At 61.9% G+C, this 56,962-nt stretch carries 51 protein-coding genes and 1 tRNA gene (2 of these 52 only partly in view); 32 read left to right on the top strand and 20 right to left on the bottom strand.

Annotated features, from left to right (window positions below):
- The 8 genes from GTP58_RS22995 to GTP58_RS22960 all read left to right on the top strand — a co-directional run.
- Positions 1-888 carry the 3' portion of a penicillin-binding transpeptidase domain-containing protein gene (locus GTP58_RS22995; RefSeq protein WP_161079439.1) on the top strand. The gene continues 2,382 nt to the left of window position 1, outside the view, so the window shows 888 of its 3,270 coding nt (coding positions 2,383-3,270); the start codon falls outside the window, past its left edge; its stop codon occupies positions 886-888.
- Positions 889-969: 81 nt separating this feature from the next.
- Positions 970-2,295, top strand: coding sequence for a hypothetical protein (locus GTP58_RS22990; protein ID WP_161079438.1), 1,326 nt, complete (start codon positions 970-972; stop codon positions 2,293-2,295).
- An 11-nt stretch (positions 2,296-2,306) separates the two neighbouring features.
- Positions 2,307-2,894 (top strand): hypothetical protein, encoded by a 588-nt coding sequence (locus GTP58_RS22985; RefSeq protein ID WP_308937373.1) that lies wholly within the window; start codon positions 2,307-2,309, stop codon positions 2,892-2,894.
- Between the two features lie 3 nt (positions 2,895-2,897).
- Entirely contained in the window at positions 2,898-3,977 is a 1,080-nt protein-coding gene (locus GTP58_RS22980; RefSeq protein WP_161079436.1) for a hypothetical protein, read from the top strand.
- On the top strand, positions 3,974-4,966 hold the full coding sequence (locus GTP58_RS22975) for a hypothetical protein (protein WP_161079435.1): 993 nt from the start codon (positions 3,974-3,976) through the stop codon (positions 4,964-4,966). The genes GTP58_RS22980 and GTP58_RS22975 overlap by 4 nt, the downstream gene beginning before the upstream one ends.
- 90 nt (positions 4,967-5,056) lie before the next feature.
- On the top strand, positions 5,057-7,312 hold the full coding sequence (locus tag GTP58_RS22970; protein ID WP_161079434.1) for a hypothetical protein: 2,256 nt from the start codon (positions 5,057-5,059) through the stop codon (positions 7,310-7,312).
- A gap of 14 nt (positions 7,313-7,326) precedes the next feature.
- The gene (locus tag GTP58_RS22965) at positions 7,327-9,624 is read left to right on the top strand and encodes an SUMF1/EgtB/PvdO family nonheme iron enzyme (RefSeq protein WP_161079433.1); all 2,298 of its coding nucleotides are present in this window, start codon (positions 7,327-7,329) and stop codon (positions 9,622-9,624) included.
- A 35-nt stretch (positions 9,625-9,659) separates the two neighbouring features.
- A complete protein-coding gene (locus tag GTP58_RS22960) occupies positions 9,660-10,004 on the top strand; it encodes a zinc ribbon domain-containing protein YjdM (RefSeq protein ID WP_072787477.1) in 345 nt (114 codons plus the stop codon).
- Here the strand turns inward: GTP58_RS22960 and GTP58_RS22955 are convergent.
- A complete protein-coding gene (locus GTP58_RS22955) occupies positions 9,988-10,602 on the bottom strand; it encodes a GNAT family N-acetyltransferase (protein ID WP_202413829.1) in 615 nt (204 codons plus the stop codon). The genes GTP58_RS22960 and GTP58_RS22955 overlap by 17 nt on opposite strands.
- A gap of 151 nt (positions 10,603-10,753) precedes the next feature.
- On the opposite strand from GTP58_RS22955, the gene GTP58_RS22950 reads away from it, so the two are divergent.
- Entirely contained in the window at positions 10,754-11,308 is a 555-nt protein-coding gene (locus tag GTP58_RS22950) for a M48 family metallopeptidase (RefSeq protein WP_161079431.1), read from the top strand.
- A gap of 29 nt (positions 11,309-11,337) precedes the next feature.
- Positions 11,338-12,027 (top strand): aquaporin Z, encoded by a 690-nt coding sequence (gene aqpZ, locus GTP58_RS22945; protein ID WP_161079430.1) that lies wholly within the window; start codon positions 11,338-11,340, stop codon positions 12,025-12,027.
- Between the two features lie 49 nt (positions 12,028-12,076).
- Here the strand turns inward: aqpZ and GTP58_RS22940 are convergent, their stop codons facing one another.
- The gene (locus tag GTP58_RS22940) at positions 12,077-12,955 is read right to left on the bottom strand and encodes a LysR substrate-binding domain-containing protein (RefSeq protein ID WP_161079429.1); all 879 of its coding nucleotides are present in this window, start codon (positions 12,953-12,955) and stop codon (positions 12,077-12,079) included.
- A 101-nt stretch (positions 12,956-13,056) separates the two neighbouring features.
- Here GTP58_RS22940 and GTP58_RS22935 point away from each other — a divergent pair, with 101 nt between their 5' ends.
- From GTP58_RS22935 to GTP58_RS22925, 3 genes are all read left to right on the top strand, one after another.
- Positions 13,057-13,341, top strand: coding sequence for a DUF1330 domain-containing protein (locus tag GTP58_RS22935; RefSeq protein WP_161079428.1), 285 nt, complete (start codon positions 13,057-13,059; stop codon positions 13,339-13,341).
- A gap of 76 nt (positions 13,342-13,417) precedes the next feature.
- The gene (locus GTP58_RS22930; RefSeq protein ID WP_161079427.1) at positions 13,418-13,816 is read left to right on the top strand and encodes an OsmC family protein; all 399 of its coding nucleotides are present in this window, start codon (positions 13,418-13,420) and stop codon (positions 13,814-13,816) included.
- Between the two features lie 4 nt (positions 13,817-13,820).
- Entirely contained in the window at positions 13,821-14,702 is an 882-nt protein-coding gene (locus GTP58_RS22925; RefSeq protein ID WP_161079426.1) for a pirin family protein, read from the top strand.
- Positions 14,703-14,709: 7 nt separating this feature from the next.
- Here the strand turns inward: GTP58_RS22925 and GTP58_RS22920 are convergent, their stop codons facing one another.
- The 6 genes from GTP58_RS22920 to GTP58_RS22895 form a co-directional block, all read right to left on the bottom strand.
- The gene (locus GTP58_RS22920) at positions 14,710-16,239 is read right to left on the bottom strand and encodes an FHA domain-containing protein (protein ID WP_161079425.1); all 1,530 of its coding nucleotides are present in this window, start codon (positions 16,237-16,239) and stop codon (positions 14,710-14,712) included.
- A 104-nt stretch (positions 16,240-16,343) separates the two neighbouring features.
- Positions 16,344-17,417 carry a protein phosphatase gene (locus tag GTP58_RS22915; protein ID WP_308937372.1) on the bottom strand — a complete coding sequence of 358 codons (1,074 nt, stop codon included), beginning with the start codon at positions 17,415-17,417 and terminating at the stop codon, positions 16,344-16,346.
- Positions 17,414-17,899, bottom strand: coding sequence for an SH3 domain-containing protein (locus GTP58_RS22910; protein ID WP_161079424.1), 486 nt, complete (start codon positions 17,897-17,899; stop codon positions 17,414-17,416). Before GTP58_RS22910 ends, GTP58_RS22915 begins: the two co-directional genes overlap by 4 nt.
- 1 nt (position 17,900) lies before the next feature.
- Positions 17,901-19,463, bottom strand: coding sequence for a hypothetical protein (locus GTP58_RS22905; RefSeq protein WP_161079423.1), 1,563 nt, complete (start codon positions 19,461-19,463; stop codon positions 17,901-17,903).
- 3 nt (positions 19,464-19,466) lie between these two features.
- Entirely contained in the window at positions 19,467-21,830 is a 2,364-nt protein-coding gene (locus GTP58_RS22900) for an FtsW/RodA/SpoVE family cell cycle protein (RefSeq protein ID WP_161079422.1), read from the bottom strand.
- Complete coding sequence (locus tag GTP58_RS22895; protein WP_161079421.1) at positions 21,827-22,864, bottom strand: protein kinase; 1,038 nt, start codon at positions 22,862-22,864, stop codon at positions 21,827-21,829. Before GTP58_RS22895 ends, GTP58_RS22900 begins: the two co-directional genes overlap by 4 nt.
- Positions 22,865-22,990: 126 nt before the next feature.
- Here GTP58_RS22895 and GTP58_RS22890 point away from each other — a divergent pair, with 126 nt between their 5' ends.
- On the top strand, positions 22,991-23,935 hold the full coding sequence (locus GTP58_RS22890) for an MBL fold metallo-hydrolase (RefSeq protein ID WP_161079420.1): 945 nt from the start codon (positions 22,991-22,993) through the stop codon (positions 23,933-23,935).
- On the top strand, positions 23,935-24,684 hold the full coding sequence (locus GTP58_RS22885; RefSeq protein WP_161079419.1) for an alpha/beta hydrolase: 750 nt from the start codon (positions 23,935-23,937) through the stop codon (positions 24,682-24,684). Before GTP58_RS22890 ends, GTP58_RS22885 begins: the two co-directional genes overlap by 1 nt.
- Before the next feature lie 45 nt (positions 24,685-24,729).
- On the opposite strand, the gene GTP58_RS22880 is transcribed toward GTP58_RS22885, so the two are convergent.
- Together GTP58_RS22880 and GTP58_RS22875 are read right to left on the bottom strand one after the other, a co-directional pair.
- Complete coding sequence (locus GTP58_RS22880; protein ID WP_202413828.1) at positions 24,730-25,164, bottom strand: glycine zipper domain-containing protein; 435 nt, start codon at positions 25,162-25,164, stop codon at positions 24,730-24,732.
- A 135-nt stretch (positions 25,165-25,299) separates the two neighbouring features.
- Positions 25,300-25,836: a GNAT family N-acetyltransferase gene (locus tag GTP58_RS22875; RefSeq protein ID WP_161079418.1), complete on the bottom strand. Its 537-nt coding sequence runs from the start codon at positions 25,834-25,836 to the stop codon at positions 25,300-25,302.
- A gap of 136 nt (positions 25,837-25,972) precedes the next feature.
- Here GTP58_RS22875 and GTP58_RS22870 point away from each other — a divergent pair, with 136 nt between their 5' ends.
- From GTP58_RS22870 to GTP58_RS22845, 6 genes are all read left to right on the top strand, one after another.
- Positions 25,973-27,406 (top strand): M20/M25/M40 family metallo-hydrolase, encoded by a 1,434-nt coding sequence (locus GTP58_RS22870; protein ID WP_161079417.1) that lies wholly within the window; start codon positions 25,973-25,975, stop codon positions 27,404-27,406.
- Positions 27,407-27,485: 79 nt separating this feature from the next.
- The gene (locus tag GTP58_RS22865) at positions 27,486-27,725 is read left to right on the top strand and encodes a hypothetical protein (protein ID WP_072787458.1); all 240 of its coding nucleotides are present in this window, start codon (positions 27,486-27,488) and stop codon (positions 27,723-27,725) included.
- Positions 27,726-27,757: 32 nt separating this feature from the next.
- A complete protein-coding gene (locus tag GTP58_RS22860; protein WP_161079416.1) occupies positions 27,758-28,135 on the top strand; it encodes a hypothetical protein in 378 nt (125 codons plus the stop codon).
- Between the two features lie 60 nt (positions 28,136-28,195).
- The gene (locus GTP58_RS22855) at positions 28,196-29,578 is read left to right on the top strand and encodes a TolC family protein (protein ID WP_161079415.1); all 1,383 of its coding nucleotides are present in this window, start codon (positions 28,196-28,198) and stop codon (positions 29,576-29,578) included.
- A complete protein-coding gene (locus GTP58_RS22850) occupies positions 29,575-30,948 on the top strand; it encodes a multicopper oxidase family protein (RefSeq protein WP_161079414.1) in 1,374 nt (457 codons plus the stop codon). The genes GTP58_RS22855 and GTP58_RS22850 overlap by 4 nt, the downstream gene beginning before the upstream one ends.
- Positions 30,949-31,011: 63 nt before the next feature.
- On the top strand, positions 31,012-32,268 hold the full coding sequence (locus tag GTP58_RS22845) for a voltage-gated chloride channel family protein (RefSeq protein WP_161079413.1): 1,257 nt from the start codon (positions 31,012-31,014) through the stop codon (positions 32,266-32,268).
- Here the strand turns inward: GTP58_RS22845 and GTP58_RS22840 are convergent.
- Entirely contained in the window at positions 32,265-33,857 is a 1,593-nt protein-coding gene (locus GTP58_RS22840) for a mechanosensitive ion channel family protein (protein ID WP_161079412.1), read from the bottom strand. The genes GTP58_RS22845 and GTP58_RS22840 overlap by 4 nt on opposite strands.
- 104 nt (positions 33,858-33,961) lie before the next feature.
- On the opposite strand from GTP58_RS22840, the gene GTP58_RS22835 reads away from it, so the two are divergent.
- The 3 genes from GTP58_RS22835 to GTP58_RS22825 all read left to right on the top strand — a co-directional run bounded on the left by GTP58_RS22835 (position 33,962) and on the right by GTP58_RS22825 (position 35,715).
- Positions 33,962-34,046, top strand: a tRNA-Leu gene (locus GTP58_RS22835).
- 287 nt (positions 34,047-34,333) lie between these two features.
- Entirely contained in the window at positions 34,334-35,416 is a 1,083-nt protein-coding gene (locus GTP58_RS22830) for a hypothetical protein (protein WP_161079411.1), read from the top strand.
- A 98-nt stretch (positions 35,417-35,514) separates the two neighbouring features.
- The gene (locus GTP58_RS22825) at positions 35,515-35,715 is read left to right on the top strand and encodes a hypothetical protein (RefSeq protein WP_161079410.1); all 201 of its coding nucleotides are present in this window, start codon (positions 35,515-35,517) and stop codon (positions 35,713-35,715) included.
- An 11-nt stretch (positions 35,716-35,726) separates the two neighbouring features.
- Here GTP58_RS22825 and GTP58_RS22820 read toward each other — a convergent pair whose 3' ends face one another.
- Together GTP58_RS22820 and GTP58_RS31475 are read right to left on the bottom strand one after the other, a co-directional pair.
- Positions 35,727-36,017, bottom strand: a complete 291-nt coding sequence (locus GTP58_RS22820) for a hypothetical protein (protein ID WP_161079409.1) — start codon at positions 36,015-36,017, stop codon at positions 35,727-35,729.
- 79 nt (positions 36,018-36,096) lie between these two features.
- Complete coding sequence (locus GTP58_RS31475; RefSeq protein WP_229215714.1) at positions 36,097-36,777, bottom strand: PEP-CTERM sorting domain-containing protein; 681 nt, start codon at positions 36,775-36,777, stop codon at positions 36,097-36,099.
- A gap of 315 nt (positions 36,778-37,092) precedes the next feature.
- On the opposite strand from GTP58_RS31475, the gene GTP58_RS22810 reads away from it, so the two are divergent.
- Both GTP58_RS22810 and GTP58_RS22805 read left to right on the top strand, forming a co-directional pair.
- On the top strand, positions 37,093-37,935 hold the full coding sequence (locus tag GTP58_RS22810; RefSeq protein WP_072787450.1) for a hypothetical protein: 843 nt from the start codon (positions 37,093-37,095) through the stop codon (positions 37,933-37,935).
- A gap of 22 nt (positions 37,936-37,957) precedes the next feature.
- A complete protein-coding gene (locus GTP58_RS22805; protein ID WP_161079408.1) occupies positions 37,958-40,177 on the top strand; it encodes an acylase in 2,220 nt (739 codons plus the stop codon).
- Positions 40,178-40,189: 12 nt separating this feature from the next.
- Here the strand turns inward: GTP58_RS22805 and GTP58_RS22800 are convergent, their stop codons facing one another.
- The 3 genes from GTP58_RS22800 to GTP58_RS22790 are packed head-to-tail and all read right to left on the bottom strand — an operon-like array spanning position 40,190 to position 43,130.
- Positions 40,190-40,576 (bottom strand): HNH endonuclease, encoded by a 387-nt coding sequence (locus GTP58_RS22800; RefSeq protein WP_161079407.1) that lies wholly within the window; start codon positions 40,574-40,576, stop codon positions 40,190-40,192.
- Positions 40,577-40,593: 17 nt separating this feature from the next.
- A complete protein-coding gene (locus tag GTP58_RS22795; RefSeq protein WP_161079406.1) occupies positions 40,594-41,766 on the bottom strand; it encodes a PLP-dependent aspartate aminotransferase family protein in 1,173 nt (390 codons plus the stop codon).
- On the bottom strand, positions 41,763-43,130 hold the full coding sequence (locus GTP58_RS22790; protein WP_161079405.1) for a pyridoxal-phosphate dependent enzyme: 1,368 nt from the start codon (positions 43,128-43,130) through the stop codon (positions 41,763-41,765). Before GTP58_RS22790 ends, GTP58_RS22795 begins: the two co-directional genes overlap by 4 nt.
- 103 nt (positions 43,131-43,233) lie before the next feature.
- Between GTP58_RS22790 and GTP58_RS22785 the strand changes: the two genes are divergently transcribed.
- The 4 genes from GTP58_RS22785 to GTP58_RS22770 all read left to right on the top strand — a co-directional run bounded on the left by GTP58_RS22785 (position 43,234) and on the right by GTP58_RS22770 (position 48,651).
- Positions 43,234-44,859 carry an ATP-dependent endonuclease gene (locus GTP58_RS22785; protein ID WP_161079404.1) on the top strand — a complete coding sequence of 542 codons (1,626 nt, stop codon included), beginning with the start codon at positions 43,234-43,236 and terminating at the stop codon, positions 44,857-44,859.
- A gap of 46 nt (positions 44,860-44,905) precedes the next feature.
- Positions 44,906-45,466, top strand: a complete 561-nt coding sequence (locus tag GTP58_RS22780; RefSeq protein ID WP_072787444.1) for a thymidine kinase — start codon at positions 44,906-44,908, stop codon at positions 45,464-45,466.
- Positions 45,467-45,624: 158 nt separating this feature from the next.
- Positions 45,625-47,706: a carbohydrate-binding protein gene (locus GTP58_RS22775; protein ID WP_229215713.1), complete on the top strand. Its 2,082-nt coding sequence runs from the start codon at positions 45,625-45,627 to the stop codon at positions 47,704-47,706.
- Between the two features lie 15 nt (positions 47,707-47,721).
- On the top strand, positions 47,722-48,651 hold the full coding sequence (locus GTP58_RS22770) for an alpha/beta hydrolase (protein ID WP_161079403.1): 930 nt from the start codon (positions 47,722-47,724) through the stop codon (positions 48,649-48,651).
- Here GTP58_RS22770 and GTP58_RS22765 read toward each other — a convergent pair.
- Both GTP58_RS22765 and GTP58_RS22760 read right to left on the bottom strand, forming a co-directional pair.
- Positions 48,632-50,782: an ATP-binding protein gene (locus GTP58_RS22765; RefSeq protein ID WP_229215712.1), complete on the bottom strand. Its 2,151-nt coding sequence runs from the start codon at positions 50,780-50,782 to the stop codon at positions 48,632-48,634. The two genes, GTP58_RS22770 and GTP58_RS22765, sit on opposite strands and share 20 nt — an antisense overlap.
- A gap of 109 nt (positions 50,783-50,891) precedes the next feature.
- A complete protein-coding gene (locus tag GTP58_RS22760) occupies positions 50,892-52,253 on the bottom strand; it encodes an MFS transporter (RefSeq protein ID WP_072787441.1) in 1,362 nt (453 codons plus the stop codon).
- Positions 52,254-52,511: 258 nt separating this feature from the next.
- Between GTP58_RS22760 and GTP58_RS22755 the strand changes: the two genes are divergently transcribed.
- Positions 52,512-54,740, top strand: coding sequence for an NADP-dependent isocitrate dehydrogenase (locus GTP58_RS22755; protein WP_072787553.1), 2,229 nt, complete (start codon positions 52,512-52,514; stop codon positions 54,738-54,740).
- Between the two features lie 69 nt (positions 54,741-54,809).
- Positions 54,810-55,343, top strand: coding sequence for a hypothetical protein (locus GTP58_RS22750; RefSeq protein ID WP_072787440.1), 534 nt, complete (start codon positions 54,810-54,812; stop codon positions 55,341-55,343).
- On the opposite strand, the gene GTP58_RS22745 is transcribed toward GTP58_RS22750, so the two are convergent.
- Complete coding sequence (locus tag GTP58_RS22745; protein WP_161079401.1) at positions 55,330-56,859, bottom strand: cryptochrome/photolyase family protein; 1,530 nt, start codon at positions 56,857-56,859, stop codon at positions 55,330-55,332. The two genes, GTP58_RS22750 and GTP58_RS22745, sit on opposite strands and share 14 nt — an antisense overlap.
- Positions 56,856-56,962, bottom strand: the 3' end of a protein-coding gene (locus GTP58_RS22740; RefSeq protein WP_161079400.1) for a nuclear transport factor 2 family protein. The gene runs 322 nt beyond the window's last position; only the last 107 of its 429 coding nucleotides appear in the window; the start codon falls outside the window, past its right edge; it ends in the stop codon at positions 56,856-56,858. The genes GTP58_RS22745 and GTP58_RS22740 overlap by 4 nt, the downstream gene beginning before the upstream one ends.

The raw sequence follows: 56,962 nt of genomic DNA, 5'->3' as shown, positions 1-56,962 counted from the left end.
CAGCGCGGTTATGGCTTCCAGACCGATGCCGCCAGCTATCCGCTCAATCCGCGCCTGGCGCACATCACCAACTACCGCGAGCAAAGTCTGGACCGCCGTGCACAGGAAGGGCGCCTCGGACTGGCGCAAGCGCTGACCTACAGCCTGAATACATGGTTTGCCTGGTCCAGCGAACTCAGTGACCGCAGCCTGTTTGGCCGTCCGGATGGCGGTGCGCCCGACCTGCAGGCGCTGGATGCCGATGCGCTGGACAGCATACGTCCTATCGTGGCGGCAGCCCATCGCCTCGGCTTTGAACAGTCGCTGCGCCTGGATGGCGGCCTGTTGCCCGCCGATTTCAACTGGCGCAACTGGGACGCGCTGCAAGCGACGCCCGCACACATGGACCCCATCCACACCCGTCATGAACTGCGTCAGATGGCGATTGGCTTGCGCATGCAGGTCACGCCGCTGCAGATGGCGCTGGCCTCCGCCGCTGTCGGGCAGGGACGCGTCGTCACGCCCCGCATGCTGTTGACGCTGGGACGGCAGGACAGCGTGACACCAGCTGCGCCGCCGCTCGGCATCCGCCTGGACCGCATCAAGGCCGGCATGAAAGGCGTGGTGGACGTGGGCACCGGCGCCGGCGCCTTCCGCAGCGCGGCATTGGGCAAGGTGCGTCCGGGCCTGTATGGTAAAACCGGCACCGCGCCCAGTGGCGAAGACACTGCCACGGTCTGGTTCACGGGCTGGCTCGAAGCTGGTAGCCTGCCGGGACAGACGCACCGGCTGGCGATGGCAGCCTTTGTCAGCCATTCCGACGCCACGGGCGGCGAGCATGCCGCCCCCGTGGTTGCCGCCATCCTGTCCACCCTGGCGACCCAGAACACTGAACAGAAGGGGAAATAGCCTTGTAAACGGAATAATGAAATAGGTCCGTTTATGGCATCCTTGAGAAAACAGAATTTTAACCATCACTTACAGGATTTTATGCGCTTGCCAGGAACCCGCTATCAGGAGCATGGCTGGGAACAAGTGCGCAAGCTGCTGGGACTTTGCTCATTGCAGGCGTTCCGGCAGATTGAGATGCACCAGATGCTCGACCCCGGGCAGCAGGGAGCGCTGCTGGACGCCTATACCGATGCGGTAGCGGCGTCTTTGCGCGACTATGCCCACAGCGCGCGCGGCGAGGCGGAGGGCAATAGCTACGGCGAAAGCGTCTACGAACTGTCGCTCGGCCTGCTGTATGAATTGCAGGCGCAGCCGGCCTACTGGTCGGCGTTTGCCGCTGCCATGGCCAGCGAGCATGCGCGCAGCGGTGCGTTCTGGGCTGATCCGGCGGCCGAGGGTGTGCTGCGCAAAAAGGTCAACGATATGTACGCCACCTTGCGCGACAAGGTCGATGCCGACAATTACATCGTCGCCACGGGGCGCGACTGCTCTCCCAACAAAATCTATACCTATCGCATGCTGGACACCGCGTACCGCGAGATCGCCGGCCTGTTTGCCGCATGGGAGCTGAACGCGGCGCGCGTGGCGGCGATACTGGGCCGCGAACTCGCCGGCACGCCGATCGAGGTGCGCCAGCTGAAGTCCATCAGCGGCTGCAAGGCCGAGTGGGTCATCCGCTGGAGCGCGTCGCAGGAGCAGTTTGCCGGTTCGCCAGGTCCGCTGCATACCCGGTCCAAGCGCTTCGCCAGCCTGAAAAACAGTCCAGACAAGATTGCGTCGCTGCTCACGGAAATCGGTGATTATGAGGAGCTGTCAGCCAATATGGACAGCATCGAAGAATGGCAGACCGAGGCTGGCGAGGCCGCGCTGTGGCTCGAGGACTACTGGCGTGTGATGAGCGAATCGGAACTCGCCGAAGCCGAAGGCCGCCAGCCGGATGATGACCGCATCGTGCCGCCGCCCGAACTGGCGGTGGAGGAAGATGAAGCCGAGCCGGTGGAAGCCGTGGTGGACCAAGGCCCGGCCGTTAGCGAGCCGGAGCTGGCGGCGGAGCAGTCGCGTGCCGGTGAGCTTTCTCTGCCCCTCCGCTATCTTGAATTGGCGCGGTCGGCGCAGGAAGCTGGCAGCTGGACCGTGCGTATGCTGCGCGAGGAATCGCTGCCGATCCGGCTGGCGGTGTACCACAAGCTGCTCGGTCCAGCCGACGATACCTACCCGGACGCCTGGCTGGACCCCGTCACTGGCGAGCTGCCAACCTTGCAGCAGCTGGCGGCGCTGGACCAGATTTCGATGCCGACGCTGCGCAAGCGCCGCAATGAAGCAATAGACAAACTGTATGCGGCCAACGCCGCAGCGGCGCAATGAAGGAGAACGAATTGAATTCAGCACAAGATGATCTCGACGCGCGCGTGCGTGAGCGCCTGCTGTTGTCGCGCGCCGTGGCAGGCGACCGGCTGATGCTGGCCGATGCCACCTTGCTGGCGGCGCTGGACGGTACGCGGCCGCTCACGCCGAATGAGCGCGCGGCGTTGTCCGCCTCGCCGCTGACCTTGCGCCGCTTTCGCCAGTTGTCGCTGGCGCGGCACGCGGCCGATGTGATGCCAGCGGCCGTTGCGGCCAATGATCCCGTGTGGAGCGGCAGCACCGGCATGCTGCGCGCCGCCGCCACTACCGAAGCGCTGGAGTCGCTGGTGACGGATGATGGCTGCTGGACGCTGCACTTTCTGCCGCAGGACGGGGGCTGGCAGGTGATACTGGGCTTGTCGGCGGAGGCGCCGTTTGCTGCGCGTCTGCTACGCGAGCAGCCGCAGTTGCGTGTCATCGATGGCGGCGGTGCGATCGTGCTGCAAGGCCGCCTGGACGCCGATGGTGAATGCGAACGCGCCTGGCCGTTTGCGACAGCGCCTGCTGCGCATTTCCAGCTGTATGGCGCCAGCTTTGCGGTTGAACCGGTAGCACCTTAGATCATGGGAATTTTCAGCCGTCGCCGCAAACCGGCCGCCGACACCGGCGGTCTGGGGGAGACTTTGATCGCGCTGCGGCTCGATAGTGGCGATCTTGCGCCATCCGGCAGCACGCTGGTGGTATTCAATGCGGCAGGGCATGCGCGGCGTCTGGCGGCGGGCAAGGTGGCTTGTGATCAGGGTGAAACCGCGTTCTGTTTTGATCCCGGACCGTACACGGTGGATCTGATTCCTTTTGCGTCCGCGCCGGAATGGGGGCTGCGGATGCGTTTCGTGGTGGACGCGGCCAATCCACGTGTGTCGCAGCAGCGCTTTGATCTGTTTTTGTATAGCGAGACGGCAGGGCGTCTGGCGCTGGCGGACTTTGCCGCTTCCGCCGAACTGGCATTGCAGGCGGAACTGGCGCAGGGAGCGCTGGACCTGCCGCCATGCACGTCGGTAGAAGAGTGGCATGCCTTCCGCGCGGGTCTGAATCAGCTGATGTACATGCGCTACGGCGTGACAGTGGACGATTGCGTGCCGGTGGATCTCGGTGAGCAGATTGACTACGCTACCACCTTGCAGGCGCGCGCGCGCCAGGCCGCTGCAACCATTTTGCCCCCATCGGTTCCTGTTGCGGAGCTGCGGCAAAGCGAGTTGCGCACGCCGCAGGCATCCACGTCACAGCAGGCATCCACGGCGCAGCAGGATGCGCGCGCCTTGCGGCGCCTGTTCCTTGAGCTGCCGCCACTGAGTTCGGAACTCAGCCTGCTCACGCTTCCTGACGGCGCTTTCCCGCAGCATCAGGCCTTGCTGCTACGTCTGCGCATGGCCGCGCTCAACGTCAACACCATGCCTGCACTGGCCTGGGCAGCGCCCGATCAGCCATTGCCGGCCGAAGACCAGACCCGCCGCAGCGTCCAGGCACTGGTCGCGCAGGATGCGCTGGATGAGGCCTGGGCCTTGCTGGCGCGTCTTCAATTGGCAGGCCAGGAACAATGGCCGGCATTGCTGGACGAGGCGGACCGCATCTGCTCCAACATGGAAACCGGCCTGTCCCTGCGCCGCCTGGCGCAGCCACCACGCACGGAGCCATCGCTATGACCACGATTTCGACCAGCACCGTGCCGACCAATGCGGAATGCCGTAGCCTGCTGGCGGATGGCCGCACGCTGACCATCACCGCCAGCCGCCGTCCGCGCGCCAACCGCGCGGACGTGAAATGCACGGTGCCGAATGCACCGGCGATCGCAGAGCATATGCAGCAAGTGGTCCGCCTGGCGCGCCATACCGAAGTCCGCCTCGATACCCGCGACCAGGTCGTGCTAAGTATGGACATCACGCCCGCCACGGGCGAACGCGATTGGGAACTGGCGGCCGTGCTGGCAGACCGCATGGTGCGCGGCTTGTACCCATCGGCGCGCACCAGCGCCCAGGGCAGCTCCGACGCCTGGCATCTCGGCCGCGTCGCGGGTACCGTGACCACTGCGGAGACACTGCAGATCACCCATCTGGGCGCATTGAGCGGCCATGCCGACCCTTCGGCCGCCGTTTCCACGGTACGCACCTGGTTCCCGTTGCATAGCGGCGGCATTAACGATGCGCTGGGCTGGCTGGAGGTCAGCGTATTTCCTTTGGAAGCGCCCGCCGGCACCGAGGAGGACAGCATCGCCGCACCTGGCCTGGATCTCGCTGCTCAGCAGGAAATCCGCCAGACGCTGGCCGCCGCCCGTCACTTCGATGGCAAAGGGCTTCACCGCTGGCGGAGCGTGGTCCGTTTCGGTCAGCCACGTTTTCAGGGCAGCTCTTATCAGCTGGCGCTGGTCATGGCCGACCGTCTTGCGCGGGGGCGCGAATTTGTGCCGCGAGGCCGTATCATCGCCACCGGCTGTTCTAGCGCCTGGCATGCGGGCCGGGTCGAAACGGTCGAGGGCCGCGAGCCCAAACTGGATTTAATATTCAATCAAGTAAATAATGGTGACCGCGTGTTGTTGCCCAGGGACTGGCAAGAGCATCTGCCGCCCGGATTTGCGGCTGGACTGCGTCAAAAAGGTGCCAGTCTGGCCTGCATCGACAGGATCGGCATGATTTAAACCGTGCGCAAGAAGCAAATCGGGCGCGCCCTGCTAAAATCGGGCAGATCGCAGGGCGACCCGGAAGATGAATCGTAGAAGGAGTCTGACATGTTCCAAAAGTTTGGTTTTGGCGGCGTTAAATGCCCGCGGTGCGAGCACAAAAACGACGGCCAGACGGACTACTGCAAGCACTGCGGTCTGACGCTGGGCGCTCCGCGCAGCGAGCCAGTCCTGCGCGACAACCGCTGGATACCTGGCGATAATGAGCTGGCCGTCTATTTTGGCGTCAGCACGCTGTCCGGCATCTTCACCAAAACGCTGCGCGTACCGGCCACCACGCGTGCCTACATCCTGCAGGCCGATAAAGCCACCGAAGTGCCGCAAGGTGAATACGAGATTGAAGGCTTCTTCACGCGCCTGAACCATCTGCTACGCAACCAGAATGCGGAAATCCTCATCACCCGCAGCCTGCCGCTGCCGGTGGAGTTTGTGTTCAGCGACCTGCACACGGCAGAACATCTGAAAATATCGGCCCGCTTCACGGTCGCCATCCGCATCGAGAACGTGCCTGCGTTTGCGCAGCATTTCATGACCGTGCCGGGCGTGGTGAGTACCCTGCATCTGCACGAATTGCTGGAGCCCTCGGTGCGCCAGCTGGCAGCGGAATTTGTCGGCAGCCGTTCGATGCGCGAGATGGCCAACAATGCGGAACTGCGTTTGCAATTGAATGAACGTCTGCAAGCGGCGTTGAAACTGCGCCTGGCCAGCTATGGCCTGGCTGTCGAAGCCGTGGAAACCGCAGCCCTGCGCCACGATAAATTTGACCATAACCGGGAACGCATCGGGACGTTGTGGCTGGTGGCGGACGAGCGCCATGTGCAGCTGGAGCATGTGAAGCAGCTGGACCAGATCTACAGCGAGGAAGAGTGGCAGTCGATCTGGCGCGAAGAGCAGAAGATGCATTCCGACTTCCGCCGCGCCGAGCTGCGCCAGGACGCCAGCGTCAACAAGGCTGAACTGACGCTGAAGGAGGCGGAACGCGTACAGGCCTTGCGCACCCGCGAGGTGGAGCTTTACAGCCGCGTCATGGAATCCAAAACACGCAAGGTCGCCGTCGATAAAGGCGCAGGTACGGTGCTGGCGGACCTGGAACATGAACTGGCCCGCAATAAATCGCATCGCCAGGGCGAGCAGGCGGATTGGGAGCATGTACGCCACCTGGCGCAGATCCGCATGCGTACCGAGCTGGAAGTGCTGCAGCAGACCGCCGCCGGACAGCGGCAGCTGGCGCAGCAACGTCTGTCGCACCAGCTGCGCCAGCAGGCGATCGAGAACCAGATTGCACAGGCATTGCAGATCGAAGACGAATCGCATCGCCGCAACGAATTGGCCGCCTTGCGCCAGCGCGAAAAGGACGAGAAGGCGCGCGAGCTGCAAATTGAGGCAGAGGCGCACGCGGCCCGGATTCAGGGCATGACGATGGCCAATGCTGCCCGCCGCCGCGAGGCCGAGCGCGTGCAGGAATGGGAGGACCAGCTGGCGCTGGCCCGTCAGCGCGAGCTGCTGCGCGAAGACGCTGTCAAAGATGCGGGCAACGCGGTGCAGGTGGCCGAGATTAACCAGAAGATCGAAGACCTCAAGCGCGCGGGCGCGCAGGCCGACGCGGTGGCGCAGTATGAAAAACTGCTGCGCACCATCGAAGCCGATGGCGTCCATGCGCGCCAGAACCAGTCCAACGCCAAGCAGGCAATGTTGGACCAGCTGGCAGTGGATGAGCAGCGCCTGATTCTGAAACAGCGGGAGCAGGAAGCCGCGTGGCAGCACGAGCTGCGCAAGTTTGAGCAGGAGCGCGCAGCAGCGTTCAGCGTGCAGCAGTCGGAGCAAGACCATGAAATCCGCCGTATGGAAACCATGACGCGCCTGAGCGACATCGCGATTGCCGCTGTTGCCGCACCATCGAATGTGGAGGCCGTGGCGCAGATCATGAAGCTGCAAATCCAGGGTGGCATGACGCCGGAGCAGATCCAGGCGCTGGCCCAGGTGGTGGCGGCGGAGCATGGCGTCTCGCCGGTGGAGGCCGCGCGCATGGCGTATGAGCGCGTGCTGGAAGAACGTTCGCATCGCGATGCGGAGCTGGACAAGGATCGCCGTCATCAAATCGATCTGTTGAACATTCAGAATTCCGCCAGCGCCAGTGCCCTGAATACGCAGAGCCAGTTGGGCGTCGGCGTGGCGCAGGCTGGCGCACCGGTGCATCACCATCACGCATCGCCTGCGGTGCGCCGCTGCGCCAATGGCCATGTGGTCCCGGCAGGCCGTGAACATGACAAGTTTTGCGCCGAATGCGGCGCACCCGTGCAGTAATTGACTGAGTAAAGATGCAGACAGCAAGAGACAAGATCCGTGAACTGCGGGCCTTACATGATGACGGTTTGTTGAGTCTCCAAGAATTCGACCGTCGCAAAAACGCTATCCTGGATGCGGAATATGCGCCGCCGGGAGGCAGCGCCGCGCCTGTGGTTTTGCCAACCCGCCAGGGCACGGAACTGGGCCTGATGACGGGCCAGGAGATCGGTCCGCAGAATCGCCGCTACCGGCTGGAGCGCCTGATCGGCATGGGGGGCATGGGCCAGGTATGGCTGGCTACCGACCTTGCCACGCATGCGGAGCTGGGACACAGCGAGCTGGTGGCCCTCAAGATCCTGCCGCCGCAGCTGACGCAAAGCGCTACCCACGCCAAGCTGCTGATCGAGGAAGCGACCCAGGCGCGCAAGCTGGCGCATGAAAATATCGTCCGCGTGTACGAATGGGCGCAGGACCCGGCGACGTCCAGCTACTTCATCATCATGGAGTATCTGGAAGGCCAGGATCTGGACGCCTATCTGGCCGAACAGGGACCGCTGCCGCTGGAATCGGTGTACCGGCTGCTGTCGCCCATCGGCGATGCGCTGCAATACGCATGGGACAAGCACAAGCTGGTTCACCGCGACATCAAGCCGGGTAACGTCTTCCTCACGCAGCGCGGCGAGGTCAAGCTGCTGGACTTCGGCATCGCTTCCCGTGCGCGCAGTGCGGGCAGCAGCCTTGGCTTGCAGACGCCGAACGCCGGCACTGCAGGCTATCGCGCGCCGGAAGCGGGAACCCATCAGCGTCAACCCGCGCCCAAGCTGGACGTGTATGCCGTTGCGGTGATGATTTACCAGCTGCTGGAAGGCCGCATGCCGTTTGATGACATGCGCCCCGCAGACTTCCATCCGTCGCCGCCACGTGGCCTGAATGAACGCCAGTGGAAAGTGCTGCAGGAAGGCTTCGCCTATCTGCAGGAGCGTCGTCCGGCGTCGGTGAATGAGCTGTTGGCGGCGTTGCGTAACGCTGCCGGACCGACGGATGCGGAGCTGGCGGCCCAGGCGGAGCAGGAGGCGCTGGAGCAGGCCGCGCGCGCGCAGCAGCGCCAGAAGGAACTGGCCGCCCAGGCCGAACAGGCGCGCGCGGTCGAAGAGCAGCGCAAGACGCAGGCGCTGGAGCTGGCAGTGCGCCGGCAGGCCGAGATACAGGCAGCTGCGGCCGAAAAGCAGCGGCAGGATCAGCAGCGCCGCGCGCTGGAGGCGAAGCAGCGCGCCGAGGCCGAAGCCGCCTCGCAAGCACGCAAGCAGGTACTGCGCGAACAGCTGCAGGCGCGCCGCGATGCCGATGCTAAAAAGGCGCGTGAAGAACGTGAGGAGCAGCAGCGCAAGGCTGCACAGCTGAAGGCGGAAGCCGCCTATCGCCAGGAGCAGGAACGTCACCGCAAACAGCAGGCCGAACGCCATGCCGCTGAACTGGCGGTGATGATACCGACGCCCACCAGCCCGGTGGCCGATGCCAACGGCATATTGCGCGACCGCTTCCTCGATGGCACCGGCGTGGGGCCGGACCTGGTGCTGATTCCAACGGGCCGGTTCCAGATGGGCTCTCACGAACATGAGCAGGCGCTGGCCGTGAAGGCCGGCGCGCAGAAGAACTGGCTGGAGCGCGAGCTGCCGTTGCGCTGGGTCGGCATCGAGCATTCGTTTGCACTGGGCCGCTTCCCCGTGACGGTGGGCCAATGGCGGCGCTTCGTCAAGGATACCGGCTGGGAGTCGCAATCGGATACGGACTGGCTGAACCCGGGCTTTAAACAGACGGACGACCATCCCGTGGTCGGCGTCAGCTGGATGGACGTGCAGCTTTATCTGCGCTGGTTGTCCGGTAAAACCGGCCAGCTGTATCGGCTGCCAACCGAAGCTGAATGGGAATATGCCTGCCGTGCCGGCACCAAGACCGCATTCAGCTTCGGCGATACCATCAGCACCGAGCAGGCCAATTACGACGGCCATTACACCTACAACGGCGGCCAGCGTGGCGCTTACGTGCAGGGCACCAGCAAGGTCGGCGCATATCAGCCCAACCCGTGGGGGCTGTTCGACATGCACGGCAACGTGTGGGAGTGGACGCAGGACGTGGTGCATGAGAATTACGTCGGTGCGCCGGTCGACGGCAGCGCCTGGGAAGAGGGCGGTGATACTGCCCGGCGGGTGCTGCGCGGCGGCTCGTGGCTGTACAACCCGCGCTATCTGCGTTCGGCGGTGCGGAATGGTTTTTCGGCGGTGCTGGCAAATGACATTGTCGGCTTCCGCATCGCCCGCAAGCTTGCATAAGGTATACTGCCGGGCTTTGAGAGTCAGGATTCAAGATGAGCGCCTTGCCACCATGCCCTAAATGCAGTTCCGAATACACTTACGAAGATGGCGCCCAGCTGGTCTGCCCTGAGTGCGCCCATGAGTGGACGGCGGGTGCGGCACCCGCCGCCGAAGAGGGCGCACGCGTTTACCGCGATGCAGTCGGCAACGTCCTGCAGGACGGCGACACGGTGACTGTCATCAAGGACCTGAAGCTCAAAGGTGGCGGCGGCGTGGTCAAAGTCGGCACCAAGGTGAAGAACATCCGCCTGGTCGATGCCGACCACGATATCGACTGCAAAATCGACGGCTTTGGCGCCATGAGCCTCAAGACCGAGTTCGTTAAAAAGGTGGTGTGATCGCCACCGTGGAGTAGTGCGAACGCACGCTCCAGCCTATCGTCAAATACAGCCCGCGGCCTGCTTCGGTTGCGACCAGCATGCGCTGCGCGGCCTGTGACTGCTGCGCCGTTCCCAGCGCCGCCATGACCGCCGCACCGAGGCCCTGATGCTGATGTTCCGGCACCGTGGTGATGCGGTCGTACACAAACACTCCCTCATATTCTGCCGCGTAGCCGCTGGCCGCGAGCGTGTCGTCTTCAGCGAAGATGCGCGCGGTGGTGATGCCATCCTGCGTTTGCAGCTGTAGCCAGTACCCCGGCGGCAGTGACGGCACCGGGTTACGGCCGGCTTCCTTGGTCATCAGGTAGGCGCCTGGCTGGATCTGCCATTTTGGCGTGACCAGCGAGAGCAGTCGTGCGTCCGTGCCGCACATCTTGATGAAGACGCGCGGCTCGTTGATGTCGCGCGCCAGCTCCGTGATGGCTGGCGACGGGCCGGTAAAGACATAGCGGCGCTGCTCGTTCGGCAGCCCGGTATCGACCCGCAGGCCGCCGCGGTCGTGCACCGGCAGTGGCAACCCACGCGCGATCGAGCGCGCACGCAGCCAGCCTTCCATTAATTTTAATTCAACTCGTTTATCCATTTGAAATAGTGACAATTTGTGCATTTTGCTTATCTGTCAGCTGATATTCTTGCAGCGTTATTCAACGGAGGCAAGGTGCAGCGCTCTGCAGAAAAGCGCAGGGCGATTGACTTCAGGGGAGTCTATGAAAAACCAGTTCAGACAGATCTTTATTGTTTTCCTCATGCTAATCGGCTTGCACAGCGTATGCGCTGCTGATGATCTCAGTTTACAGCCTAAATACGGACTGGCCCCCAAGACCGCTGCACAAAAAGCCGCGGATGACGCATTCCTTGCCGGGGTAGACCAGTACTACAAAGGCGACCGCAAAACTGCGGCCAGCCAGCTCGCGGGGCGTGGCTGGGCGGCTCTGCGTGAAGGCAAGCCGCAAGACGCTATCCGGCGCTTCAACCAGGCATGGTTGATCGACTCGTCGAATGCCGTCGCCTTGTGGGGCATGGCCGTGGTGGAAGCGGGCAGCGGCAGGGAGCAGCAGTCGCTGACGCTGTTCGAGGAAGCCGCGCAGGGGGCTGCCGGCGACATGGATTTTGAGATGGATTACGCAAAAGTGCTGTTCTACACGGGCGACTACGCCAGCGCGTGGAAGAGAGTGAAGCTGGCGGAGCAAACGCCGGGCGCAAAGGGACTGGACCAAGGGTTTATTACGGCGCTTACCGCAAAAATGAACAGGCCTCAGTGAGGCCATTTTTTAACTTTGAAAGGAAGACGATGAAATCGTATGGCGCAGAATTTTTTGGCACGTTCTGGCTGGTATTGGGTGGTTGTGGCAGCGCCGTTCTGGCGGCGGCTTTCCCTGGCCTGGGTATCGGCTTTACCGGGGTGTCACTGGCCTTTGGCCTGACCGTGCTGACCATGGCGTACGCCATTGGCCACATCTCTGGCTGCCATTTGAATCCGGCTGTGTCGATCGGCCTGTGGGCAGGTGGCCGCTTCCCGGCCAATAAACTGCTGCCATACATTGTGGCGCAAGTGCTGGGCGGGATTGTCGCCGGCGGCGTGCTGTACCTGATCGCCAGCGGCAAAGCGGGCTTTGATCTGGCGGGCGGCTTTGCCTCCAACGGTTATGGCGAACATTCGCCGGGCGGCTTCTCGCTGACAGCGGCGCTGGTGTGCGAAGTCGTCATGACCATGATGTTCCTGGTCGTGATTCTTGGCGCCACCGATGCACGCGCACCGCAGGGTTTCGCACCGCTGCCAATTGGCCTGTGCCTGACCCTGATTCACCTGATTAGCATTCCGGTGACGAATACTTCGGTCAATCCTGCCCGCAGCACGGCGGTGGCGGTGTATGTAGGCGGCTGGGCCACCAGCCAGTTGTGGTTGTTCTGGGTCGCACCGATCATTGGCGCGCTGCTGGGCGCAGTCGTGTACCGCCTGATCGCCGCAAACGACCGTTAAGCTGGTTCGGCGCCGGCCGGAAGGCCGCCGCCGATGGTAAACGCCTGGGTTAGCTCAGGCGTTCCCGCGCGAAGTCGACAAAGCTGCGGACCTTGGCGCTGGGGCGGGCTTCCGGACGGCGCAGGATGTGCATGGCGCGCGACGGCAGCTCCCATTTCGGCAGCAGCCGTACCAGCTGCCCGAGCGCGATGGCCGGCTCCATCAATGCATCCGCCTGAACGATCACGCCCATGCCGGCAATTGCGGCCATCACCAGCGAGGCGCCGGTATTGCTGACCAGCGTGCCGCGCGCCTTCACTTCGACCAGGTCTTCACCACGCCGGAAACGCCAGGTGGTGCTGGCCCCCGCAAACACCAGGCAGTTGTGCCTGGCCAGATCCGATGGATGGCGCGGCGTGCCGTGCTTCTTCAGATAGGCGGGACTGGCGGCGGCCAATATGCGCCCCGGCGCCAGCGGCAGCGCTATCAGACTGGTGTCGGTAACCGGGCCGGAGCGGATGGCGACATCCACGCCTTCTTCGGCCATGTCGATCACGCGGTTGCTCAGCACCAGATCAATACTGACCTTGGGATAACGCGCGGTGTACTCGGCAATGACGGGTGTGAGTTTGTGTTCGCCATATGTAGCCGGTGCGGAGATGCGCAAGCTGCCCTGCGGTTCGGCGCGCAGGTTTTCCGCCACGTGGTCCGCAGCCGCCACGCTGGCCAGCACGTCGTGGCAGCGCTCCAGGTAAGCGGCGCCGATTTCGGTGAGCGTCTGGCGGCGCGTGCTGCGTTCGATGAGGCGCGCGCCCAGATGCTGCTCCAGCGCTTGCACGTGCTTGCCCACCATGACGGCGGAGATGCCCAGCGTTTCCGCCGCTGCCGCAAAGCTGCCTGCCGTCGCCGCTGCCGTGAAGACTTCCATGCTGCGTAGCTTGTCGCTCATATTCGAAACTATTTGTTAGGAGTGAGTGAAATTCTAGCCCATTTATGTCGAATCGGCTTGTGATGATAATGAAGCCTCAAACACATCACAGGAGGTTCATCATGGCAGCATACGCAATCGGATACGTAACCCTGCGCAACACGGAATGGCAAAAAGAGTACGGCGCGCATATGCCGGCACTGACCGCAAAGCATGGAGGCAAGCTGTTGGCGAAGACCGCGCCGCAAACGCTGGAAGGCTCGCCAGTGCTGCCGGAGGCGATGGTGGTGATCGAGTTCCCATCGGCCGAACATGCGCAGGCCTGGTACAACGATCCGGAGCATACGCGTCTCAAGGCGCTACGCCAGTCGGGTGCGGACTTCTCGATGGTGCTGGTCGGCGCGTAGCCTTTTAGTAGAAGCGCAAGCCTCTCATTCGGTGTACATTGTGGGTTCTTGATTCACCGCCTACAAGGAACACCGAATGACTATCAAAGCCCTGCGAGATCAATCCCTGCCGATGCGCCACATCGTCCATGTGCGCAATCACATTATCTCCACCGACGGCTTGGAAGCGGAAGGCGGCAACGACGCCGGCCCATCACCCCATGATCTGTACGACGCCGCGCTGAGCGCCTGTAAAGCGCTGACCGTGGTCTGGTATGCCAAACGCAAGAACATCCCGCTGGAGCATGTGGAGGTCAGCATGGAGCGCGATGCCAGCGAAGAGCGCCAGGGTATCTACCGCCTCAACGCCACTCTGCATGTCACCGGCGATCTGACCGAGGCGCAGCGCGCGGAGCTGCTGGCCGCCGCGCAGAAATGCCCGATCCATAAGCTGATGACTTCTGTTACCACCGAAGTGACCACCGTACTGGGATAAGGCCATGACCATTTCGAATCTGCTGAAAGGCCACGAGAAAGACCTGGGCGGCGGTTTTGTCGTGCGCCGCTATTTGCCGTCCGCAGTGAAGCAGGCAGTCGGTCCGTTTATTTTCTTCGACCATTTCGGCCCGGTGGATGTGCCGGTGGATGCCGACCATGACGTGCGCCCGCATCCGCACATTGGTCTGGCCACGGTGACCTATCTGTTTGAAGGTGCGATGGACCATCGCGACAGCCTGGGTACCTACCAGCGCATTGAACCGGGCGCCGTCAACTGGATGACGGCCGGCCGTGGCATCGTTCACTCCGAGCGTACGCCGAAAGACCTGGTCGGCGTACCGCACCGCACGCACGGCCTGCAACTGTGGGCCGCGCTGCCGGCCGCGCATGAAGAGGATGAACCGGGCTTCTGCCACACGCCATCCGACGCCATTCCGGAATTGCAGCTGGATGGCGCCGATGTGCGCGTGCTGATTGGCTCCGCTTTCGGCCTGACCTCGCCGGTGCAAACCTACAGCCAGACGCTGTACCTGGACGTGGCCCTGAAAGCCGGTGCGCAACTGGCGCTGGATGGCCTGCCCGCCGAAGCGGCCATCTATCCGATCAGCGGCGAGCTGGAAGTGGATGGCGCCGCACTGGCCCTGCACAGCATGGCGCTGCTGAACACTGCGGACACACGCCAGGTCAAGGCAGGCAGCGATGCGCGCTTTGTGGTGATTGGCGGCGAGCCGCTGGACGGCCATCGCTATATGTACTGGAACTTCGTCTCGTCGCGCAAGGAGCGCGTGGTGCAGGCGGGCGAGGACTGGGAGGCGCAACGCTTCCCTAAAGTGCCGGGTGAAACCGAGTGGATTCCGCTGCCACCGAAGAAACCGGCAGCGTAAGCGAGGTTCAGGCGGTGGACATGGCGTTCGCCGCCACCGTGCTGTAAATGTCGTTGGCGCCGGTGCGGATGATCCAGTGTTCCGGATACGCATCGCTGGCGAAGCGGGTGTGGCCTGGCACGCGGCTCAGCTTATCCAGCGAGACGGTCGGCGCCAGCGCGGTTTCCTTGCCGGTCAGCTGATCGAGATGCCAGAAGCCGCCGTCGCGGTGGAACAGCAACGGCAGTGCGGCCGCATGGGGCGCGGCGGCAAACGCCTTCACCGGATAGCCCGGATGGGTATTGGGCGCCAGCAGGTAGAAGCTCTCTGCATTGGCGCCATGGTCCACGCGGTGCAGGATCACGCCATGCGGCATGATGGCCGACACCGACAAGGTCACGATGCCTTTGATGCTTGCGCTGAATTCGATACGCATGCCGAGGCGCAGCGCGGTCGGCTTGTGTTTGCCCGGCCACACGCCATCCAGCAGGATGCCGTAGCGCGAGACATCTTCAATCTCAAACCCCTGGCCCGAACGGCGGATGATGGCATGGCGGCCCGACAACCGGCGCGTCAGGCCATTGGTTTCCTGGCCGTCGGCGGTGTAGTGGGTCAGCAGCACGTCGGATTCCGGATCGACCAGTTCGAAACGGCCAATGACGCAGTCGTCCATTGCAAACAGGCGGATCTGGCGCTGCGCGCCGGCTTCCGGCGCGGCATTGACCAGCGAAGCGGCCTGGCTTGGATGCGGATGCACCGCTGCGGCTTGCGGCATGTCGATTTCAATCAGGTCTTCATCCCACGCGATGGTGGAGAAGCCCAGGTCCACTTTACCGGCTGGCGCATTCAGGTCCAGATGGGCGATGCCCGCGTTGCGGGCGGTGACGTCGATATCTAGGCTGTCGCCGCCTTGCGCGCTGACGCGGGCGATGGAGGCGTCATCCGCCATCACGCGCACGTTTTTGTGCGTGCTGAGGAAGATGCGGTGGATTTCGGTCAGGGTCGCATCCAGGCGCGGCACCAGGATGACGAAGGTGCACACCCATTTACGCGCCGCCATGCCGGTGTGCTGGCTAAGCAGCTCAATGCTGATCTGGTACTGGCCATGCTCCTTGCCGCGCGACGAGAACTCGACAAACACCGGGCGCCATTCGCCGCCAACCGCGCGCACGAAGTGCTGGCGCGAAGCGCCGTTGGGAATCAGGTCGGATTGCAGTTGCAGCGTCAGTTGCGGCGCGCAGGCGTCCGGCATGCCGCGCAGTTCCATCTTGAGCGTCTGACGGCCGCCGGCCGCGCGTGGATCAAAGCCGCTGATGTGCAGTTGCGGACGCTCGGCGTGAGCGCGTTGCAGTGGCCTGGCGTAGTTGGACGGGGCGGTTTGCGCAGCAGGGACGGCATCCAGCGCCGTGGCCGGGGAGGCGGCACGGGTAGTGCGCAAGGCGCTCAGCAGGTCAAAGCTGGAAGGCTCTGCTTGGGCGTGACCGCCTTCGCAAGTTTGCGCTCCAGGCAAGACCCAGTAAGTGCAATGCGGGTGCTGGGCATTACTGCATTTTTTCATGACAAACCGACCGATGGGATACCCGTCAGTTTATGCGGTTTCCGCTCTGTTTGGCAAACTTTGCAACGACTTTTTGCAGCTTTTTGCGGCTCCCTGTGCACATATCAAAAATGCGCGGGCATTGGTGCGACAGGTAATGCTGTTTCGTCAACGTTGCAGCCGGTCGTGGCGGCGGAAAAACGCAGCACGATAGCGCTAAGATTGTCGATGTGGAGCTGCGGCGGCGGGTTTGCCGCGTAGTCGCTGAACAGGGCGTCGAGCGCGGCGCCGGCCGGCTGGTTCAGCAGCGAGGGCCAGCGTTCTATCCACGGCTGCGGATCGGCGCAAGCCCAGAAACCGTCGGTCGCTAGCAGATAGGTAGCGTCGGCGCGGACCTGGATGGCGCGGCGGTCGGCCAACTGCTGCAGGAACGGCGGCAGATTGGCAGCGTGCAGCGGCATCAGGCCATCTTCCAGGACTTGCGGATTGGCGAAGGCGTTGCCGAGGATGTAAGCCTGGGAGATCTGCGCGCGGTGCTCGCCGTGCACCTGCTGCCACCATTCCTGTTCGCCCAGCAGGCCATGCATGGCAAAGGCGGTGGCGGGTACGTGGTCGATCGTCAGTGGCCGCGCGTGTTGTCCGGTGATTTCGTACAGGCGCGAATCGCCGGCGTGGAACAGCATTGGCGGCTGGCCGGGCGGGATCTCCAGCAGCGTGAGTGTGGTGCCGGGGCGGCGGAAGCTGTCATGATCGCCCGGGTGGCTGAAGTGGGCCTGCAGGTCGAGGTGCAGCTGGTCCAGGCGCGCGCCGAGTTGTTCCAGCGTGCTGCAAGCGGGAATGCGCAGCAAGCCGGTGGCGACGGCTTCCGCAGCCTGGCGTCCGTGGCCATGGCCGCCCATGCCATCCAGGACGGCCAGGCGCACGTGGCCTGCGGGCCAGTCGGGCAGCTGGGTGGCATGCGGTTTCTGGTCGAGCAGCAGGACCGCGCGGCCGGTGGTGTCGATGATGAGCAGATTGTCCTGATTTTCCGGCACCTGCAGTTTGCTGATGCTGGCCGCGCTGCGGGCAGCGACGTCGAGGCCGGGGCCGAAGTTGAGTTGGTCGGTGATGCGTGTCATCGGGGCTGGCGCCGCAGCGCGGGGTGCGAAAGGCCACAGCTTAGCTGAAAGCGCGGCGGTGGTGGGGGCCTGGTGTGTCATTCGCCGCTCCGGCGCAGCCACAGGCTGCTGGCCCAGCCGCTGGCCTCGCGGCCGTTGATGGTGGTTTTGATTTGCCACCAGTCGCCGTCGTGCACACCGGTGGGCGTGACGAGGGCGCCTGCCTGCACGGTGGCCACGCGGGCGGAATGGACGCCGGGAGCAGCCCGCAGATTCAGGTCGCGATGGACGTGGAAGGCCTGGCCGGCGGTTGGGGCGTCATCGGCGGGTGCGGCGTTCGCCGCAGCGTTGATGATCGGCGGTGGCGCTGGCGCTGGCGATGCGATGTTGGTTGCTGCCGCCGGGCCGTGCGTGGCGTACAGAATCAGGCTGCCAAATCCCCATGCGCCCACCACCATGATGAGCAGCGCGCGCGCGTTGGGACGGCGCCACCAGCTGCGTGGCGTCAGATACGCCGCCAGGAACAGCGTGATGATGAGCCCCGCGACAAACGCGGCGATGGCATAGAGTCTGGCCGCATCCATCTCAGGCCTCGAAACGCAGCACGTAATGGCCGGCGGCCAGATGATGGCCGTGCGGCAGCAGGTAGGGCGCATCACCGACGCTGGCGACGAATTGCAGCTTGTCGTCCAGGTGATACAGCGCTTGCGTGGCGCTCAGGCGGGCGATGGTGTAGCCCTTTGCCACCGCTTCAAAGCTGAAAGCATTGCGCGACAGGCCGATGCGGTCCGCACTGATGCCTGCGCCATCGGCGCGCTGGAGGAAACGCGGTGAGTCCAGCAGCCGCAGGGCGGCCAGCATTGGCGAACTGCGGCCAAAGGTAAAGCGCGCGCCGCTGGCGACACCGGCGCTGATGGGCTGCGCAAGGCAGACTATCGCGCGATAGCGGTCCGCCATCTCGGGGGCGGCAGGTAGCAGCCGCAGCGCGCGCGCGTCGACAGGCGCAAACATGGCCGGTGCTTCCACGCGCTGTTTGCCTTCGGGCGTGCAGGCATACAGATTGTCCGAGACATCGACGATGAGACTGATGGCGGCTTGTGCATCGTTGGCGAGGGATAGCGCGCGGTCGAACGGTAGCTCCATCGCTTGCGCACCGGTGTCGCGGTAGCGGCTCAGGCGCGGCAAGGCCAGCGCCACCAGGCTCACGCGCTGCTGCGATACGGGAGCGTAGGTGGCATCGCTCTCGCCGGGGCGGTTGGCGGGCTTGTGGCTGGCCGCAGCGGGAACGGCGGTCAGGTCGATTTGTGCGGTGCCAGCTGGCGCCTCGCTGGTGCGCGAACGGCTTTGCCATACGGCTGGTTTGGCGGCGTTGACTGGCGCCGCCTCGGTGGCTTCTGTGAGCTGACGGGCACGCGCAGGAGTGGCGGAGGTGCGCGCGATTTTCAGCAGCAGGCGTTGTCCGCCTTGCGGTTCGCGCAGCGACTTGATGGTGTAGTAACCGCTGCGTGGATCGTAACGGCAGTCGAAAGCGTCTTTGGGACGCATCTGCACGACCGGCGGCGCATCGGGGCCGTCGTTGAGGATCAGCAGGGCGGCATCGGGACCGAAAGGCCAGCCGTGCGCCACGGCGCTGGCTTCGCCACCTTCGCCGCCGATCAAGGCCAGCCGCTGGTCGGGATAGATCGGGCACACCGCATGCCAGATCGCGCTATCACGCGACACGCTCAGGTTGTACAGGATTTTTTCGTCCGGCGCCGGCAGATACACAGCGTGACCAAATTTGACTTCGATCTCACCGGGCGCCAGCGAGGTGTTGCCGACCACGTCGTAGCGCACCTGATCGCTGCCCAGCAGGTCGCCGAAGTCCTTTTGGTGCAGCGTCATCAGCGTCTGCGCCAGATCGCGGGCGCGGGCGCCACGCGTCAAATGGTAGTCGTCGTCAACTTCCTCTTGCGGCAGCACCAGCGTCACATGGGAGAAGCAGCGCGTGGCGGCACGGCCGCGGTGCTCACGCGGGCTGCGCTCCAGCAGGTCGCGCAGCAGCGGACGGCGCGAGAACAGCGACAGGCCAGGCGCCTGCCAGATCGCTTCGGCATTGAACACGTCCGGAATGCGGCCAAGGACAGCGTGTTGAACATAGGTCGGCATGATTCAAACTCCTTCTGAAGATATCGCACTGAAGGTAAGCAGGGGGCAGAGGAAAAACAGCAGGTGGCTGCCACCAGCCGACAGAAAACTCATGGGCTGCCCCATGATGGGGAAGATCGCCAGGTTGGTTCCCCACGACAGCAGGAAGTGGCCCAGTACGAAAGCGCCGCCGCCACACAGGGCGAAATAACGGAAGCGTCCCAGCCAGGCCTGGCGGAAGTTGCGGGCGCTGGTGCCGTTGCGGTAGGCCTGCCATGCGGTCAGTACCACGCCGATCAGGAAGGCAGCTTGCACGGCCCACAGCAGCAGGCCGCCCAGCAGGCCATGGCGGTTGAGGAAGAAGGAGGCGGCAAAGTCGTCCTGCACGGCGGGGATCTGCACTACGCTCCCTGCCGACTGGCCCAGTGCGCGCAGGCCCAGCCAGTGATCGGCGCCGAGCCAGCCGCCTTCGCCGATGGCGCGTGCGCCGAGCAGCAACTGCTGGCCGGTGTGTGGATGCTCGGCGGGATTGAGCCAGACGAGGAAGCGGTCGGCGTAGAAGCCCCAGCGTATCAGGTCGTCGGTGCCGACGAGGCGCAGGTAGACGATGGCGGCGATCGCCATGCCTGCGCCGCTGAACAGCACTGCGGCCAGGATGCGGTTGCGTGCAGCCAGCGCATAGGCCAGTCCCGTGCCGGTGCTCCAGACCAGCAGCAATATCAACGGCGAGAAGTCATCCACCTGCACCAGTGCGAGGCCCAGCAGGGCGAGGAACAGCAACGCCGGCGCGATCAATTGCAGCCAGCGCGTTCCATGATCGGCCAGCCGCTGCGGGCCGTTATGCCAGTTGAAGCGCAATGCCAGGCAGTGGGCGGTGAGGGCGGTCAGCGCGAGTTTGGCCAGTTCCACTGGCTGCAAGTCGAAGACGCCGGTTTCGTCGCCCCACAGCACCTGGGCGGCCAGCGCCGCCAGCGCGATGGCCGCCAGCGCGGCGAGCAGCCACTCGATGAGACGCTGCTGTAAATGGGCACTGCGCGCAGCCTGGTATTGCGCCCATAGACGCAGCAAACCGCCAAGGCCGGAACCGATCGCCAGCATGGCTGCGCTCTTCTGGTAGTAGCGCAGCCAGGAGGATTCCGGCGCGCCCAGTCCAAGTTCCAGTTGCGCGAGCAGTCCAACAGCCAGCAGCACCACGCCCGCACCGGTGGCGAGCGTTAAGCGGCCTGGCAGCATCAGCCACATCGCGAGCGCGCCTGCGCCCAGCAGCAGCGAGCAGGCAGCACTGGGCGCCATGCCCGCGCGTTGGGAAATCAGCCCGATCACGCCGGCGGCCAGCATGCCTGCTGCCGCCAGGAGCGCGCTGCTGCCGAGGTTTGCGAGCAGGCTGACGATCAACGCTACGGTACTGACGCCCAGTGCGATCCAGACTGCGCTGGCATGGCCACTCCACAGTGCGCGCTGCTGCCATTGCCAGCTGATTTGCTCCGGCAGCTTCAGTTCCGGTTCGCTGTACAACTTGATGTGGCGGCTGGGTTGCAGTGTGAGCTGGTCGCCGCTTGCCAAGAGCTGAAACCGCGTGTGACCGACCATGATCGCGTTCACGCCTTGCAGCGTGGCTTCCTGCTTGCGTAAATCCGTCGCCCCAAGCAGGACGGCAGCGCGGTCGCCGTCGGGATTGGCGGCCGATAGCTGCAAGCGGCCGTTGATACGTGAAACCGTTGCTGCGCCGGGTGTGACCTGCTCGAGTCCGAGGCGGTTATCGCAGTAGAGATTTCCGCCGAATGACAATGGCCGCGCGATGGTCAGCGGCAGTGGTGCGATGCGATTCCAGGTGGATAAGGCCTTGCTGGCCAAACGCGATTCCGGGCAATTGGCTTGGGCATGCCCGTCACGGTACAAGGTCGCACCGTCGTAACGCCATTCCTGGCCATCGCGCGTAAACACGACGTGGCTTGCATCGGCCGAGCGTACGTCAAACACCGCGCCGTCGATCTGGAAGTGCTGCAAGCCGTCCAGCGGCATGCTGCCCAGGCGCTGTTCTTCGCCGTCGCGCTGCACGATGACCTGACGGGACGCGCTGAGGTTACGCAGCATCCAGCTGCCGTCGGCATCGCGGTGCAATGACAGATGGTTGCGATCAGTTTGTGGTGCTGCCAGTTCCCGCTGCCCCAGGGTGACGCTGTCGCCAGGCTTGAGGTGGACGGATATCGTAGACGGCAGCCATGCCGCCGGAGCGCGCAGCAGGGCCAATGCCTGCAAGCCGCACAGTCCCGCCAGCAGGGCCAGCACGAATGCGAGACCGCTGGTGCGGGCAACCGCGCTGGCCAGAGCAGGGCGCGGCGCCTGATGATGCGGCTGTGCCGCGCGTGTGAGTGCAATCGCCATCATGCCCCCTGCATGGCTTGCCAGCCGTTGAGTGCTGTCGGACGACGCATGCCGTGGACTGGATCGGCTGCGTCAAATTCGCCGCGCGCCAGCTTTTGGCCCTGGATCGCGTGCAGCATGCGGCTGATCTGAATGGCGTGGCGCGGACGTTTGGACGGATCGATATGCAGCAGTGCGCGCAGCAGCTCCAGTGCCGCGTCGCGCCTGGCGGCTGGAATGGCGGCGGCAAAGCGGTCTGCTTCTTCGGCCTGCAGTGCTGCCGGAATGTCGCCGCCGTTCATGCCGCGCAGCCGGTCGGCGCCGGCAACGTGGTGGGCGCGGTACGCGTGTCCGCAGTCCGCGCAGAAGCGCAGCGGCATGCCGTTGGTGACCAGAAAATACAGCATCGCGCCCAGCGAGAAATAGTCGCTGCGCGCGCTGGTGGCGTAGCCTCCGCCGTCTGCCGGGAAGAATTGTTCGGGCGCCTGCCAGTTGGCGGTACCGGCATAGGAGTGCGTCTGCAGGCTGCCTAACTCGCGGTTGGTGCCGAAGTCGGCCAGCTTGATGGTGTTCAGGTGTGTATCCAGCAGCACGTTGGCGGGTTTGAGATCCAGATATCGCCAGCCGTATTGATGGACTTTGGCCAGCGCCTGATTCATCTGCGCGATCCAGCCCAAGGCCTGCGGCAGCGGCACGGTTTCGCCGCGGCCTTTCAGCGCGATCATGTGCCGGCCCAGATCGGAACCCATCAGCTCCAGCGCCAGTACTGGCAGGCCTTCGTGCCAGCCGCTATCCAGCAAGCGCACGATATGGCGCTCGTCCCATGGCTCCAGCGATTGCAGGAATGCGATTTCATTGCTGGCGCTCGTGGTCCAGCGTTCGCGCTGCGGCGGCAGGGCGCGCGCCATCTGCTCGTGATTGATTAATTTGATCGCCACATCACTTGTCGCCTGCGGCCCGCTGGCACGCCAGATGATGCCGTACGCCGATCCACCGATCTGCTCACGCAGCCGGTAATGGCCAAGTTCCAAAGCGATGATTGCGTCTGCTGTCGTCATGAGTTCCTCCGTCGCAAAGCACTAGCGGAGGGTGGCGGAAATTTGCCCAGCCGTGTTTCGGCATGTTAAATTGATATAAATTTTAACAAGTCAACAACCTTGGCGCACCAACTACGGAGGAAGGGGATGAAGTTGATCGTGGCGCTGGCACTCATTTCCGGACTGACGGCGACGTCTGTGACGGCGGCACCGTACACTTTTATTGAAGGTAAAGTGCCCAAGGGCGTTCAGCCGGATGGCAATTCGATTGTGCTTGAGGGGCCTGAGGAACTGCTGGTCATCGATACTGGCCGCCATCCCGCTCATACCGATCAGATTATTGCAGTGGCCAAGGCGAAGAACAAGCCGATCACCGCGATCATTAACACCCATTGGCACCTCGATCATACGACGGGCAATGCGCGTATCCGCGCCGCTTATTCCAGCGCCAGGCTGTATGCAAGTACGGCGGTGGCGGGCGCTTTGAAGGGCTTCCTGGCCAAAAATATCGAGCAGGCCAAAGCGCTGCTGGACGACCCGTCCGTGCCGGAGGAGCGCAAGGCCGATGCGCGGCTGTATCTGGAGGCGATCAACGATCCGGCAAATTTGATTCCCGACCAGCCGGTAAAAGGGCCGATGTCAATACAGCTGGGCGCACGTGAACTGCGTCTGCATCTGGCGAAGTATGCCGCGACCGAGGGCGATGTCTGGATTCATGATCCGGCAAATAAGACGGTGTTCACTGGCGACCTGGTGGTGGTGCCGTTGCCGTTCTTCGATACCGGCTGTGCCGAAGGCTGGCGCCAGGCCTTGGCCGAGATCGACCAGCTTGATTTCCACACCCTGGTACCGGGTCATGGCTTGCCGATGGACCACGCTGCTTTTTCGAACTATCGGCAGGCTTTTGACGCCTTCACGGCGTGCGCGGAAAGCACCGCGGGTACGGCGAGCTGCGTTGCGATCTGGCGGCAGCAGGGAGCCGCTTTCGCCGCCATGCATCCCGATCCGAAATACGTCGATGCTGCGCTGACCTATTATGTCGATCAGGTCTTGCGTGTACCAGCCAAACGCTCGGAATACTGCGGAAAGTGATGGGCAGGCTGCTGATCTTTCTGGCGTTGGTGTATGGCGTCGTTTGTGTGGCGCTGTACTTCATGCAGCAATCGTTTATTTATTTCCCCCAGCAGCGGCACAGACCGGACGTGCCTCTGTTGAAGCTGGCCGCCGGTGATGAAACCATTCTGGTCTCTACACGGCCAAGGAAAAGCGCGGATGCGGTCATCTACTTTGGCGGTAACGCGGAAGATGTCAGTTCCAGCTTGCCAAGTCTGGCCGAAGCGTTTCCCGACAAGACGCTATACCTGATGCACTATCGCGGCTATGGCGGAAGTTCGGGCCGTCCTTCGGAAATGGCGCTTGTTGCAGACGCCTTGCTGCTGTTCGGCCGCGTCGCCCAAGACCACAGCAACATCACAGTGATAGGCCGTAGCCTCGGGAGCGGTGTGGCGGTGCAGTTGGCCAGCGAGCGGCCGGTGGCGCGGCTGGTACTGGTCACCCCGTACAACAGCATCCAGGAATTGGCCGTGGCGCGGTTCCCGTATTTTCCCGTGCACTGGATTTTGCGCGACAAGTTTGAGTCGTGGAAGTACGCGGCGAAGGTTACGGCGCCGACGCTGATTGTAATGGCCGAACGGGATGGGGTGATCCCATCAAGCAGCAGCCGCGCACTGCACACCCATTTCGCCAAGGGCGTGGCGGAGCTGGCGGTCGTGGACGGCGCGGGACACAATACGATTGCCGACTATCCTGCATACGTCCGGCTGCTTAAAAGCCACCCCTGAAAAGAAAACAGCCAAAGCATGCTTTGGCTGTCCTGTCTTGCCGGATTAACGATCCCAGCGACCGTGGTGGTGTTCCCAGCGGTCACCGCGATAGTAAGGGCGCGGTTCCACGTAGATCACGCGCGGAGGCGGTGCGTAGTAGCGTGGAGGCGGCGCGTAGTACACTGGCTCTGGGCGTTCGTAGTAGACAGGCGCCGGGCGCTCATAATAAACCGGCGCTGGTTGTGTGTAGACGCGGGTCTCTACATAACCACGGTCACGGCCGCGATAGTAGCGGTCATCCGTGCGGATGCTGTTGCCGACCGCCGCGCCGACCAGGCCACCGACAATGGCGCCATCGCGGCCGCCAGCGCTGTTACCGATTGCTGCACCGACCACAGCACCGGCCACCGTGTTGAAATCACGGTCGCCTGCGTATGCCGACGACGATACGGCTGCTACGGTCAGTAACGCTACACCCATCATTTTTTTGCTCAACATGGTAATCCCCTTGCTGTGGCCTGCATCGGAATGAATGCGTTAGCCAGTGACTCCACTATAAACCGCAGCAGGAAAAGTACCACGCCTTATACACATGCTTACAAAGTGGCTTGGCCGGTAATGCCTTGTAACAATTCACGATGGGCGGCGCTGCGCCTCCCATTCAGGGCGCAGCAGGCTGAAAACCGTAACATCCTGATAACGGCCATTGATGAAGAAGGCCTGCCGCAGCGTGCCCTCCGCCTGAAAGCCGCATTTCTGCGCAACGCGCACGGAGGCGACGTTTTCCGGGGCGGTCAGCAATTCCAGCCGCTGGTACTGGTGAACGTTGAACAGGTAATCCACCAGCAGCGTGCACGCCTCGGTGACAAATCCGCGTCCACCCAGTTTGGACTCGAACAGGCGATAGCCGATTTCGCGGGTGGTCGGCGTGCGGCTTTTGAAGTGGGTGATGACGCCGACAATGTGATGCAGCGCGTCTTCGATCACAAACAGCTCGCTGTCTTCGGTGACAAAGCTGTTCTGCACAAACTCCTTGCGCATGATTTCCGGCGATTTGAACTGGGTGGAAAAATAATCGCCGCGCGAGGGCAGGTCGTTGACCAATGCGATAAAGGTATTCAGATCGGCGGTCAGCAGATGACGGACGGTGCAGAGTTGACCCTTGAGCATAGGCGCTTTCTTCTGGCAGTTGAAGTTATATCCTAGAGTAAGCGGGATAGCAAATCAACAGGATGACAAGTTCATCATGATAGGTTATCGTTTAAGACGATCTTGCTACCCATTCTTTTTATAACACAGGACCCGCATGAAATCCGTCATCAAGAACTCCCTGTCGCTGACCGTTCTGGCCACCAGCCTGCTCGCCGTCGGCGCTTACGCTGCCCCTGCCAATGATCCTGCCACGCTGGCCCAGATCCGCGACAATGCCATGAAAAGCGACTGGGCGTACGAACGCCTGGCCGATCTGACTGACCTGGTGGGGCCGCGCCTGTCCGGTTCTGCCGGTGCAGCCGCCGCAGTGGAGCAGGTGGCGGACGCCATGCGCAAGCTAGGCGCCAAGGTGACGCTGCAGCCTGTGAAAGTGCCGCACTGGGTGCGCGGTGCGGAATCGGCGGAACTGGTGGAATACACCGGCCGTCCGGCAGGCATCACGCAGAAAGTGGTACTGACTGCGTTGGGCGGCTCCGGTGCGACGCCGGCGGCTGGCCTGACTGCGCCGGTTGTCATCGTCCGCAGCTTTGAAGAACTGAAGGCCAAGGGCGCGCAAGTCAAGGGCAGCATCGTGCTGTTCGACGTACCGTTCGACCAGGAGATGGCCAACCGTGGCCACGCTGGCCCAGCCTACGGCCATGGCGCCGGTTTCCGTTTTGCCGGTCCCAAGCTGGCGGCGGACATGGGCGCAGCGGCAGCGCTGGTGCGCTCGGTCGGCGGCGCTGACTACCGCATCCCGCACACCGGCGCTACCGGCGTGGTGGAGGGCGCGCGCATTCCTGCCGCTGCCGTGACCTCGGAAGACGCCATGCTGATGAGCCGTCTGTCAGTCCGTGGTCCGCTGAAAATGCATTTGACGCTGACGCCGCAAAATCTGCCGGATGCCGATAGCTTCAACGTCATCGCCGACTGGCCGGGCACCGACAAGGCGGACGAAGTGGTGATCGTCTCCGGCCACCTGGATTCCTGGGACCTGGCGACCGGCGCCCACGACGACGGCACCGGCGTGGCGGGCGCCATGGGCGTGATCGATACGCTTAAAAAGCTGAACCTGAAACCGCGCCGCACCATCCGCGTCATCGCCTGGATGAACGAGGAAAACGGCACCCGTGGCGGCAAGGCCTACTTTGAAGCGAACAAGGACAAACTGGATAAACACTTTGCCGCGATCGAGTCGGACAGCGGCGGTGGCCGTCCATTCGGCTTCATCGGCAGCGTTACGCCGCCGATGGTGAAGTACTTCGCACCGCTGAAGGATGCGCTGGAGCCGATTGGCGCCGGCATCTTTGAACGCCGCGACATTGCCGGCGCGGCCGATACCGGCCCGCTGGAGCGCGCCGGCGTGCCGGTGTTCGAGCCGCTGGTGGATTCGAGCGCCTACTTCAATTATCACCACACGCCAGCGGACACGCTGGACAAGGTGAATCCATATGAGCTGAAACGCCACGTTGCCGTAATGACGTCGCTGACCTGGTATCTGGCCAATATGGATGAGAACATCGGCCGCGTCGCGCCGCAGCAGGACTAAGCCAGCGGCAAGGCCGGGGCACGCGTGCGCCGGTCAATCCGCTGCCGTGATAGCCTTCTTGCAAGATCAGGAGGCTATCATGGACCAACTTCACTACAAAGGCTGGGAGATCATCCCGACCGTGCTGCCCACCGGCGACCACCAATGGAGCGCCAGCTGCGACCTCGCCCGCAAGACAGCGGATGGCGAGGAAGTGTTTGAAGGCGCCACCATGCAGTTCGTCCGCGCCAACAAGGACGACGCGCTGACTGCCGCGTGCGAGGAAGCGGTTACGCAAATCGACAACATCATCGCCAACCCGCTGGTCCGCATGGCCTGAACGGCCGCTGCGGCTTGTGTTACCATAGCCGCATGACTGTTCTGCTGCGATCCTTTGTCGTCTGGCTCATGCTGCTGGCACTCCCTTACCAGGGATACGCTTCGGCGCAGATGCTGCTGTGCGTCGTTCCGGCGCCGGTGAGCACCCAAGCGATGGTCATGCCAGACGGTCCGCACGATCATGCGGCCATGCTCAAGGCCGCACATCAGCATGATGGCGACAAGTCATCCAGTCATTCCAGCATGAAGTGCAGTGGCTCGGCATGCTGCGCCGCAGCCGCTCCGGTTCTGGCGCTGACGTTGCCCGCGCCGGTACTGCCGGCGCTCTCCGCTGCTGTCGTCTACACTGATTTTCTCCCTGCGGTCGATCTGGCCCATCCTGAACGTCCTCCTCAAGGCCGCTACGCCTGATGACGCCCAAGCTCCGTCTGCAAGCTTGATCTCCCTGTAACGATTTTTGAGGTATAGGACATGAATTGTCTGTATAAACTCGCCGGTGGCGCCAGTCTGGTGCTGCTGTTGAGCGGCTGCGCATCGCTGTCCGGCGATGGCGGCTTTGGCGCCGCCGCTGGCGTGAGCGAGGCGCGTACCGGCGCCAAGGCCAGTGTCGCTGGCCATCTGCCGCGCAATGACGACGATGCGCGCGCATTGGCGGCCGTCATTCACGAGAAACTGGGACAGCCGCTGGCTGCCGACGACGCGGTGCAGATCGCACTGCTGAACAACCGTGGTTTGCAAGCCAGCTATTGGTCGCTCGGTGTGGCAGAGGCGGACCTGGTGCAGGCTGGCCGTCTGCAAAATCCGGTGCTCGACTTTAAACGCAGCCATGGTGGCGGCGAGGTTGGCATTGAACGCACGCTGACCTTTAACCTCATCGGCCTGATTACGGCGCCGATGGCCAGCCGTATCGAAGGCCGCCGCTACGAACAAAGCAAACTGCTGGTCGCAAACGAGGCGCTGAAAGTAGCGGCGGACACACGCCGCGCCTGGGTGGACGCAGTGGCGTCAGCGCAGATGGCAAGTTACGCCCAGCAGGTTGAGGCATCGGCCCAGGCCAGCGCGGAACTGGCGGAACGCATGCGCAAGGCAGGCAACTGGAGTTCGCTCGATCAGGCGCGCGAGCAGGCGTACCACGCGCAGACGCTGGCGGATGTGGTCCATGCGCAGAAGGCAGCGGTGGCGGCACGTGAAAAGCTCACGCGCTTGCTGGGTCTGAGCGGTGAGCAGGCCGTGAACTACCGTTTGCCGGATCACCTGCCCGAGCTGCCGGCCGCGCCGCGCGAGCTGGCTGACATTGAGCAGACCGCGCTCAACGAACGTCTGGATATTCAGGCGGCCAGGCTGGATACCGAGCAAACGGCATCGACGCTGGGGCTGACCAGGACCACACGCTTCATCAATGTGCTGGATATGGGCGTAGTCCGCAACAGCGAAGGCGCAACGGCGACGCGTGGCTATGAGCTGTCGCTGGAAATCCCGCTGTTCGACTGGGGCTCGGCGCGTGTCGTGCGTGCGGAAGCGACCTATATGCAGTCAGTGAATCTGCTGGCGCAGGCTACCGTCGATGCACGCAGCGAGGCGCGTGAAAACTATGCGGACTACCGTGCTTCGTATGATCTGGCGCGTCATTACCGCGACAAGGTGGTCCCGCTGCGCAAGCAGATTTCGGATCAGACCCTGCTGCGCTACAACGGCATGCTGATGAGCGTCTTTGAACTGCTGGCCGACGCGCGCGAGCAGGCCACTGCCGTCAGCGGCTACATCGCCGCGCTGAAAGACTACTGGACCGCGCAAGCCAACCTGGAGGCCGCGCTGGGCGGCCGTCTGCCTACCAATAAAGGAGTACAACCATGACCACCCGCAGATCTTTTTTAAGTGGAGCGGCGACCCTGATCGGCGCTGGCATGGTGACCAAGGCTGGCGCGGCGTCGGTGCCGGAAGCGCCGGTGCAGTCGTCTGCCGCCACGCAAGGACCGTTGACGCCACCGAATGGCCGGCCGTACAACCCGGTCGTCACGCTGAATGGCTGGACGCTGCCGTGGCGGATGAAGGATGGCGTCAAGGAGTTTCACCTGGTGGCGGAGCCGGTCGTGCGTGAGATCGCGCCCGGCATGACGGCCAACCTTTGGGGCTACAACGGCCAGAGTCCGGGGCCGACGATTGAAGTGGTGGAGGGCGACCGCGTACGCATCTTCGTCACCAACAAACTGCCTGAGCACACCAGCGTGCACTGGCACGGCCAGCGTCTGCCTAACGGGATGGATGGCGTGACGGGGCTGACCCAGCCTGGCATCGCGCCGGGCAAGACCTTTGTCTACGAGTTCGTCGCCAGGAATGCAGGCACCTTCATGTACCACCCGCATGCGGACGAAATGGCGCAGATGGCGATGGGCATGATGGGCTTCTGGGTCACGCATCCCAAAGATCCCAAGCTGCACGCGGTGGACCGCGATTTCGTCTTCCTGCTGAGCGCTTACGACATCGATCCTGGCAGCTATACGCCGAAGATCAATACGATGACGGACTTTAACCTGTGGACCTTCAACAGCCGCGCCTTCCCGGGGATTGATCCGATGGTGGTGCGCAAGAACGACCGTGTCCGCATCCGCGTGGGCAATCTGACCATGACCAATCACCCTGTGCATCTGCATGGCCATACCTTCGAGGTGACGGGCACGGATGGCGGCTGGGTGCGGCCGGCGGCGCGCTGGCCCGAGGTGACGACGGATGTCGCGGTCGGCCAGATGCGGGCGATCGAGCTGGTGGCCGATGAACCGGGCGACTGGGCCTTCCATTGCCATAAGTCGCATCACACCATGAATGCGATGGGCCATTCGGTACCGACCATGATCGGCGTGGATCACAGCGGTGTGGCGCAGAAGATCAATAACCTGGTGCCGGGTTATATGGTGATGGGCGACAAGGGCGCGGCGATGGGCGATATGCAGATGCCGATACCGGAAAATACGCTGCCCATGATGACGGGACACGGACCTTTCGGCAGCCTGGATATGGGCGGCATGTTCACGGTGTTGAAGGTCAGGGAGGGGCTGGCCCGCAACGATTACAAAGATCCAGGCTGGTACCAGCATCCACAAGGCACAGTGGCGCGTGAATGGACGGGCGAACTGCCGGCCGCGCCACGCGCTCCCGGTGCGCCGCCATCCAGGCCTGCCGAGGCAATGGATGTGAAACGTGACGGCGACATGCATCACCATCACTAACCGAAGGAGTGGGCTGCGCGCGATTTGATCCGTCCCGGCAGATTTGTTAGTATGCAAAGCTCTATGAAGCTAACTCGCTACCCGGAACAAATCGCGCTGCTGCCCTACATCGGCAAGTGGCTCACGCTCGCCAGCCTGGTCGCCGTGCTGAGTGGCACGGCTTCGGCCTTGTTTTTGTTTGCGCTGGACTTCGCCACCAACTGGCGTGAGGCGCATCGCTGGATCATCTGGTTCCTGCCGCTGGCCGGCTTTGTGGTCGGCTGGATCTACCTCAAGGTTGGCAGCAGCGTGGAGGCGGGGAATAATCTACTCATCGATGAAGTCCACGACCCCAAAAAAGTAGTGCCATTGCGGATGGCGCCCCTGGTCCTGATCGGCACCGTTGTCTCGCACTGGTTTGGCGCTTCGGTTGGCCGCGAAGGGACCGCCGTGCAAATGGGCGGCACGCTGGCCGACCAGTTGACGCACATCTTCCGGCTGCGCCACGCCGAGCGCCGCATCGTCCTGATGGCCGGTATCAGCGCGGGCTTTGCTTCCGTATTCGGCACGCCGCTGGCCGGTGCGATTTTTGGGCTGGAGGTGCTGGCCATCGGCCGCCTGCGCTATGACGCCATCTTCCCGTGCATGGTGGCGGCCATCGTCGCCGACCAGGTTGGCATGGCTTGGGGTGTGCATCATACGCACTACGCCATCAGCACCATCGCGCCGGTGACTTTCTGGAGCGTGGCGGCAGTACTGGCCGCAGGCATCGTGTTTGGGCTGGTAGGCATGGCATTCGCCAAGTCCACGCATGCCGCATCGGCATTCATTAAGCGTTATATTCCGTATGCGCCGCTGCGCCCCATGCTGGGTGGCGCGGTCGTTGCTCTCGCGGTGTGGTGGCTGGGGACACGGTATATCGGCCTTGGCATCCCGGTTATCGTGGAAGCTTTCCAGCAGCCGCTGGCGCCCTGGGACTTCCTCGGCAAATTCATCTTCACGGTAGGCTCGCTGGGCAGCGGCTTCAAGGGCGGCGAAGTCACGCCCCTGTTCTACATCGGCGCTACCCTGGGCAATGCGATGGCGCCGTTGCTGCATCTGCCGTTTGCACTGCTGGCGGGACTGGGCTTCGTCGGCGTGTTTGCGGGCGCCGCCAACACGCCGCTGGCGTCAACCATCATGGCGATTGAACTATTCGGGCCGGAGATCGGACCATATGCGGCGCTGGCGTGCGTGGTGGCCTATCTGTTCTCCGGCCACAACGGCATCTACCGCGCCCAGCGCGTTGGCCTGCTCAAACACCGCCTGCCACCAGTCGCGCGTGACCGCATCAAGGATTAGGCCTGCTCTGGCGGCGTGTAGTCCTGGATGAAGTGTGGTGACGTGATGTGCACGCCACGTTCGGCAAACACGTCGTTGATCTGCTGGTGCAGGCGATTCAGCACTTCGGCGCGCTGGCGCGGGGCTTCTGCATTGGCATAGGCAACCAGCTTGTATTCGACATAGAAATCCGATAACGCGGTCTGCATCACATACGGCTTGGGTGTGCTTGCGATGTCCGGTGTGCGCTGCGCCGCGAGTTCCAGCATTTCGTGCACTTGCCGCCACGGCGTGTCGTAGCCGATGGAGATTTTTGTATCGACCACAAAGCCCGCGCCTTCCAGCACGCGTGAATAATTTTTGCTGGTGTTGGATAGCACCCAGGCATTCGGCATGGCGATTTCTTCACCCAGACCGGTACGCAGACGTGTTTCGAACATGCCCAGCTCCACTACCGTGCCTTCGGCATCACCGATACGCACATACTCGCCTTTGCGCAGCGTGCGCGCGTACATCAGGATTAAGCCGCTGGCGCCCTGGCCGACGATGCTGGAGGCGCCTATCGATACCATCAGGCCGACCAGCACCGACAAACCCTGAAACGCGGCGGTCTGCGCACCCGGCAGGTAAGGGTAGGCCATGGCCAGCGCGAACAGCCAGATCACCACGTTGGCGATGCGGCGCGTAGGCGCGGCGGTGTCCTTGTCCAGCCAGCCCGCCTGCAGCTCGCCGCTTTCCACGCGCTGGAAGATGGAACCCAGCGTCAGCATCACCAGACGCGCAATCGCGATGATGACTGCCACCAGCACCAGTCCCGGCAGCGCATTGACGATGCTGGTGGCGACGCCACTGATGATGTCAACCAGATAGTCCTGCAAACGCTCACCCCAGCTGCGCGAGTAGGGGATTTTGCCGAGTATGAAAGCGAGCCACAGATACGTGGCAATCAGGCGTAGCGCCCAAATCAGCAGATGTACAGCGTGGCGCATGAAGCGCACGTAATGCTCCGCATCCAGCACGCGCACGTTTTTCACTTTGACGCGACTCAGGCGGCGGCTGATCGCCTGCGCCGAGCGCATGCCCACCCAGCGGTGCAGCAGATGCAGCCCGCGCAGCACCAGCAGCCATGCCAGCGTGGCGATGGCGCACAAGCCGGCGGCAATCGCCAGATAGCGCGGGCTGGCTTGCTCGCGGCGCTCGGCCAGGGCTTTGGTCAGCTGCGCCGCGCTCTCTGTCGCCACGCTGTCGGTGGTGTCGCCGGCCAGCGGGTTGGTGTCGGCTGGCGTGACGAGAAACAGCAGCGCGCCGTCCAGCATCACCTGCGTGCCTTCGTTGATGGGATGGATGCCCGGTTGCTGCGCGCCGTTGCGGGCGAGGGCGGCATCCAGGCGCTTGCGCGCGCCTTCTGCGCGATCGTCCGGCGTGAAGCCTGCCATGGCGGTGCGGAACACGAAGATGGTGCGGCCGGCCAGTACCAGCTTGGCTTGCGGTGGCGCGGCTGGCGCGGTGGTTTGGGCGGGGAGGGGCAGTGCTGGCGCAGCGGCTGCCAGCGCGGGGCAGAACAACGGCAACAGCAATATGGCGCACAACAGGCGGCGCAGAACAGTCATAAACATCCTCATGGCATCGATCTTGACAATGATGCCATGTTATCGGATTTAATAGTTGTCTGGCAGTTACGGCTGGTTCATGGCATAATATTGGGCTTGTGTGGGCCTCGATGGTGAAATTGGTAGACACAGGAGACTTAAAATCTCCCACCGCAAGGTGTGCCGGTTCGATTCCGGCTCGAGGCACCAGCCCCCCCCCCTTCCTATTCGTTATACAGCAACGCACGATGCACAGATCATTCGTGTTTATCCAGCATATTCCCGCGCACTTTAGCAGCTGAAAAGCTTTCAGCGACCACGTGTCACGGCAATTGCCTTGTCTGCCTATATGCCATAGCCCGAGAAACACATCGCAGAATGCTTGCTGCTGTAGCGACGCTCGGCGGCTAGCGAAAATTGCAATTAAGTAATATTGCAAATATAATATATATTTTATGCATGGGAAATTAAGTCCCAATCAGGGTGATAAAAATTTTATGATGAAATTAGCAATCTCAATGTTGGTGGTCAGCATGCTAACTGCGTGTGGTGGCGGTGGATCAGCCGGTGGTGCACCTTCTGATGTACCACTGACACCTTCAATACCAACTGTGTCGCAATCAAGCACTCAACCTTTGCCGACAGCCGGCGACTATTACACTTACCGTTCCACTGCTCCTCATCAAAGTTTGTTTGACGCAAATGTCAACCCTATTTTGACGCCAGAATATTTTCTGTACACATCGTATTTCCCCATTGGCGGTGCTAGCGCCACTCAGTTAACCCAATGGGGGTCTCCGTATTTCAATACTGACAATCAAGTAAAATTTGCTGATGGTGGCATAGTGAACGTGGAAGACTCTTTAGTTGGATGCGTGTATGTCTATGCACAACCGTGGAATGAGATCCCTTCGACCGTGACAGTCGATAAGTCATGGGAGACTACCACGGCGATCAATAAGGGTAGCCGTTGCAGCGGTCTTGACATGCCAGGCCAGTTGACAACCAGGGGTACAGCTGTCGCAGCTGAAACGATTCAAGTAGCGGCCGGTAGCTTTAACACGATTAAAGTGGTTTTCCAGACTTCGCTACAGAAATTAGACGGCACGATCACTCGAAGAGGCACTTGCTGGCGGGATGTGGCGTCTGGCATGAACGTAAAATGTAATATCGAAACTGTCGTTCCGGTTGGGGTGTTAGGTGGAAAAAGCGGTAGTGTGACGGATGAATTAGTAAGCTACTCGACCGCTGCAACGGGCAAGTTGAAGTCGGGCGTCGAGCGCTTTGCGGGGTCCTGGAAAGATACGTTTACTTCTGATGAATCGACCGGTTGCTTGATCTATATCGAAGCCACTGGGACAATTCGCGGAAGTTGTAAATCTCGATATTTCCCGAACGTCAGTCTGCCGGTAAGCGGGCGTATTGACACGGCTGGTAATGCAGATTTTACCGTTAAATCGTCTTTTGGCCCGACCTATCTCACGCATTACAAGGGGAAGGCTACGGATGTTGCGACGATGAACGGAACATCGGATTCCACGATGAGCAGCAGCGGCGAATGGCGTTTGAAGCACTTCTAATATCCGCGTATTCCGCCAAGCCCCGCTGAATAGCGGGTCTTTATTCCCGTTTTGCGCTCAAGCACATGCTACCATCCCAGTTTTTCTGAATGAGTGGAATGATGGCGTCTGAAAAAACGACAAAGGTTGTGTTGGCAGCAGCGATGGTGGCTGTGGTGCTGGGTGTGGCGGGGTATGTGGTGGTGTTCTGGCATAACTATCAGGGATGCCAGCAGCTGGAGGCGGAGGCTGTGAAGAATGGCCAGCCGATGTCTTGCGCGGATATCAAGGCCGCTGCGAAAGCTGCGGCCCGTCGATAAAAAGCGGAGGCTTACGCTTCTTCGATGAGTTTGAAGCCGGCCCACGACAGGGTGGTGACTTCCACTACCAGTACTTGCGGTTCGTCCTGGACGGTGCTGGACAAGCGGTACACCGCGTCACGCACTTCATTGATGGCTTCATTCCCGCTGTAGCAGTACTCGCCTTGTGGCAGGTAGTAGCCTTTGCCGTCGTCGGCCTTGATGGCGCCAGCGACGTTGTATTTTGCCAGCTCAACGTTCAGACGGTCATAAGTGTCGGCATTAGCAGCAGTGTAAGAAACGCGGATGATGTAGTTAACCATGTTAAATCCTTATTGTTGAAGCCGCATCATGGCATAAAAAAACGCGCCGTAGCGCGTTTTTTATTGATGCAGGGAATAATTACTGCGGGCGGCGACGGCGGGAAATGACACCAATCAGGCCCAGGCCAGCGAGCATCATGGCGTAGGTTTCCGGCTCCGGTACCGCGTTCACGGCCGACAGGGCATTCGCGGTAAAGGTGGTGTAGTTGCCGTACTGGTTGTTCACAAAGCTCTGGCCGGAGGGAACGCCGTAATTGCCGTAGTAGCTAGAAATGCCGACGGTATTGTTACCGACCGAAACATTGCCCAAGGTGATGCTGAAGTGCGCGGTGCTGCCTTGCTGGTAGACCGATTCCGTGTACTGGCCCCAAAAGGTGAAGGCCTGATAGCCGGCCGGTGCGACCATATTCTGTGTCGTGTTGCTGCCACCCAGGGCCAGGTCCAGGCCGGTCGAGGCGCCGGTACTCCAGAAGCCTGGGTTACCAACGTAGGGCGCTGGTGGCGTGACACTGAGCACCTGGGCGCCGGTCGGAATGTAGATGGTAAAGCCATCCAGGCCGGTCTGGGTACCCGCGTAGCCCTGGCCCAGGTTGGTCACGGAATAATCGAAGACAAACTGATTGCTATGGCCGGCGACGGCGGTGGCGCTGGAAGTCAGTGCGTATTGGCCGCTGAGGCTGGTTTCAACGGCATTTGCGGCATTGCTGAGTACTGCAACGACGGTGATGGCGGCAAGCTTGAGCGAAATCTTTGCAATCATGTTGTTTCTCCGAAGAATTAATATTTACTTCATTGCATCCAAGGTAGCATGAACTCAGTTTAATGTCGTTGTTAGAGTGGAACTTGTGTTGCAAATAGTCCAAAAAGCAAAGCCCCGATCAGGCGGGGGACCTGTCGGGGCTTTTGGTCAAGTGTTTGGAGAAAGCACGTTTGACTGGATGTGATAGTAAAGTGGTTTTCTTAAAATTGCCTTAGTAACCATGTCGTGAGCCGGCCCTTTGGCCTGGCGGCGGGATGGTGTAGCATGCTGGACGGCGAGCGGGCAGGGCCTGTCGTCAGGAATTCAAGGATAGATATGCAAATCAAAATCAATGACGTACTGCGCGCTTACATCGAGCCGCTGACCGAAAGCGAATACCAGGCGCTGGAGCGCAGCCTTCTGACGGAAGGTTGCCGCGACGCGCTGGTGCTGTGGGAAGATGTGCTGGTAGATGGCCACAACCGCTACCAGATCTGCCAGGAGCACGGCATCCCGTTCAAGGTAACGGAGAACACCAGTTTCAAGACCATGGAAGACGTCAAGCTGTGGATGATCGATAACAACCTCGGTCGCCGCAGCATTTCGGACTACCAGCGCGGCGTGCTGGCGCTGCGCAAAAAAGAGATCATGACGGCCCGCGCGCTGGAACTGGCCGCAGAAGCTGCCGCCGAGGACGCGAAGATCGCGCCGCCGGAAGGTGAAGACGCGCCGGCCAAGAAACCGGCCGCCATGCCATTGGCGTCACGCGAGGATATCGCCCGCGCCGCGCGCCTGAGCACGGCCACCATCGGCCAGATCGAAAAAATCCAGAAAACGGCAGCGCCCGAACTGGTGGAAGCTGTACGCACCGGCACCATTTCGATCAATGCCGCTGCCAACGTAGCGTCGCTGTCGCCGGAACAGCAACTGGCGGCGGTCGCCGGCGGCAAGAAGGAGCTGCAAAAGGCCGCCAAGGAAGTGCGTGAATTGCGTGCCGCCTCGCGTCCGCAGAAGGAGCCAAAAGAAGGCCGGCCAGCATCCACCGTCGATTACGGCGATGTGCCAAGCGATGTCGCCGAGCTGCGCGCCGAAAATATCGCCCTGCGCGAGAAGAACGCCGCGCTGCTGGAAGAAATCACCGCCTTGCAACGCCGTATTTCCGAGTTGGTCAGCGCCTGATAAATCACTGGAGTCTTAGTCCATGCAGCGACTGCATACCCCGTTTGCCTTGATGTGTTTTGTTTCAATCAGCGCGGCGGTGGCAGCGCCTGCAGCGGCTCCCAAGGCTCCGGCGAGCGAAGCGGCACGCCTGAAAGCTGCCGCACAACGCGTGACGGTATTGCGCGACAAGTGGGGTATTCCCCACATCTACGGCAAGACCGATGCCGATGCGGTGTTTGGCATGGTCTACGCGCAGGCGGAAGATGACTTCCATCGTGTGGAACTCAACTTCATCAACGCCATGGGCCGCCTGGCGGAAGTGGAGGGCGAGGCCGAACTGTATCGCGACCTGCGCATGAAGCTGTTCATCAATACCGATGAACTCAAACGCCAGTACGCCATCGCGCCCGCCTGGCTGCAGAAACTGATGAACGCTTGGGCCGATGGCCTGAACTACTACCTGCAAACGCATCCCGATGTGAAGCCTGCGCTGCTCACCAGGTTCGAGCCGTGGATGGCGCTCAGCTTCAGCGAGGGCAGTATCGGCGGCGACATTGAAACCATCGACATCAAGCAGCTGCAAGAACTCTACGCCAACGGTGCCAAGGCGCCGTTGATGCAGCCGGTGCTGATGGCGTCCAGCGCCGGCGTGGACCTGGACAAGGAGCCGGGCGGCTCCAACGGTTTTGCCATCGCGCCAGCGCTGACCAAAAATGGCCGCGCGCTGCTCATGATTAATCCGCACACCTCGTTCTACTTCCGGCCTGAGATCCAGGTACATAGCGAAGAAGGCCTTAACGCATATGGCGCCGTGACCTGGGGCCAGTTCTTTGTCTATCAGGGCTTCAATGACCGCGTGGGTTGGATGCACACATCCGGCGGCGGCGATGTCATTGACGAATACCTCGAAACCATCATCGAAAAAGACGGCCGGTTCTACTACCAGTACGGCAGCGAACAACGCCCGCTGGAGGCGGTCGATATCGCGCTGCCGTACAAGACCAGCGATGGCATGGCCAGCAAAACGGTGCGTGTCTACTACAGCCACCACGGCCCGATTGTGCGCGCCAGGGATGGCAAATGGATCGCCGTGCGTTTGATGAATGAGCCGTTGAAGGCGCTGACGCAATCCTTCATCCGCACCAAGGCACGCAGCTACAAGGCCTTCTACAAGTCGATGGAGCTGCGCACCAACTCCTCCAACAACACCGTGTACGCTGACGCGGACGGCAACATCGCTTACTTCCATGGGAATTTCATCCCGCGCCGTGATCCGCGCTTTGACTGGAAACATCCGGTGGATGGCAGCGACCCGGCGACGGAGTGGCATGGCCTGCACGAGGTCAAGGAAACCATCACGCTGTTCAATCCAAAGAACGGCTGGATCCAGAACACCAATAACTGGCCGTACACCGCCGCTGGCTCATACAGCCCGAAGGTAAAGGACTACCCGGCTTATATGTCGATGAATCCCGAGAACCCGCGCGGCATTCACGCCGTTCGTGTGCTGGAAAACAAAAAGAACTTCACCATCGACAGCCTGATCGCGGCAGCCTACGACACCCAGTTGCCGGCGTTTGAGCCATTGCTGCCGCAGCTGTTTGCAGCGTACGACGAACTGCCTGCCGAGGATGCGCGCAAGTCCTCTCTGGCGCCGCAGATCGCCGCACTGCGTGGCTGGGATATGCGCTACTCGCTGGCGTCGACCGCAACCTCGCTGGCGATCTACTGGGCGCAGGATTTGTGGACCACCTATCAGCCTGCCGCCAAAGCCAGGGAGGTGCAGGTGCTGGATTACCTGCAGGCCGCCCTCACGCCGCAGCAGCGCCTTGAAGCACTGGAGCATGCCAGGGACAAGCTGACCGGCGATTTCGGCAACTGGCAAACGCCATGGGGCGAGATCAACCGCTTCCAGCGTTTAACCAGTGACATCGTGCAGCCCTTCGACGACAGCAAACCAAGCTTGCCGGTGCCTTTTGCCTCGGCTAACTGGGGTTCGCTGGCCGCCTATGGCACGACCAGCAAGCAGACGACAAAACGTATCTACGGCGAGCGTGGCAACAGCTTTGTCGCAGCGGTGGAGTTTGGGCCGCGCATCAAGGCGCGCAGCATCCTGGCGGGAGGGCAGAGCGGCAATCCGGCCTCGCCGCATTTCTACGACCAGGCCGCGATGTACGCGCGTGGGGAGTTCAAGGACGTGCTGTTTTACAAGGCGGACGTCGAGAAAAATCTGGAACGCCGCTATCACCCAGGCGAATAACCCGGCGAATAATCAGGGCTGCGGGAATTCAGCCTGCTCCGGGTGTTCGACTTCGCTCACTTTCACCCATTGCAGGTTTTCTACCTTGTTATTGCGGACGTTGCCGTCGCGGTGGCGGATGGCGGGCAGCTTGTTCGGATTCGGCAGATAGACTTCCGCCACCAGATCGTGCACATAGAATTCGCCGGTCCGCGTGCCGCCGCGCAGCTTGACCTTCAAGCCTTCAGGATACAGCGTGGGCTTGAGTGCGCTGACCTTCTTGCCTGCGGCCAGCAGCACCCGTCCGTCTTTCGACACCTTGTAATAATCGCTGCCAACCACCGGTTTGGCGCTGGCAACGACGATCGAATAGGCGAAGCCCAGCACCAGCACGCCGACAATAATGAGTAAAAATTCCATGCGCTGGATATTAGCAGCTAAATAGCATCCAGCGAACGGCGAATATCGGCCTTTAGATCCTCTATATCTTCAATTCCCACCGACAGCCGTATCAGACCGTCGCCTATACCCAACACTGCACGCTGGGCGGGCGGGATGGAGGCGTGGGTCATCAGGGCCGGATGCTCGATCAGGCTTTCGACGCCGCCCAGGCTTTCTGCCAGTGCGAACACCTTGCACGATTCGAGGAAGCGGCGCGCGCCTGGAAGATCCGTATTCAGGTCGATCGAGATAATGCCACCGAAGCCCTGCATCTGCCGCTTGGCCAGCGCGTGCTGCGGGTGCGATTCCAGGCCAGGGTAAAACACCTTGCGCACTTCCTCCTGCTGCTCCAGCCAGCGCGCCAGTTCCAGCGCGCTGGCGCAGTGGCGTTCCATGCGGATCGCCAGCGTCTTCACGCCTCGCAGCGCCAGGAAGCTGTCGAACGGTCCTGCGATGGCGCCCACGGAGTTCTGCAAAAACGCCAGCTGCTCGCGCCATGCCTGCTGATGCGGCTCGCCGCCCACCACCGCGATACCGCCGATGATGTCCGAGTGACCGTTCAGATACTTGGTTGCCGAGTGGACGACAATGTCGAAACCCTGTTCCAGCGGGCGCTGCACGATGGGGCTGGCGAAGGTATTGTCGGCGATGGCGATGATGCCGCGCTCACGGCAGATTTTGCCGATGGCCTGCAAGTCTGCCAGCTTGAGCATGGGATTGGTCGGCGTTTCGACCCATACCATTTTGGTTTCCGGCTTGATGGCGGCCAGCAGGTTTTCAGGATTGGTCAGGTCGACGTAGGTGAAGTCATGGCCGGCGCTGCGGCGGCGCACGCGTTCAAACAGGCGGTAGGTGCCGCCATACATATCGTCACCGGCGATGATGTGCGAGCCCGCGTCGGCCAGTTCCAGCACCGTCGATATCGCGGCCAGGCCGGAAGCAAAGGCGAAGGCCTGCGAGCCGCTTTCCAGGTCGGCCACGCAGCGCTCCAGCGCCCAGCGCGTCGGGTTGTGCGAACGCCCGTAGTCCAGGCCTTTGTGTACGCCGGGGCTTTCCTGCACAAAGGTGGAGGTGGCGTAAATCGGCGGCATGATGGCGCCGGTCGATGGGTCGGGCGATTGGCCGGCGTGGATCACGCGCGTGGCCAGCGCGGCTTTTTTGTCGTTCAAGATAAGGTCCTTCTCAGATGGTTAAGCAGGTCGTAGCGGGTAATCAGCCCGTAGAAGTTTTCGCCTTCGGCCACCACGGCGGTCAGGCCGCGGTCCAGCACATCGCGCAGCGCGTGCATGTCGGCGGTGGGCGGCAGGATCTCCAGGCGCTTGGTCATGGTGGTGCCGACGGCGTGGTTGAAGCGCTCCGCATCGGCGCCGACGGACAGCAGTAAATCGGATTCATCGACAATGCCAACCAGCTGGCCCTTGTCGATCACCGGCAGCTGCGCCACGTCGGCAGCGCGCATGCGGTTGAAGGCGATCATCAGCGTATCTTCCGGCGTGACGCTGATGACTTCTCCGGCGTCGAAGCGGCGGCCGATCAGGTCGCGCAGGTCGTTGTGCTTGCGGCGTTCCAGCAGCCCCTGGTCGCGCATCCAGCCGTCATTGTAGACCTTGGACAGGTAGCGCGTGCCAGTGTCGCACACAAAGCTGACCACGCGTTTGGGCGTGGTCTGTTCACGGCAGTAGCGCAGTGCGGCGGCCAGCAGGGTGCCGGTGGACGAGCCGCCGGGGATGCCTTCCTCTTTCAGCAGTGCGCGCGCGGTGGCAAAGCTCTCCACGTCCTCAATCGTGTAGGCCTTGCGCACGGCGGTCATGTCGGCGATGGACGGGATGAAGTCTTCACCGATGCCTTCCACCGCCCACGAACCGCTGGTTTCCGCGACATGGCCGGTGTCGATGTATTCCGCCAGGATCGAGCCTGCGGGGTCGGCCAGAATAAATTCCACATGCGGCGCCACTTTGCGGAAATAGTTGGTCAAGCCGGTCAGCGTGCCGGAGGAACCGACACCGACCACGATCGCATCGACGTTGTGCGCCATCTGTTCCCAGATTTCCGGACCGGTGGTGGTTTCGTGCGCCAGCGGATTGGCGAGATTATTGAACTGGTCCGAATACCATGCGCCCGGCATCTCGGCAGCCAGCCGCGCCGCATAGTCCTGGTAGTACTCGGGATGGCCTTTGCCCACGTCGGAGCGGGTGGTGCGGACCTCGGCGCCCAGGGCTTTCAGGTGCAGCACTTTTTCCGTCGACATCTTGTCCGGTACCACCAGCAGCACGCGGTAGCCTTTCAGGCGCCCGACCAGCGCCAAGCCCAGGCCGGTATTGCCGGCCGTCGCCTCAATGATGGTGCCGCCCGGCTTGAGCAGGCCTTCGGCCTCGGCAGCTTCAATCATCGCCAGACCGATACGGTCCTTGATGGAGCCACCTGGGTTTTGCGATTCTAGTTTAAGGAACAGCTGGCAGACGCCGGTATCGAGACGGGTAATCTCGGCCAGTGGCGTGTTGCCGATTAAAGAAAATAAAGCAGGGCTACGCATACGATCTCCAAAGTGTATTTCTGGCAAGTATGCTCTTTTTTTCAAAGACCTGCAGCTATAGTATCGGCAATGGAATAGCAGCTCAGGCCGAAAGGAAACGAATATGCACATCAAGGCCATGGCGTTCTGTGGGATACGCCGCCTCAACGCGTTTGCTTCTTGGGACGAACACCGACTGCTGGCGTGGCGCGCTCAACGCACGTGGTATGACTTCAAGGACATCAACATCGTCATCGGGGTGAATGGTGGTGGTAAGACAACTTTACTGGATATGGTGCGCATGTTGGCTCAGCCAGCCATCCTGGCCACGCTGCCGCGTGAAAACCTGGAGGCCAAGGGGCTGACCGCATTTGAATTTGCGTTTGCTGACGGGGCCAGCTTGATCGGGCAAGCGCGCAGCCATCCGGCGGATGACATGCCTTCGGCCGCAAATGTCTCGACGACCAACCATGAGGCGTTGAATGCGCAGTGGTTGAACCTGCTCTGCCGCTACCAGGATGGCACAAGGTGTTCGTTCAATCGCAATGTGAGCAAGCTGCGGCTGGACGATATATCGGAGCAGGAGTTGACGGCGCAGTTTGCACGGTTTGGCTGCCAGGTGTGCTCCTGGCCGTCCGCTGCAATTCAGGAAGAGAGCGCGATGATCGAGGCGCTGAATCAGGCGGCGCTTCATCTGCCCGGCGTCTGGTCGGAGAATGAACAGCTGGACGAATTCTTTCATATTAGCGGACAGGCGTCCGAAGGCCTGCTGGCCAAGCCGTTCTATCAGCACGATAACGGCCGCCTCGGTGTCCTGTTGTCCGACGACAGCCGCCAGAGCAACCATATACACTGGTCCACTTTGCCAAGCGGATGGCGGCAAATTGCAGACCTGTTCGCTTGGCTTGGCGCCGTCCCAGCCGGGGCCATTTGCCTGATTGAAGAGCCCGAGGTTCATCTGCACCCGCGCCTTCAGCGCTATCTTGTGAAGGAGGTGGAGCGCATCACTGTGGAGCGGGGGCTGCAGCTCTTTATCGCCACCCATTCTCCGGTTTTTCAGCAGCGTAATGCCTGGCAAGCTGACGTGTCGCTGTTTGAGGCGAATGCCCAGCGGCTGCTTAACTGGCAATCGGCAGGCCGGGTGCTGGATGCGCTGGGGATCAGGGGGGCGGATATCTCTCAGAGTAATGGCATCATCTGGATAGAGGGGCCGTCTGACCGCATCTACATCAAGCACTGGTTGACGCTGTATTGTGAAACTCATGGCCTGGTGCAGTATCAGGAACATGTGGATTATGCGTTTGCATTGTATGGCGGCGCGTTGCTGAGCCATGCGAGCTTGTGCGATACCGGTGATTTCATTGAACTGCTCAGCATCAATCGCAAGCTGATGATTGTGATGGACCGGGACGACGACTTTACGACGGACGCCGCAGGTGACCTGCTATGCGTGTCGCCGCGCTCGGCCAAAAAACGCATTCTCGACGAGCTTCTTGCCGCACATGGCAATACCGAGTGTGCCTGGGTGACGGATGCCTACACGATGGAGTCCTACCTGCCACTCACTATTCGGGACGGGTATTTCAAGTTGCACAAAAACAGGCTCAGGCATCTGAGAGGTGAGAAGGTAGCCATCGCTGGCCGCTATGTGCGTGAACATCTGGCATGGGCAGGCTGCACCAGCATGCCGGATCAACTGGCCGTGCGCATGGCAGTGCTGCATCGGATGATTCAGTCCTGGACGTTGTAATCTGGCCGCTATAATGTCGGCTATAAAAATTATTTGTTAGAACAACGTGGCAAAACTCTATTTCCGATACTCTGCGATGAACGCAGGCAAATCCACCGCCATGCTGCAGGTGGCGCATAACTACGAAGAGCAGGGACAGCAGGTTCGGCTGTTCACCGCCGCTATCGACAGCCGCTACGGCGTGGGCAAGGTCACCTCGCGTCTGGGGCCGCAGCGCGAGACCGAAGTGTTCGATGCGAACACGGATTTTCTGCAAACCATCGAACACAAGATCGCCTGCGTGCTGGTCGACGAGGCGCAGTTCCTGCTCAAGGAGCAGGTCAAGCAGCTGCACCAGCTGGCGCAGGTGCGCGGCATCCCGGTGATCACTTACGGCCTACGGTCGGACTTCCTGGGCGAACCGTTCCCGGGTTCGGCGTATCTGCTGGCGCTGGCCGACGATATCGAAGAAATCAAAAACATCTGCACTTGCGGTAAGAAGGCGACCATGAACATCCGCGTCGACGAAAACGGCAAGCGCATCAAAGAAGGCGAGCAGATCAGCATTGGCGGCAATGAAAGTTACCGCCAGGCCTGCGGTCGTTGCTTCTATAGCGAAATCCACTGATCCGCCACACTCCCGATCGCCGCACGCTTGCGGCGATTGACTCTCCAGAAACCCCAATGCTATAGTTTTCTTGCCAACATGGAAGCGTTTCCACTCTAACATGGAAGCGCTTCCAGTTCGCATTCAGGGTTCTTCACTAAAATAATCAAGGAGACCGTATGGAGACGAAACTGCAGCATTGCATCAGATGGATGGTGGCGGTGGCGGGATTGGCCGCCGCCAGCGCGGTGTACGCGCAAAGCGCCTTACCCGGCAAGGTCGAAGCGGAAAGCTATACCAGCATGAGCGGCGTGGCGCTGGAAACCACTACCGACACCGGTGGTGGCAGCGATGTCGGCTGGATCGACGCCAACGACAGCATGACCTACAGCGTCAACGTGGCCAACGCCGGCTGGTACACCGTGCAGTACCGCGTGGCTTCACTCAACGGCGGCGGGCAGGTGGTGCTGGCGCAGAACGGCAAGACCATCAGCGAGACCGCCAATATCGGCGCCACCGGCGGCTGGCAAAGCTGGGCCACCGTCAATTCCCACGTGTTCCTGCAGGCCGGTACGCAGAACCTCACGCTGCAGGCCAAGGCCGGCGGCTTCAATCTCAACTGGATCAACTTCACGCCGGAAGCGACCGGCGTCACGCTACCCGGCATCCGCCAGAACGGCAAGTACTGGGTCGACACTTCCGGCAACCGTGTCAATCTGCGCGGCGTGAACACCGGTAACTGGCTGGCGCTGGAGATGTGGATGATGAACACCAATCTCTCCAACAACGGCGCCGGCATCGGTGACCAGTGCACGCTGGAGACTGCGCTGACTGGCCGTTTTGGCGCGGCGGAAAAAGAGCGCCTGCTGTCGGTATTCCGCGACAGCTGGATCACCAGCCGCGACTTTGACCTGATGAAAGGCATGGGCATGAACGTGGTGCGCGTGCCGTTCCTGTATAGCCTGGTGGAAGACGATGCCCACCCGTACACGCTGCGCGCCGACGCCTGGAAGTATCTGGACTTCGCCATCAACGAAGCCGAAAAGCACGGCATGTATGTAATCCTCGACCTGCACGGCGCGGCGGGCGGCCAGGCTGCCGCCAGCGAGCAGCATGACGGCTGCGTCGGCGCGGCGCAGATGTGGACCAACAGCACCTACTGGGACCGTACCAAGTGGCTGTGGGACATGATCGCCAGCCGCTACAAAAACCGCACATCGATTGCGGCCTACGACCTGCTCAACGAACCGTGGGGCACGGATGCCACCACGCTGGCCAACCGCGCCTATGAGCTGTTCAACGTGGTGCGCGCCAAGGATCCCAACCACGTGATCCTGCTGCCGGGCCATAACTCCGGCATCGACGCGTATGGTAATCCGAACACGCGCGGCCTCACCAACGTGGCGTTCTGGATGCACTTTTATCCCGGCCTGTGGGGATGGAACGAAGTGCAGGGCGCCACGGCACAGGCGAATATGCACGCCAACTGGCTGCACTGCAATGTCAACGGCACCGGCGAAAGCTGCGACTGGAACGCCAAGCTGACGGCATTGAATACGCCGTTCCTGATCGGTGAATTCCAGCCATGGACGCTGACCGGCAGCTACGGCGGCCAGATCACCCGCAAGACCTATGACATCTACAATATGTACGGCTGGGCCGCGACCAACTGGGCCTACAAGACAGTCAGCTACGGCGGCTCGAATGGCGATACCAGTTCCTGGGGCTGGGGCATGGTCACCAACAGCAGCAACGGCGGCACCTTTGGCGCGCTGGATGTCGGCAGCGCCACCAACGCGGCGATTGAAAACTACTTCCGCAATTTCGCCACGCAGCCGCTGGTACGCAACGAAAGCATCGCGTACTGGATGAACTGGAAGGCGGAGGCCGGCCAGCGCATCGAGGCAGAGATGTTTTCCAGTCACAGCGGCATGCGAATGGAGACCACTACCGACGCGGGCGGCGGCTTCAATGTCGGCAACACTGACAACAATGACTGGATGACCTATCCAGTCAACGTGCCGAAGACGGGCTGGTATAACTTGCAGTTCCGCGTCGCCAGTCCGTACACCGGCGGCCAGCTGGTGCTCAGCAAAAACGCCACCGACCTCGCTGCGCTGACGGTGCCCAATACGGGCGGCTGGCAGAACTGGACTACCATCACGGGGACGGTTTATTTGACTGCGGGTCAGCAGGATCTGTCGATTTTTGTGCGGGTGGGCGGTTGGAACATCAACTGGTGGACGTTGACTCCACAGTAAGGTAGGCTTGGGTGCATGACCCTGGCCATCACCGATATTCCTTCGCTGGATAACCGGCGCGTAAAGACCAGCACAGAAGATGTGCTGGTCGATAAAGTCATTCCCGGCGAGCTGCTGGTGATTGCCTTCGGCTTCGTCTCATGGGACAAGCGGCCCGATTTCGATTTTTACGGCCGCCTGAAAAAGCTGGAGCAGAACAGCGGGCGGCACATCAACAAGGTGCTAGTGCGCGATTCCGGCAACAGCTGGTATCACCGTACGATTGCCGGACTGGGTGAGCATCCCGATGAAACGGCGCAGAGCCTGCGGGCGCTGATCGATGCCATCCGGCCCAGCAAGGTGGTTACCATCGGCCAGTCCATGGGCGCTTACGGTGCCTTGATGTATGGCCTGTTGCTGGAGGTGCAGCAGGTGATTGCTTTCGGCCCGCTCTCCTTGCTCGACCCGCAGCACGCCTTGCTGTATCACGAACGCCGCTGGCTGAAAGTGATGCGCGACCTGGCGGCGCGGCCACCGGCATCCGGCTATTATGATCTGCAAGCGCTGGCGCGCAGCAAAGCCGGCGCGCTGCCGGATATGCATATCGTGTTCGGCACCAAGCCGGATCTGGATCAGGCCACTGAATCCGTCAACCTGGACGCCATGCATGCCCATCGTCTCGCGGCTGCGGGTAACTGCACGCTGTATCCGTTCCCGTATTCAGGCCATCCCGTGGTGCAGCACCTGATCGACACCTACCGCATCAACGCGCTGCTGGCCAAGATCATCACCGGCATCACGCTGGACGACGAGGCGCGCGAGGTCACGCCGGACTGGCATGGCTGGATCGCCGAAAACCTGCGTCTCGGCAGCCCGCCGGAAGAGCTGGTGGAGATCCTCCAGCATCATGGCTTTGCGCGCGCCAGCAGCCTTGATGCGGTGAGGGCTAAGTCAGCGGCGCTGTAGCGCGCTGCAGGTCGGCCACGGTGGCGGGCTTGGTCAGGTGCAGGTCGAAGTCCGCCTCGTAGGCGCGGGTGATATCTTCTTTCTGGCCATAGCCGGTCAGCGCAACCAGACGCAGAGGCGTGCCGCCAGCCTGGTGGCGGATGGCCGCAGCCAGGGCGTAGCCGTCCATGTCGGGCAGGCCGATATCCAGGATCGCCACCTGCGGCATTTTCTGCCGCACCGCGTCCAGCGCTTCGGCGGCATTGTGGGCGACGCGCACCTCATGTCCCAGCAGCTCTAGCAAAGCGGCGCCGGCGCCGGCGGCATCCACGTTGTCATCGACCAGCAGCAGTTGCAGGCCTTCGACATCGGGCGCGGCGATGGCGGACGGTTCCGGCGCGGGCGCTGCGGACAGCGGCAATGTGACTTCAAAGCGGCTGCCCGTGCCGGCGCCCGCGCTATGCACGCTGACCTCGCCGTGATGCAGCTCAACGATTTTGCGCACGATGGCCAGTCCCAGACCCAGGCCGCCAGTGCGGCGCGCGAGGGATTGCGGCGCTTGCTGGAATGGTTCAAACACGCGCGCCATCAACTCTTCACTCATGCCGATGCCGTTATCGCTGACCACCAGCCGCGCATGGGTGGCATCAACAGTGAGCGTGACTTGCGTGGCGCTGCTGCCAAAACGTTCCGCGTTGGACAGCAGGTTGTTGAGCACCTGCGTCAGACGGCTGCCATCGCCCATCACCCATACCGCAGCAGGCGTCGACATGCTGATTTGCTGGCCGGAGGAGGTGGTGACAGCATGCCGCACCACGTCGGCCAGGTTGACGGGCGTGGCGTCGATCTGCAGCTTGCCGGAAGTGATGCGCGAGACGTCCAGCAAATCGTCCACCAGGCGGCGCAAATGCTGTACCTGGCGCCGCATCACACCGCGTTCGCGGCGGTTGCCCGGCTCATCGCGGAAGTCCATCAAGTCCAGCGAGGTGACGATGGGGCTGAGCGGATTGCGCAGCTCGTGGCCCAGCACCGCGAGGAATTCATCTTTCGCGCGGCCAGCTTCACGCGCGTCGGCCAGCGCAGTCTGATGGCTGGCCAGCGCCCGGTTCAGCGAATCCAGCAACTGCGCGCGCTCGCGTTCCTGCGCGTTGCGCTGATGCTCGGCCTGTTCCAGCGCCTTGCCGATGTTCTCAATCTCGATGATGGACGATGGCGCCAGTGTCAGCGGCGCGCCCGAGCCGAGTGCGGCGGCGCCTTGCTGCAGCGCTTCGATGGTACGCACAATCCGGTTGGCCAGCAGCGACGCCAGTAAGAAGCAGCCCAGCAGCGACAAGGCAATGCCGATGCCATAAACGCCCATGCGCTCGAACGCCGCCGCGCGCAGCTTGTCAGTGGGACGGCCGACAATCACTGCCCAGCCATAGCGCGACAAGGTGGTGTAGGCGGTAGCGACTTGCTGGCCTTCGGTCGTGACGGCGGTGCCGATGCCTTCCGGACCGGCGCGCATGAGTTCCACCAGCGACTTGCTTGGCGCATCGGCTACCCGGCCCTTCTGATCGCGGGAGCGCGCCACCGTGGCGCGGGCGCCATCGCGGATGGCGATGATGGCGTCGGTGGGCACCTGCTGGCGTTCGATCAGGCGCACCATGCGGTCCGGCAGAATCACGGCGGTCAGGGTATAGAGCTTGCCTTTGGCGTCAGTGATGGGGACCCGCACCGGGAACGCCGCGCGGCCACGGGGGCCTCGGGCGATGCGGCCGGCCACCGGCTGGTGGGTGGACAGCACCTGGTTCAGGCTATCCGGATCGGCGGGCGCGGCGGTTTGCTTTGCGCCGTAGCTGTCCATGGTACGGAACAGGATCTTGCCGCTATCGTCGGTCAGGATCACGCCCAGCCAGTCTGGCTGCGCCCTGGAGAGCGTGCTGGCAGCGGCGTAGAGCGCGGGCAGGTCGCCGTTTTGCAGGGCAGGGGTGCTGCCCAGCGTGGTCAGCGTGGCGACGGTGCCATCCAGTTCCGCATCGGCCGCGCTGGACAGGGCGCGCGCCAGGTCCAGCATCCAGCGCTCCTGTTCGCGCTCCTTGTAGTCGCCGGCCGCATGCAAACTCCAGCCGCCCAACAGGGCCAGCGGCAGCAGTCCGAGTGCGGTCAGCATAATCAGCACATACCGCAAAGAGAAGGCAAACCGTGGCCGTGGAGGCATAATATTTTGGAAAGGTAAATTGTAAGCCGACAATTTACCCGAAGTTGGCCGCCTTGTGCGATTAAGCTGCTGCGCGGTCCTCTTCGATCCTGCGCATCACCGGCGTTTTGAACTCGAAACGCTTGATCTCGCCCACCATCAGCAGGTAGCACAGGATGGTCACCAGCGCGTTGGCGCCGACGAATACCAGCGCACCGGCGAAGGAACCGGTCTGCTCCAGGATGTAGCCAATCACGATCGGCGTGGTGATGCCGGCCGTATTACCGAACGTGTTGAACAGCGCGCCGCTCATGCCGCCGGCCTCTTTCGGCGAGGTGTCGGCCACCACCGCCCAGCCCAGTGCACCGATGCCTTTGCCGAAGAAGGCCAGCGACATCACCAGGATCACGACCCAGTCTGCCTCCACATAATTGGCCACGATCATGCAGGTTGACAGCAGCATGCCGCACACGATGGGCGTCTTGCGCGCCACCGACAGCGATTTGCCCGACTTGATCATGCGGTCCGAAATCACGCCGCCCAGCACGCCGCCAAGGAAGCCTGCCACGGCGGGCAGCGCGGCCACAAAGCCAGCCTTCAGGATCGTCATATGGCGTTCGGTGACCAGATACACGGGGAACCAGGTCAGGAAGAAATAGGTCAGGGTGTTGATGCAGTACTGGCCGATATACACGCCCAGCAGCATGCGGTTACCCAGCAGCTGCTTGATGCAGGACCAGGTATCGAGCTTGGTGGTGGCCGCTGCCTTGTCCTTGCTCTCCAGGTCGACCAGTGCGCCGCCCGCTGCAATATAGGCGACTTCGGCAGCGTTGGCGCGCGGGTGGTCTTTGGGGCCGTAAATGGTCTTGAGCCAGATGAAGGCCATGATCACGCCCAGTCCGCCCATGACGAAGAACACGCTTTCCCAGCCGAAGCTGTGCACCAGCCAGCCCATGATGGGCGCGAACAGCACGGTCGCAAAATACTGGGCCGAATTGAAGATGGCGGCTGCCGTGCCGCGTTCATTGGTGGGGAACCAAGAGGAGGCGATGCGCGAGTTGCCCGGGAAGGAGGGCGCTTCCGCCGCGCCGATTAGCAGGCGCAGAATAAACAACGCCGCTACCGCCGTGGCGCCGGTAAAGAAGCCCACGCTCCCCATTAACATGGTGAATAACGACCAAAGGAATATACTGAAGAAATAGGTGATTTTTGAACCAAAGCGGTCGAGCAGCCAGCCGCCTGGCAATTGTGCCAACACATATGACCACGCAAAGGCCGAGAACACAAAGCCCATTTGCACCGGCGACAGCCCCAGCAGCTTCTTCAGTTCGGGGCCGGCAATGGCAATGGTGGCGCGGTCAGCGTAGTTGATGGTGGTGACAGCGAACAGGACTGCCAGGATCAGCCAGCGTACACGGCTGGCCTGAGTGGGTTGCGTGGTCATACGGTCTCCTTGCTTTTAGTCCGATGACTATAGCTTAGATATCAGACGTCATACAACTGAATATCCACTGGTATTTTTCGAATAAACGTTTAACTTGTTGATTTAAAAGCACACTGTACGTATTGGTACGTAAGAAAGTTGTATGATGACAAGAGGCCCTATCGAGACTGTGGCATCTTTTGCACAAACCGGTGTGGGACAGTTTAAAATAACGGGCGGAATTAACTCCAAGCACCGATCGTTTATGAGGGAATGAACATGGCAACACAAAATTCAAAAATCATCTACACGCTGACCGACGAAGCCCCACTGCTGGCAACGTATTCCCTGCTGCCTATCATCAAGAAGTTCACTGCACCGGCTGGCGTCGACGTCGTCTCCAGCGACATCTCCGTTGCTGCACGCGTGTTGGCCGAGTTCCCAGAGTTCCTGACCGACGAGCAAAAAGTACCGAATAACCTGGCCGAACTGGGCGCACTGACCCTGAAGCCGGAAGCCAACATCATCAAGCTGCCGAACATTTCGGCCTCGGTAGCCCAGCTGCAAGCGGCCATCCGCGAACTGCAAGGCAAGGGCTACAAGCTGCCGGACTTCCCGGAAGATCCGAAGACCGACGAAGAAAAAGCCCTGAAAGCGCGCTACAGCAAGTGCACCGGCTCGGCCGTGAACCCAGTGCTGCGCGAAGGTAACTCCGATCGCCGCGCACCAAAGGCGGTGAAGGACTACGCACGCAAGCACCCGCATTCGATGGGCGAGTGGAGCCAGGCATCGCGCACCCACGTGTCGCACATGCACGCTGGTGACTTCTACCACGGCGAAAAGTCCATGACCCTGGACAAGGCCCGCAACGTCAAGATGGAACTGATTACCCCGTCGGGTAAAACCATCGTGCTGAAACCGAAGGTCGCGCTGCAAGCCGGCGAGATCATCGACTCCATGTTCATGAGCAAAAAAGCGCTGCTGGAGTTCTACGAGAAAGAAATCGACGACGCCTACAAAACCGGCGTGATGTTCTCGCTGCACGTGAAAGCCACCATGATGAAGGTGTCGCACCCGATCGTGTTCGGTCACTGCGTGCGCATCTTCTACAAGGAAGCGTTTGAAAAACACGCCAAGGTGTTTGAAGAACTGGGCGTGAACGTCAACAACGGCATGGTCAACCTGTACGACAAGATCGAGAAGCTGCCAGCATCGCAGAAAGACGAGATCCTGAAAGACCTGCACGCCTGCCTGGAACATCGTCCGAAGCTGGCCATGGTCGATTCGGCCAAAGGCATCACCAACTTCCACTCGCCAAACGACGTGATCGTTGACGCATCGATGCCAGCGATGATCCGTATCGGCGGCAAAATGTGGGGCGCCGATGGCCGCACCGCCGACGTCAAGGCCGTCATGCCTGAGTCGACCTTTGCCCGCATCTACCAGGAGATGATCAACTTCTGCAAATGGCATGGCAACTTCGACCCGACCACCATGGGCACCGTGCCTAACGTCGGTCTGATGGCGCAGCAAGCCGAGGAATACGGCTCACACGACAAGACCTTCGAAGTCGCAGAAGGCGGCATCGCCAACATCACCGATCTGGAAACCGGCGAAGTGTTGCTGACCCAGACCGTGGAAGCCGGCGACATCTGGCGTATGTGCCAGGTCAAGGACGCTCCGATCCGTGACTGGGTCAAGCTGGCCGTGACCCGCGCCCGCAACTCCGGCATGCCTGCCGTGTTCTGGCTGGACACCTACCGTCCGCACGAAGCGGAAGTGATCAAGAAAGTTCAGGCTTACCTGAAGGATCACGACACCAAGGGCCTGGAAATCCACATCATGTCGCAGACCCGCGCCATGCGTTACACCCTGGAGCGCGTCTCGCGCGGCCTGGACACCATCTCGGTCACCGGCAACATCCTGCGTGACTACCTGACCGACCTGTTCCCGATTCTGGAACTGGGCACCTCGGCCAAGATGCTGTCCATCGTGCCGCTGATGGCAGGTGGCGGCATGTACGAAACCGGCGCTGGCGGTTCGGCTCCTAAACACGTGAAACAGCTGGTGGAAGAAAACCACCTGCGCTGGGACTCGCTGGGTGAATTCCTGGCGCTGGCCGTGTCGCTGGAAGAACTGGGCATCAAGAACAACAACGCCCAAGCCAAGATCCTGGCCAAGACGCTGGACGTCGCGACCGGCAAACTGCTGGACAACAGCAAGTCGCCATCGAGCCGTACCGGTGAACTGGACAACCGTGGCAGCCACTTCTACCTGGCACTGTACTGGGCGCAAGCGCTGGCAACGCAGACCGAAGATGCTGCCCTGGCAGCCCACTTCGCGCCGCTGGCCAAGACGCTGACCGAAAACGAAGCCAAGATCGTTGAAGAGCTGAACAGCGTACAAGGCCAGGCCAAGGATATCGGTGGTTACTACTATCCAGATCCAGCCAAGACCGAAGCGGTGATGCGTCCAAGCGCAACCTTCAACGCTGCCATCTCGGCGTAAGAAGATGTCTCGCTTCCGCCTGCGCGGGAGCGAGATTGACTGCCTGCGGCGTCCGTGCGAGGATGCCGCATGAGCAGCCTGTTCGAATGTAGCGTGCTCGCGCCCACGTGGTTCTGCAACCACCGCGACCTGCTGATTTACCTGGCGCCGTCGCTGTTGCTGGCGCTGCTGATCCGTGCCTTGTCCGCGCGGCATCCCTTCTTTTTTCTCTTCACCCTGGCGGGAACGATTTGTCATGAACTGGCGCACTTTGTCGCCGGCTTGCTGACGGGCGCGCGGCCGGCGGCATTTACCGTGATCCCCCGGCGCATCGGGCAGGGCTGGGAGCTGGGATCGGTACGGCTGACGCGGGTGCGCTGGTATAACGCGGCGCCGTCGGCGCTGGCGCCGTTTCTGGTGGTGCTGCTGCCGTTTGTGGTGGCCTGGTGGCGCACCCGCAGCGGTTTGCACTTTCAATGGATCGATGTGGCGCTGGCGTTTGCCATCGCGCCGCAGTTCCTGGCATGCTGGCCGTCGACCACCGACTGGAAAATCTCGCTGCGTTCCTGGCCGTATGTGGTCATCGCCGGCGCAGGCTGGTGGACCTTGGCTATGCTGCGTTGAGGTCGGACCGCAGGCTGAGCGAACGTTCGCGGATCGCGGCCAGGTCCTGCGCGCTGAAACGTTGCAACTGCTTGTACGGCATCTGCAAGCGGTGATTGCTCTCCAGGCGAGGGCGGTTGCGCTCCAAAAAATCCCAGTACAGCGCGTTATACGGACAGGCACGCTCGCCGACGCGCTGCTTTTTGTCGTAGTGGCAGCCCTTGCAATAGTCGCTCATGCGGTCGATATAGGCGGCGCTGGAAATATATGGCTTGGTGGCCAGCAGGCCGCCATCGGCATATTGGCTCATGCCCAGCGTGTTGGGCGCCTCCACCCATTCGAAGGCGTCGATGTAGATACCCAGGTACCACTGGTGCAGCGCTTGCGGCGAGATCCCGGCCAGCAGGGCAAAATTCCCGATCAGCATTAGGCGGTTGATGTGATGGCTGTGCGCATGCTCCAGCGACTGGCCGATGGCGCTGGCCAGACAGCGCATGCGGGTTTGCCCATCCCAGAACCAGTGCGGCAACGGCGTGTGGTGGTCAAACACATTCAGCTCGACATAGCCCGGCATGCGATGCCAGTACACGCCACGTACATATTCCCGCCAGCCGAGGATTTGCCGGATGTAGCCTTCGGCAGCGGCGATGGGCGCGTGGCCGTCGCGCCAGGCTTGTTCGACACGCTGGACAACGGTGCGTGGCGACAGCAGCTTCACGTTCATCGCAAACGACAGCAGTGAATGGAACAGGCGCCAGGCCTTGTAGCTCATGGCGTCCTGAAATCGGCCGAAATGGGGAAGCGCGTGCTGGACGAACGCTTCCAGCTGCACCAGTGCTTCCTCTTGGTTCAGCGGCCAGCGGAAGTCGCCGGCCTGCGGCTGGCCAAAGCTGCGCACACCAGCATCTTCAATGGTGGCCCACAGTGCGCTGTGATTGTGGCGGGGACGGGGATCGGCCGGCTCCCACGGCATGCCGGGCCACGCCTCACGGTTATCCTGGTCGAAGTTCCACTGGCCGCCCGCCGGTGCGCCGGTCTCGCTGACCATGATGCGGTGGCGCAGGCGCATGTGGCGGTAAAAGTGCTCCATCACCCAGCTGCCGCGCTGCCCGAAAAAACCTGCAGCGTCATCGCGCGCGCTATAGAAATGTTCGGTATCGGCCATGCCGGTGGCAATCGCCAGCGCCGCTGCATAGGTGCGCAGCTGCTCATCGAGCCGCCATTCATCGGGCGCCTGCCATTCGAAGGCGCTAGCCTGGTAGCGGGCCAGCAGCGCGTCCAGGTTGTCCGGCAAGGACTGCACATTGTCTTCATCGTCGATGGCCAGGTAGTGGACCACGTGGCCGTTGGCGCGCAGGCGCGCGGCAAAGTCGCGCATGGCGGCAAAGATGGCGATGATCTTCTGTGCATGATGCAGCACGTAGTCAGTCTCCTGGCGCACTTCCATCATCACGTACACCACATCGTCGCGCACCGTGCTGTACCAGCTGTGCTGGCCGTTGAGTTGGTCGCCCAGTATCAGGCGCAGTGTCGTCATGGTTGCGGCGGGACGGCGGCAAAGCGGCGGCGCAGCCAGCGGATGGGCGCACCGACGACCGGCAGCTTTTGCAGCAGCTCTTCGGCCGCATCCCAGTAGTCGC

It is taken from the genome of Duganella sp. CY15W (assembly GCF_009857555.1).
Taxonomy (GTDB): Bacteria; Pseudomonadota; Gammaproteobacteria; order Burkholderiales; family Burkholderiaceae_D; genus Rugamonas; species Rugamonas sacchari.
The sequence above is the reverse complement of the archived record's forward strand: the minus strand, read 5'-3'. Positions and strand labels throughout refer to the sequence as shown.

What these genes read in the sequence shown, in the direction of transcription:
- GTP58_RS22840 (WP_161079412.1), bottom strand. Translation starts at nt 33,857, where the DNA reads ATGACTGTTCTGCGCCGCCTGTTGTGCGCCATATTGCTGTTGCCGTTG.
- GTP58_RS22880 (WP_202413828.1), bottom strand. Translation starts at nt 25,164, where the DNA reads ATGTTGAGCAAAAAAATGATGGGTGTAGCGTTACTGACCGTAGCAGCC.
- aqpZ (WP_161079430.1), top strand. Translation starts at nt 11,338, where the DNA reads ATGAAATCGTATGGCGCAGAATTTTTTGGCACGTTCTGGCTGGTATTG.
- GTP58_RS22785 (WP_161079404.1), top strand. Translation starts at nt 43,234, where the DNA reads ATGCACATCAAGGCCATGGCGTTCTGTGGGATACGCCGCCTCAACGCG.
- GTP58_RS22955 (WP_202413829.1), bottom strand. Translation starts at nt 10,602, where the DNA reads ATGGAAGGCTGGCTGCGTGCGCGCTCGATCGCGCGTGGGTTGCCACTG.
- GTP58_RS22755 (WP_072787553.1), top strand. Translation starts at nt 52,512, where the DNA reads ATGGCAACACAAAATTCAAAAATCATCTACACGCTGACCGACGAAGCC.
- GTP58_RS31475 (WP_229215714.1), bottom strand. Translation starts at nt 36,777, where the DNA reads ATGATTGCAAAGATTTCGCTCAAGCTTGCCGCCATCACCGTCGTTGCA.
- GTP58_RS22805 (WP_161079408.1), top strand. Translation starts at nt 37,958, where the DNA reads ATGCAGCGACTGCATACCCCGTTTGCCTTGATGTGTTTTGTTTCAATC.
- GTP58_RS22920 (WP_161079425.1), bottom strand. Translation starts at nt 16,239, where the DNA reads ATGAAAAAATGCAGTAATGCCCAGCACCCGCATTGCACTTACTGGGTC.
- GTP58_RS22875 (WP_161079418.1), bottom strand. Translation starts at nt 25,836, where the DNA reads ATGCTCAAGGGTCAACTCTGCACCGTCCGTCATCTGCTGACCGCCGAT.
- GTP58_RS22800 (WP_161079407.1), bottom strand. Translation starts at nt 40,576, where the DNA reads ATGGAATTTTTACTCATTATTGTCGGCGTGCTGGTGCTGGGCTTCGCC.
- GTP58_RS22990 (WP_161079438.1), top strand. Translation starts at nt 970, where the DNA reads ATGCGCTTGCCAGGAACCCGCTATCAGGAGCATGGCTGGGAACAAGTG.
- GTP58_RS22915 (WP_308937372.1), bottom strand. Translation starts at nt 17,417, where the DNA reads ATGACACACCAGGCCCCCACCACCGCCGCGCTTTCAGCTAAGCTGTGG.
- GTP58_RS22790 (WP_161079405.1), bottom strand. Translation starts at nt 43,130, where the DNA reads ATGCGTAGCCCTGCTTTATTTTCTTTAATCGGCAACACGCCACTGGCC.
- GTP58_RS22890 (WP_161079420.1), top strand. Translation starts at nt 22,991, where the DNA reads ATGAAGTTGATCGTGGCGCTGGCACTCATTTCCGGACTGACGGCGACG.
- GTP58_RS22970 (WP_161079434.1), top strand. Translation starts at nt 5,057, where the DNA reads ATGTTCCAAAAGTTTGGTTTTGGCGGCGTTAAATGCCCGCGGTGCGAG.
- GTP58_RS22775 (WP_229215713.1), top strand. Translation starts at nt 45,625, where the DNA reads ATGGAGACGAAACTGCAGCATTGCATCAGATGGATGGTGGCGGTGGCG.
- GTP58_RS22830 (WP_161079411.1), top strand. Translation starts at nt 34,334, where the DNA reads ATGATGAAATTAGCAATCTCAATGTTGGTGGTCAGCATGCTAACTGCG.
- GTP58_RS22960 (WP_072787477.1), top strand. Translation starts at nt 9,660, where the DNA reads ATGAGCGCCTTGCCACCATGCCCTAAATGCAGTTCCGAATACACTTAC.
- GTP58_RS22820 (WP_161079409.1), bottom strand. Translation starts at nt 36,017, where the DNA reads ATGGTTAACTACATCATCCGCGTTTCTTACACTGCTGCTAATGCCGAC.
- GTP58_RS22750 (WP_072787440.1), top strand. Translation starts at nt 54,810, where the DNA reads ATGAGCAGCCTGTTCGAATGTAGCGTGCTCGCGCCCACGTGGTTCTGC.
- GTP58_RS22895 (WP_161079421.1), bottom strand. Translation starts at nt 22,864, where the DNA reads ATGACGACAGCAGACGCAATCATCGCTTTGGAACTTGGCCATTACCGG.
- GTP58_RS22930 (WP_161079427.1), top strand. Translation starts at nt 13,418, where the DNA reads ATGACTATCAAAGCCCTGCGAGATCAATCCCTGCCGATGCGCCACATC.
- GTP58_RS22975 (WP_161079435.1), top strand. Translation starts at nt 3,974, where the DNA reads ATGACCACGATTTCGACCAGCACCGTGCCGACCAATGCGGAATGCCGT.
- GTP58_RS22885 (WP_161079419.1), top strand. Translation starts at nt 23,935, where the DNA reads ATGGGCAGGCTGCTGATCTTTCTGGCGTTGGTGTATGGCGTCGTTTGT.
- GTP58_RS22925 (WP_161079426.1), top strand. Translation starts at nt 13,821, where the DNA reads ATGACCATTTCGAATCTGCTGAAAGGCCACGAGAAAGACCTGGGCGGC.
- GTP58_RS22745 (WP_161079401.1), bottom strand. Translation starts at nt 56,859, where the DNA reads ATGACGACACTGCGCCTGATACTGGGCGACCAACTCAACGGCCAGCAC.
- GTP58_RS22860 (WP_161079416.1), top strand. Translation starts at nt 27,758, where the DNA reads ATGACTGTTCTGCTGCGATCCTTTGTCGTCTGGCTCATGCTGCTGGCA.
- GTP58_RS22900 (WP_161079422.1), bottom strand. Translation starts at nt 21,830, where the DNA reads ATGATGGCGATTGCACTCACACGCGCGGCACAGCCGCATCATCAGGCG.
- GTP58_RS22810 (WP_072787450.1), top strand. Translation starts at nt 37,093, where the DNA reads ATGCAAATCAAAATCAATGACGTACTGCGCGCTTACATCGAGCCGCTG.
- GTP58_RS22850 (WP_161079414.1), top strand. Translation starts at nt 29,575, where the DNA reads ATGACCACCCGCAGATCTTTTTTAAGTGGAGCGGCGACCCTGATCGGC.
- GTP58_RS22770 (WP_161079403.1), top strand. Translation starts at nt 47,722, where the DNA reads ATGACCCTGGCCATCACCGATATTCCTTCGCTGGATAACCGGCGCGTA.
- GTP58_RS22765 (WP_229215712.1), bottom strand. Translation starts at nt 50,782, where the DNA reads ATGCTGACCGCACTCGGACTGCTGCCGCTGGCCCTGTTGGGCGGCTGG.
- GTP58_RS22965 (WP_161079433.1), top strand. Translation starts at nt 7,327, where the DNA reads ATGCAGACAGCAAGAGACAAGATCCGTGAACTGCGGGCCTTACATGAT.
- GTP58_RS22855 (WP_161079415.1), top strand. Translation starts at nt 28,196, where the DNA reads ATGAATTGTCTGTATAAACTCGCCGGTGGCGCCAGTCTGGTGCTGCTG.
- GTP58_RS22825 (WP_161079410.1), top strand. Translation starts at nt 35,515, where the DNA reads ATGATGGCGTCTGAAAAAACGACAAAGGTTGTGTTGGCAGCAGCGATG.
- GTP58_RS22870 (WP_161079417.1), top strand. Translation starts at nt 25,973, where the DNA reads ATGAAATCCGTCATCAAGAACTCCCTGTCGCTGACCGTTCTGGCCACC.
- GTP58_RS22935 (WP_161079428.1), top strand. Translation starts at nt 13,057, where the DNA reads ATGGCAGCATACGCAATCGGATACGTAACCCTGCGCAACACGGAATGG.
- GTP58_RS22865 (WP_072787458.1), top strand. Translation starts at nt 27,486, where the DNA reads ATGGACCAACTTCACTACAAAGGCTGGGAGATCATCCCGACCGTGCTG.
- GTP58_RS22845 (WP_161079413.1), top strand. Translation starts at nt 31,012, where the DNA reads ATGAAGCTAACTCGCTACCCGGAACAAATCGCGCTGCTGCCCTACATC.
- GTP58_RS22980 (WP_161079436.1), top strand. Translation starts at nt 2,898, where the DNA reads ATGGGAATTTTCAGCCGTCGCCGCAAACCGGCCGCCGACACCGGCGGT.
- GTP58_RS22760 (WP_072787441.1), bottom strand. Translation starts at nt 52,253, where the DNA reads ATGACCACGCAACCCACTCAGGCCAGCCGTGTACGCTGGCTGATCCTG.
- GTP58_RS22905 (WP_161079423.1), bottom strand. Translation starts at nt 19,463, where the DNA reads ATGCCGACCTATGTTCAACACGCTGTCCTTGGCCGCATTCCGGACGTG.
- GTP58_RS22910 (WP_161079424.1), bottom strand. Translation starts at nt 17,899, where the DNA reads ATGGATGCGGCCAGACTCTATGCCATCGCCGCGTTTGTCGCGGGGCTC.
- GTP58_RS22940 (WP_161079429.1), bottom strand. Translation starts at nt 12,955, where the DNA reads ATGAGCGACAAGCTACGCAGCATGGAAGTCTTCACGGCAGCGGCGACG.
- GTP58_RS22950 (WP_161079431.1), top strand. Translation starts at nt 10,754, where the DNA reads ATGAAAAACCAGTTCAGACAGATCTTTATTGTTTTCCTCATGCTAATC.